Raw genomic sequence first — 57,671 nt, 5'->3', positions numbered from 1 at the left:
TGACGACGTTGAAATCGTCATCTGCGACGATTGCCCGACCGAGGCCATCAAGAACATCGTCGACAAACTCAGCCCTGGCAGCCGCTGGCCTATCCGCTACGAGAGAAACCCCGTAGGCCTGGGCGAAGAGCACAACGGTGCCCGCGCCATCAGCCTGGCCCGTGGTGAGTTCATCAAGTTCCTGTACGACGATGACATTCTGGTCCCTGACTGTGTACGCCTGCTCTTCGATGTCCTGCACGACAGCCCCGACATCAAGATGGTCTGCGCCACCCGAAAACTGGTCGACGACAAAGGCCAGTTCATGCAGGACAACATGGCCACCCGCAACCCGTTCGGGCGCAATGTCGTGATCAATGGTCCGGAACTGGTGTCGTTCATTGCCCAGTACCCGATCAACTTCATTGGCGAACCCAGCTCAGTGATGTTCCGCCGCGAAGATGCACTGGTGTTCGGCAATGAAATCATGTCGCTCAAGGGCATATTCATCTGGGGCCTGGCGGACGTTGCGTTGTTTGTGAAGCTGCTTCGCCAGGGCAATCTGGCGATGCTTGCGCGCCCGCTTTCGTACTTCCGGGTTTCCGATCAGCAGAGCAGTGAAGTCTGCCGTAACAACCCTGAACTCCCGAGACAACGACGCGCCGATTATCACCGCATCACCCGTGAGCTTGGCTGGGTACGCCCGGAAGAGCAGAATCGCACCGTCAAGATCGCCCCGCTGTCGCAGCGTGACAATATTCAGGAACTTGACCTGGTTGCCTATTTCGACCGGCGCCCGGAGAACCAGCGCCGCAACCAGCAGGTCGCCAGCTGGCTGGGCACCCGCAGGCCTACGGTCCCGCAACAGGCCCTGATCAGGCAGCACCTGCAGGATCATGACGGTGGCCCGACAATTGCCATTGTCGTGTCGGACTTCAATCAGCAGCCCGAAAGCGTCCTTGCCACCGTGCAGAGCCTGGCTGGCGACCCGCAACTGCTGGACAAGCTCAAGGTGTTCATCCTCGCCGACTACGACACGTCGAATCAGACGCCACTGCAAGCCCAGTTGCCATGGTTGAGCGCCACTGAGCAGGATCGCGCCATCGTCATCAATGACCTGATGGCAGAAAACGAACACGACTGGTGGGTACTGGTCGACGCAGGGACTACTTTCACGCAAAGCGGCCTGTTGAGCGCGGCACTGAAACTGATTGATGCACCACACGCCTGCGCCCTGTTCGGCGATGAAATCGCACTCGAAAACCAGGCGGGCGCCAGCCTGGGCCTGCGCCCGGAATTCAGCCTCGACTACCTGCTGGCCAGCCCTTCGGCAACCAGCCGCAACTGGCTGTTCAGCCGAGAGAAAACCCTGCTGGTGGGCGGCTTCAATCCCGATCATGCACAGGCCATGGAACTGGACCTGATCCTGCGCATGATCGAGCACCCGGACTTTACCGAGTTTGCCCATGCAGCCGAACCGCTGGTGCTCGCTCCACAAGCCCAGCCCCAGTACAACAACGACGAGCTGCGCACGCTACAGCGCCACCTGTTCGCTCGCGGCTATGCAGACAGCGAAATCCAGACAACCGCGTCGGGCCATTACCGGATCACCTATGGTCATGCCGGACAGCCGCTGGTTTCCATCATTGTCAGCTCCAACGATCAACTGGAAACATTGCTGCCGTGTGTAGAGAGCGTCCTGGAAAACACGGCCTATCAGAACTATGAAATCCTGATCAGCGACAACAACAGCCAGTCAGCGCAAACCCTTGAATGGCTGGCGAACATCGATTCGCTGCAATCGGACAAGATCCGCGTCGTACATCATCAACAGACCCTCAGCCAGTCCGCCCTGCTCAATAGCGCGGCTCGACAGGCACAAGGCGAATACCTGCTGTTGCTGGCCGACAATGCCGCCATCCTGCACAAGGACTGGCTGCACAACCTGCTCAATCAGGCGCAGCGACCTGAAGTCGGCGTGGTCGGGGCCAGGATTCTGGCCGCAGACGGCAGCCTCGCCAACGCCGGCATCATTGTCGGCCTACAGGACACGGCGCAGGCCGTCACGGGCGGCGAACCCGCAGCCTCGGCATCCTTTGCTGCGCGTCTGGAAACAGAGCAGAACTACAGCGCGGTCAGCGGCGCATGCCTGATGGTTCGCAAGTCGCTCTTTGACGATGTCCAGGGCCTGGAAGAACATCTGTTTCATCAGTACTTCAACGACGTCGATCTGTGCCTCAGGGTTCGCGACGCCCAGCATCTGGTGGTCTGGACGCCTCATACCGTCATCCAGCTGCGCTCTGCCCCTCAAGCCATCGATGCAGAAGCCATGGACTTCGCCCGGCGAGCACTGCATCACCGCTGGCTGCATTACATGGCCTGGGACCCGGCCTACAACACCAACCTGACGTTGCAGGCCGGCAGCTTTGTCAGCCAAGACAATCCGCAACTGGCATGGCGTCCGCTGATCCACCGTCCGCTGCCTGTGATGCTGGTACAACCGGATGATGCCCATGCAGGCACTCGCGTCGCCCAGCCACTGCAAATGCTGGGGACTGCCCTGGCCGTGGACGGTGTTCTGAGCAACAGCCCTCTCTCGCTGCCAGAAATCGCCCGCCTGAGCCCGGACACGGTTGTGCTGCAAGGTTCGATCACGGCATCGCAAATAGAGGCCATCGGTTCCATCAAGGAACACACCAATGCCTGGGTAACCTTTGACCTGCCCCAATACCCGACAGGCCTTGAGTCGGCATCCTCGTTACGTAGCGCGCTGGAACAGGTGGACGCCGTCACCGTGCCGACACAGGCTCTGGCCGACCTGATCCAGGATGCACACCCCAACATCCAGGTGATCCCGACCAGGCTGTCGCCCGATATCTGGCTGAACGTGCAAAGCCAGCGCAAAACCCGGGACAAGCCGCGTGTAGGCTGGATCGGCACAGCCGATCAACAGGCCGATCTGCTGATCCTGTCCGGAGTTATCGAGGCTCTCGCCGACAAGGTGGAATGGGTGATCATGGGCCCATGCTCGCGCTGGTTGCGCCCGTACATCCATGAGCTGCGCTCGCCGGTGGAAGGCGTTCTGTATCCCGAACTGCTGGCCAGCCTGAACCTGGACCTTGTGCTGGTTCCGGCCCGGTCGGACCTGACCACCCAGAGCAAAAGCCCGGTGTCCCTGCTGGAGTTTGGCGCTTGCGGCTACCCGGTGATCTGCAGCGATGTGCTGTGTATCGAAGGCAATCTGCCGGTGACCACAGTCAGCAATGAAACCTCAGCCTGGATCACGGCCATCGAGGCGCACATCAGTCAACCTGACGAATGTGCTCGTCTTGGGGACGAGTTCAGGCGTGAAGTGAGAGAGAACTGGATGCTGGATACGACGAATCTGCAGGATTGGCAGACTGTCTGGTCAAGGCCTCGATAAGGCCAGTGTGAAGGCACCACATTCTTGTGGTGCCTTTATCAGGCTTTATCCAGAACAACCCTGATGAAGTACTTCTCACCCAGTTCGTCATGGAAATAGGCATTCTTGAAGTTGCCATGTGATGTAGCACGCAACAGATTGATATGGTCTCGCAAAGAGCCCACTTCATCCAGGTTCAACTCACACAGCTCGTTATAATCCTTGATACCGTTGTAATTACCTTCGGAAAGCGGTTTGAATACTTCGTATCTGCCTTGCAGGATTCGAGGCAAGTATTCACGCATCAACTCCTTTTCAGCCTCGATGACTTTATTGTAAACCTCAAGCGACGTTTCACCCGACCCCACGGTGACCGGCTTCTGGGCAATGATATGACCATGGTCGATCTCTTTATCCATGACATGAATCGTTGCGCCCACCGGCAGGCCATTGAGTATTGAAAACGCCTGGGGATACCAGCCACGGTTGAAGGGGTTGAACCCCGGATGAAAGTTGATACAGCGCACGCCTTCCACCAGACGCTTTGGAAAAAGCTGTTTGCAATGAACACTCAGCACCAGATCGTAATGACTGATGATGAAATCCACCACCTCATCATCTTTTACATTGATCTCGCGAGCCCCCAGTTCAACCATGCTCTGGGGCGTTTTGTTGTAGGAGGTATAGCGCAAGTCCAGCGTGACAGTTAAATGCTCATCCAGCGTTTCAAGGCACTCTATCAGCGCCGCGGAAAGTGGTGGATTATCGGAAACCACCAACAACCTTACTTGCGAAGTGCGACCCGAAACGTGTTGATTATCGTCTGTCAACTTCACGGAATTTATCCATATGCCAGTTAAATTACAGGGTGCGTCAAAAATATAGCAGCGACTTCCAGAGAGGTGCAAGCCGTGGCCAGGAAGCACCACACGGCTTATTTAATCGAAATCGCCCGCAAGGAAGGGCTCAAGGCAGGTAAAGGCTGAACTTGCCGCCGCCCAGCACACCGCCATTGGCAATCTCGATACGGCCCCGCACGCCATTGCGTTCATGCAGGCGAGCGATATGCGCCGCGAAGTACAGGCCGAGCCCTGTGCTGCCAGTGCTCTGGTTGATGCCCTGAACATAATCGTCCTGATTCTCGATCATGTGCGCCGGATAGCCTGGACCGTCGTCATTGATGACGATCTTCAACTGGCCGTCCTCTTCGCTGGCACTGATCACGATTTCCTCGCGGGCAAACCGGATGGCGTTGACGATGATATTGGCCACCACCGAACCGATCAGTTCACGGTCGAAAAAGCCCAGCGGGCTCAAGGCGTCGATTTCACAGTTGGCAATAATGCCACGGCTACCCAGCACTTCCTGATGGTGAGCCAGTTGCGCCTCGATGAAATCATCCAGTTCGTGATAATCGGGACGCAATGGAAGCTGGTTGACGCCCAGCTTATAGATGCCGAGCAACTGCACCAGCATGCCATTGAGGTTGGCGAACTCGTAATCGATGACGCCATGCTCGGGGTTACTGCGCTGCTCGCTGGGAAGCTGGGCCAGCCACTCGCTATGAGCCTGGGTCAGGGTCGCCAGGGAGTTCTTCATGTCGTGGACGGTGGAAGCGATCACCATCGAGAAATCGAGTCCGTTCTCTTTGTCACTCATGCGCCAAACGCCCTTTCCTTGAGTTTCTGATAACGCTCGTACCGTGGATCACTATCGGGCATCTTGCCAACCATTTTCAGGGTGGCACGACACTCCTCACGACCTGCTTCACCCAGGTTCTGCCCTGGATGCAGCAAGGACTGCGCCATGTTCAGCGCGATACTGATGTTCTTGGGCTGCAAGGCAAGGGCACGCCGGAACATGTCCTGCGCCTCGGTGAGATTACCGGCCTTGTAGCTGCGCACGCCTTGAAGATTGAGATCGATGGCTGCCTTGTTGGCACCAAGGATCGCAGGATCATCAGTCATGGTGGCGATGCTTTTCATGACAGCCGGGTCATCGCCGTAGATTTCTGCACAGTTCTTGAGCACGCCTGCGCCAGCACCTTCCTGACCCAGTTGCTTGAGCTGGGTGGCCACTACCAGCGCCGCCTCCGCACTGAGAAACTGCCCCATATTGTCCAGACGCGACATGGCCTGCTCGGTCAGTTTAGCGGCAGTTTCAGGATCGGAATGTTGCAGGCTGGCCGCTTTCATCAAGCGCGTACGCACCTGCAAGCCTTCGTCTTCGCCGTGCTCCTTGGCCACATCGCCCAAGGCATTGTTGATTTCAACGCGAGTCCGCGCATCCAGCCCCTGGTCGCCGCCCTTGCTGATCAGGGCGTGGGCCAGACCGAGATTGGTTTCAGGGTCCTTGAAACGCGAATGCTGGCCTTGGGATACAGCCTGTCGATAAGCCTTGGAAGCACTCTCGAAATCCTCGTTGCCCAGCGCCAGTTTGCCCAGCAGCTTTTGCCTGCGCACCGCCAGTGGCGACAGGCGCACGGCGTTTTCCAGCACGCTCTGGGCACGTTTGGCATCGCCACGGGCCACCAGCACTTCGGCCAGACCGTCAAACAGGGCCGGCATGGTCGGAAAGGCTTTGATGGCCTGCTCGAACACCGCTTGCGCCTCGGTCACCTTGCCGCGCTTGAGCAGCAGGTTGCCCAACGCGCCGTAAGCCCAGGGCGTGGCACGGTCGGCCAGGATGGTCTTGAGGAAGCTTTCCAGAGGCTCGTTCTGGTTCAGGTCACGCAGGGCGTCGGCCTTGTAGCGCAGGCACAAGGGCGCGAAACGTGGGTCCTGTTGAATCAGGTTATTGCAGGCCGCCAGAACTTCGGCAGGCTTGCGACGGTCAAGCGCTTGCAGGATTGGCTTGAGCAGGGTCTTGCGCTGTACCAGCTTCTCAAGACGCTGAGCCAGGCCCGCGCGATTGAACGGCTTGGTCAGGTAACCATCGGGCTCCCACTCAAGGGCGCTCATGACCATGGCCTGGCTGTTCTCGGCGGTGACCATGATAAAGACGCTTTCATAGCTCAGCAGTCTTTCGACCATCAGGTCTTCGAGCACCTGCTGGCCGTTCTTGCGACCGTCACCCAGGTTGAAGTCATGCAAGACAAAGTCATAACGCTTTTGCGAGCACATACGCAGGGCTTGCTCGCCGGTGTCGGCAGTGTCCACGTCCTTGACACCCAGCTCGCGCAGCATCGACCTTACCGAACTCCGGAAATCGGAAAAATCGTCGACGATAAGAAAGCTCTTTTGGTTGTACGCCAGCATCCAGATTCCTGTCTTGCAGAGGGTGAAAATATGCGTCTAAAAACCTGAAAACGCTTTAGTTCGGCCTTTGCAACCAACTTTCAGGGCGCACATGATAACTAATGGCTAGAAGCCATTAAACATTTTTCCACAGACGGGACTCTTTGCGCTATTTGCCAGAAAGTTGACAAGACTCTCTAGTTTTTCGACCGAAGGTTAAAAAACTGAATGGTCGTTCGCGAATGAGATAGGCGTAGGAGCGAATTTATTCGCGAGAGGCCCGTACATCCGAAGAAAATGTATCGCCTTCAAGGACGTCTCGCGGATAAATCCGCTCCTACCTGCACCTGCTTGCTGCGCGACGCAGGTTATGCAACCTCACACCCAGCCGTCGTTACGCTTGCGGCTGCGGGTCAGGGAAGGAAGGATCAGGCCAACCAGCAAGCCGATCCCGGCAATGCTGCCACCATAGACCATGTAACGCATCATGACCTGCTTGTTCTCGTCACCCAGACGAGCCTGGGTCGTGCGCAGTTCGGCCTGTGTGTCGGCCAGCTCGGTATTGAGCGCCTGGCTTCGGGCTTCCAGCTCATCGATCAGCTTCTTGCGCGCATCCAGGGTTTCCTGCATGCCCTGCACACGGGTCTTCCAGGTATTGTCGATGTCCGCCAGTTGGCCGGTGAGCTGCCCCACCTGCTCGGTCAGTTGCGGAACCCTTTCGGCCGGACCGGCCACATCCTGCAGGTCGCTGCTGAGGATCCAGACGGTGCTGCCGCTCTCGCCCCGGACCTGGCTGTAGCTGCCCTGGGTTGAGAGCAGATCGACCTTTTGCCCGGATTTCAGGGTGCCGACGATACGGTGCCCATCGGTAGGGCCACTGCGCACATAAGTGTTGAGGCTGTCGCTGACCCAGCGTTCGTTTTCGGCAGCCTGGGCATGAAAAGGGGTAAAAACAGTCAGCAATGTGCCGAGCAGACCGGCCCCGAGCGCACGACGGGAAGAGTTGAAGAAGACAGGCGCACGGGAAACGAGTGCAGAAAGATGAAGAGACATGGCAATGATTATCTTTGTCTGAAATAAGAAATTAAGACCCTGAGGCTCCTGACCTTGTGGTCCGTCGAGTGAGTCCGTCAGCTAACAGACCCTGCGAAAGGGGTCAGGTTCACTATCGCGCCCCCAAGCGTCAAAATTCAGCCATATGGCACAAGGCCCGTTATTTACTGATTTCAAACGAATTCAGCCGTGCGACTATGCTGAACACAGTGACTGTGGTGTGCAGTGTTTGCTTTCCCGTCCATGTGCCGTAGAGAATACGGCCAGGTGATGCTCACCCTCCTGATGCAACTGCGACTGCATCGCTCTAATGGAAAATAGAATGATCCCAAGACAAGTGATTAACGCCTCGGTCAGCCCCAAAGGCAGCCTCGAAACCCTTTCTCAACGCGAAGTGCAGCAGCTCAGCGCTGCCGGTTCAGGCAGTACCTACACGCTTTTCCGCCAGTGCGCCCTGGCCATTCTCAATACCGGCGCCCATGTCGATAACGCCAAGACCATTCTTGAAGCCTACGAGAACTTCGAGGTCCGCATTCATCAGCAGGATCGCGGAGTTCGCCTGGAATTGCTCAATGCACCCGCCGACGCCTTCGTTGATGGTGAAATGATCGCCAGCACTCGCGAAATGCTGTTCAGCGCCCTGCGCGATATCGTCTACACCGAGAGCGAACTGGACAGCCAGCGCATCGACCTGAGCGACTCTCAGGGCATTACCGACTACGTGTTCCACCTGCTGCGCAACGCCCGTACCCTGCGCGCCGGTGTAGAGCCGAAGATGGTGGTCTGCTGGGGCGGCCACTCGATCAACACCGAAGAATACAAATACACCAAGAAAGTCGGCCACGAACTGGGCCTGCGCAGCCTGGACATCTGCACCGGTTGCGGCCCTGGCGTCATGAAAGGCCCAATGAAAGGCGCCACCATTGCCCACGCCAAACAGCGGATCAATGGCGGCCGTTACCTGGGCCTGACCGAACCGGGCATCATCGCTGCCGAAGCGCCGAACCCCATCGTCAACGAACTGGTGATCCTGCCGGATATCGAAAAACGCCTGGAAGCCTTCGTGCGTGTCGGCCACGGCATCATCATCTTCCCCGGCGGCGCTGGCACGGCTGAAGAGTTCCTGTACCTGCTGGGCATCCTGATGCATCCGGACAACAAGGATGTGCCGTTCCCGGTGATTCTGACCGGCCCGAAAAATACCGAGCCTTACCTGCAACAACTGCACGCCTTCGTCGGCGCGACGCTGGGTGAAGCCGCGCAGAAGCATTACCAGATCATCGTCGATAACCCTGCGGAAGTTGCACGGGTGATGACCCGCAGCCTGAAGGAAGTCAAACAGTTCCGCCGCGAGCGCAACGATGCCTTCCACTTCAACTGGCTGCTCAAGATTGAAGAAAGCTTCCAGCACCCCTTCGATCCGACCCACGAAAACATGGCGAAACTGCAACTGAACCATGACGTGCCGCCTCATGAACTGGCCGCCAATCTGCGTCGTGCGTTCTCTGGCATCGTGGCAGGGAACGTGAAGGACAAGGGCATTCGCCTGATCGAAGAGCACGGTCCTTATCAGATCCATGGCGACCCGGCGATCATGAAGCCGCTGGACAAGCTGCTTCAGGCGTTCGTCGAACAACATCGCATGAAACTGCCCGGCGGCGCAGCCTATGTACCGTGCTATCAGGTAGTGACGTAAACACAAACGCAAGAGGCTGACTTCAAAAAAACGGTGGCCAGACTCACAATCCGTGGGAGGGGCCTTGGCCGCGACAGCCAGTTGAAGGCGCTGAAAATGTGTTGCCTGTCAGTTAGTCGTCGCGGCCAAGGCCCCTCCCACTTGCGCCCCGTTTTTTTTAACGCTGAATACGAAACTGCCTGGGCGACAGCCCCGTCGCACGCTTGAAGAAACGCGAGAAATAAGCAGGCTCTGAAAACCCCAGGCTGTCGGACACCTGATTGATGGTCATGGTGGTGTAAACCAGATTGCGCCTGGCTTCCAGCAACAGTCGCTGGTTGATGATCTGCAAGGCCGACTGGTCGCACAGACGGCGACACAATGCGTTGAGATGTGCGGCGCTGATGCCCATTTTCTGCGCATGTCGCTCAATCGACCAATGCTCGCGAAAACTCGATTCCAGTTGATGCATGAATGCCTGCAAATGCTCGCGCCCGCGATCCGGCACCTGAACTTCCTGACGCGAGTGCTCATTGTTGCGCCGACTGAGCCAGACCATCAGCACATTGATCAATGACTGCAACATCAGGTCACGCCCAGGTCGACGCTGTCGGTACTCCGCTGCAATCGCGCTGAACAGCGTATCCACGTAATGACTGTCGTCACCCAGCGAATAGCACCGCGCCGCACTCAGGACCGAGCCGTCCAGAGCCGTCTCCAGTTGCTCCACCAAAGGCCTGGCCAGGCTGAGAATGTGCCCTTGAATGTCTTCACAGAACCTGAAGGTATGCACACTCAACGCCGGGACCACCTGCAACGAAGGTGTATCGACATGCTGGACCGAGTCTTCGACCTTCAACATCGCCAGCCCCGATTGCACATACAGCAACTGCACCAGATCGCTGTGCCGATGGGGCTTGATCTCCCATTCATGGATCTTGCTGCGCTCGGGGATCGACTCGCAGTGAATCAGATCAGGCGTCGGCCAGGCAGCCGTCTCGCCATAGAGCTTGAATACCGGAATCGCAACGAGCGCTGTTCTGGGCATGACCGGCTCCGAAGGGTAATCCTTGAAAAGTCCAGATAATGCGCTGGATATTGCCTTCTTATGCCATCGGCATCCATTAAAAATACAGGAGACAAAAACAAAGACATCTCACCGACCATCGGTTGGCAGGGATCACATGGCAGGAAAACAATAATGAAGACCCAAGTCGCAATCATCGGTTCAGGCCCGTCCGGGCTGCTGCTGGGCCAACTGCTGCAACGTGCCGGTATCGATAACGTCATCATCGAACGCAAGAATCCCGACTACATCCTTTCCCGTATCCGCGCCGGCGTGCTTGAACAAGGCATGATCGATCTGCTGCGCGAAGCCGGTGCCAGTGAACGCATGGATGCCCAAGGACTGATTCATGATGGCTTTGAACTGGCTTTTGACGGGCGCTGCGAGCGTATAGACCTGAAAACCCTGACCGATGGCAAGACCGTCATGGTCTACGGCCAGACCGAAGTCACCCGCGACCTGATGCAGGCCCGCTCGGCAGCAGGCGCCATGACCCTTTATGACGCCGAGGATGTGCAACCCCACGACCTGAAAACCGATCGCCCTTACGTGACCTTCAACCACAACGGCAAAACGCAGCGCCTGGACTGCGACTACATTGCCGGTTGCGACGGCTTTCACGGCGTTTCGCGGCAATCCATTCCCGCAGACAGCCTGAAAGTTTTCGAGCGCGTTTACCCTTTTGGCTGGCTCGGCGTACTGGCCGACACGCCGCCGGTCAACGAAGAACTGGTGTACGCCAGCCATCCACGCGGCTTTGCCCTGTGCAGCATGCGCTCGACCACTCGCACCCGTTACTACGTGCAGGTCAGCGCGGATGAGAAAGTCGAAGACTGGTCGGATGAGCGCTTCTGGGAAGAGTTGAAAACCCGCCTCCCCGAACATCTGGCTGAGAGGTTGGTCACCGGCCCCTCCATCGAGAAAAGCATCGCGCCGCTGCGCAGCTTTGTCGTGGAACCCATGCAATACGGTCGTCTTTTCCTGCTCGGCGACGCCGCACATATTGTCCCGCCCACCGGCGCCAAGGGTCTGAACCTGGCTGCCAGCGATGTCAGCACGCTGTACCGGATATTGCTCAAGGTCTACAAGGAAGGCCGGACGGACTTGCTGGAGAAGTATTCGCAGATCTGCCTGCGCCGGATCTGGAAGGCCGAACGTTTTTCCTGGTGGATGACCTCGATCCTGCACAGCTTTCCAGACACCGATGATTTCAGCCAGCGGCTCCAGCAGACCGAACTGGATTACTACGTGGGCTCGGAATCAGGCCGCAAGACCATTGCCGAGAATTATGTGGGGCTGCCTTACGAAGCGATTGAATAATGATCGCGTAGGAGCGAATTCATTCGCGATAATCGGTACATCCAATAAATTTTTATCGTTTTCAATGTGGCTTCGCGAATGAATTCGCTCCTACCTTGTGCAATCTCACAACAACCACCCCGCATGGCAGTGCAAATCGCCAAAGAGTTTTTGTTCCCGGCCCCCTAAGATCGGGATCAGTTGCACGCAGTATAAAAACAACAAGCTCCGAGGATTCACCGCCATGTCCAACCCATCGATTCGGGATGCTGGCGACGTCGAAGGCAATCATGTCTACCGTCGCATCACTCTGCGCCTCATACCCTTTATCTTTATCTGCTACCTGTTCAACTACCTGGATCGGGTCAACGTCGGCTTTGCCAAGCTGCAGATGCTCGATGCCCTGAACTTCAGCGAAACCGTCTACGGCCTGGGAGCCGGGATCTTCTTCATTGGCTACGTACTGTGTGGCCTGCCCAGCAACCTGGCGCTCAATCGTTTCGGACCCCGGCGCTGGATCGGCCTGATGATGATCACCTGGGGCACGTTCTCCACCTGCCTGCTGTTCGTCACCACTCCGGTGGAGTTTTATGTACTGCGCTTCGTGACCGGCATGGCCGAAGCCGGCTTCTTCCCCGGCATCGTACTCTACCTCTCGCGCTGGTACCCGAACCAGCGGCGTGGTCGGATCATGGCACTGTTCATGTCCGCCATTCCGGTATCCGGCCTGCTGGGCGGCCCGTTCTCCGGCTGGATTCTCAACCACTTCGCCGCTGGCCAGGGCGGCATGGCGGGCTGGCAGTGGATGTTCCTGATTCAGGGCCTGCCGACTGTCGTGCTGGGCCTGCTGGCGTTCCTGCTGCTGTGCGACAAGGTCGAAGATGCAGGCTGGCTGACACCCGAGCAGCGTCAGCGGGTCAAGGCCGACATCACCGCCGATGAACTCAGCCGCCCGGTGATCAGTGAAAAAGCCTCCCCTCTTTCGGTACTGACCATGCCGTTCATCTGGGTGCTGGGCTTCATCTACTTCTGCATCCAGAGCGGCGTGTACGCGATCAACTTCTGGCTGCCGTCGATCATCAAGAACCTGGGCTTCAGCGACGCACTGGTGATCGGCTGGATCAGCGCCGTGCCTTATCTCATGGCGGGCGTATTCATGATTCTGGTAGGCCGCTCGGCGGATCTGCGCAATGAGCGACGCTGGCACCTGGTCGTGCCGATGCTGATGGGCGCTCTGGGCCTGATCATCGCCGCCAACTTCGCCACCGTGCCGGTCATCGCGATTCTTGGCCTGACCATCGCCACCATGGGCGCCCTCACCGGCCTGCCGATGTTCTGGCCACTGCCCACCGCCCTGCTCAACGCCAGCGTCGCCGTGGCCGGGCTGGCACTGATCAACTCCATCGGCCAGATGGCGGGCTTCCTCAGCCCGTATCTGGTGGGCTGGATCAAGGACCAGACCGGCTCCACCACCATGGCGCTGTACTCCCTGGCCGGCCTGACCATCGTCGGCAGCCTGGTGGCCTTGCGGATCAGCCGCCAGTCAGCGCCCAAGGCGGCCGCTGCTGCGTAATCCTTGCCTGCAACACCAAAAGCCAGACCTCGTGTCTGGCTTTTTTATTTTTCAGGCCTGATCAACCCAAAAACTAATGGCTATGTAGAATCAAACGGTTTCGTCCGGTGTGCTTATCTCATGTTCTGGAGAGCTTGAATGGATGTGTCTCGTTATATTCTGTTGTTGGCCTTGATGGAAAAAGTCAGCACCGGCAAGGATGTGGCGTATCTGGTCCAGGATGACAAGATCATTGCCAAGGGGGTTAAAGGCGACAAGGGATATGAAGAGCCGATTGTGAACATGCTGCACAATCATTCGTCTCCCGAAGGCACAATCTTCGCCACTTATGCACCAACGGATATGTGCCAGGGGCTAGCCTGGCAAAAGAGCTTACAAAAGATCATCTACGCCGAAAACTTTGCTCCAAAAAGTATTTCACTGATAGACGACGTTATTCACGATCCAGTTGACCTGGAGATCGGAAGTTCATTTGAAATAGTCCCTCCCGGCGGAGAGGCGAGGCTGAATACATATCCAACGACCCAATTGTTATTCAATAACTGGGATGCCTTATTTAATCAGTCAGCCCCTCAGATAGAACTCAGCGACGCTGCCGAAGACATCTACTCCAGCAATCAGGGCATCGGAACTTATGACAAACGTGTGAGCAAGGGAACTGAAACCAGTATGCTCACACGCATATCCACCAGCATCCCAGTACAGACAGGAAAGGTCGATACAGATCCGGAAAGGAAGGACCGGATATGGATGAAAATTGCCTATGCCCTGGCCGCAGCAGCACTGCCTGATCAAAGGAAAAAGCAAAAAAACAAGAAAAAGCCCTCTTTCTTACCCCACGGCCATAACGTTGCCGCCATCATGGTCAGTAGCACAGACCTCATTCTTGGCTGGGGCGTCAATATCAAAGACCTGAATGGCTGCATCCATGCTGAAACATCAATGATTCTGGCCTATCTGGCCCAAAAAAATGTCAGCAAATTGCCCGAGGGGGTACGTATTTACTCGACACTAGCACCATGCCATATGTGCGCAGGGCTGATTACCACACTCGGCGTGAATGTACCGGTTGTTGTAGGCCATATGGACCCACGCATTAAAGACAGCACGCTCGACAAGAAAAAGAATGGCTCCATACAGCGCATGACCACCATGATGCCTATCACCCAGAAACCTATCGTCAATATTAGCGACTTGAAGCCAGGCCATATTCGCTCAGAGCAGGCTGCATGGATGCAGAGGTTTTATACCAATACAGGCAAGTTCCCCACAGCTGCGGACTGGATTGCTTCAGAACATACAAAGGCAGAAGTAGAAAAAAATAAAGATTTAGAAGAAAAAGAAAAAAAACCTATCGGTGTCACCACATTCCTGAGGACAGACCCTCCCACACAACTCTTCAGCTACAACCTCACCAGCCTCAAAGAGCTCCTGGATGTAGGAGACCCCGGCGAGAACGAAATCCTGAAGCGCGGCATTGCCCTGATCGAAAAAATCAAAACAAGCGGCCTGATTCGCTAGGTCTATCCAGCAGGCGATTGCCCAATCGCCTGCTGTTCCATCTGCTTCCCCTCCCCCTCGTCGCCCCCCTTTTTGAAAAAACCAATCAAAAATCCTTGCCGCAAATGATCGATTCAATCATTATCAAGCCACTAACAATAAAACGAGAATATGGCCATGCAATTTCGCGGCATCATTCCAGCTCTGGTCACGCCCTTCACCGATGATCAGCAACTCGATGAGCAAGCCCTTCGCGGCCTGATCGAAAACCTTCTGCAAGCCGGTGTACACGGGCTTTTCGTGCTGGGCACCAACGGCGAGTTCTTTACCCTCTCCGAATCCGAAAAACTGAAAATCGCCCGCATCACTGTCGAAGCGGCGGCCGGACGTGTGCCTGTAGTGGTCGGTACCGGTGCCTTTGCCACTCATGAAGTGATCGAACTGAACAAAAAAATGATCGATGTGGGCGCAGATGCCCTGTCGATCATCACGCCCTACTTCAATGCCATCAGCCAGTCCGAACTCATCAAGCACTACACCGCGATTGCCGATGCGTCCGAACTGCCGCTGATGATGTACAACATTCCGGCCAAGACCGGCATGTCCATCGGCATCGGTGCCGTGGCAACCCTCAGCCAGCACCCGAAAATCAAAGGCATCAAGGACAGCGCCGGCAACTTCGACGCGCTGGTGCAGATGATGAAATACCGCAGCGACGACTTCGCCGTGTTCGCCGGCACTGACTCGTTGATCTACTGGAACCTGCTGGCCGGTGGCGATGGCGCTATCGCAGCCACCGCCAATGCGGTGCCGGATGTGGTCATGTCGATCTGGAACAACTTCCAGTCGGGTAATCACGAAGCCGCCCGCGCTGCCCAGGAAGCTCTTCGTCCACTGCGCGATGCCTTTGCGCTGGGCACCATGCCTGTGGTGCTGAAAACCGCGACCCGATTGCTCAACGTCCCCGTCGGCCCGTGCCGTGCGCCGGTCCAGCCGCTTGATGCCGCCGCACTGGAAAAACTCCAAGGCCTGCTGGCCGTCTACCGCTAAGCCGGAGGTAATCCCATGTCCGCCACTTATCACTTCCAGACCGTGAAGCATGTGGTTCACGGCCCCGGTAGCCTCGATCTGCTCACTGAAAAGCTGCCGCTGCTCGACGTCCCGGTCAAAACCGTGGTGCTGGTCACCCAGAATGCCATGCACAACCTGGGCGTGACTCAGCGCGTCACCGAGCAACTCAAGGCCCGCAACATCGCCGTGCATATGCTCGATAACGTCGAGATCGAACCGACTCTGGAAAACATCGAGCGCGTATTTCGGGAAGACGTTGCACCACACGCCCCCGACGCACTGATCGCCATTGGTGGTGGCAGCGTGCTGGATGCGGCCAAGCTGTTCGCCGTGATGCTGACCAACGACACACCGCTCAAGGACCTGCTGGGCATCGACAAGGTCACGCACCCCGGCAAACCCATGGTGCTGGTGCCGACCACGTCGGGCACAGGCTCGGAAGTCACGCCCAATGCCATCGTTACCTTGCCCGATGAAGAATTGAAGATCGGCGTAGTGAGCCGCCATCTGCTGCCGACGCTGGTGGTGCTCGACCCGCTCTTGACCCTGAGCCTGCCACGCCCGATCACCGCTGCCACCGGGATGGATGCCTTTACCCACTCGCTGGAATCCTTCATTTCCACCAAGGCCAACCCCATCAGCGATGCCTTTGCGCTGGAGTCCATGCGACTGATTGCGGGCAGCATTGTCGAGTCCTATCAGCAACCGGAATCGATACGGGCACGCGGCGATATGCTGCTGGGCTCGATGTATGGCGGCCTGGCCCTGACCGCAGCCGGAACCGCAGCGGTGCATGCACTGGCTTATCCACTGGGCGGCAAGTTCCACGTCACCCATGGCGTGGCCAACGCCATGCTGCTGCCCCATGTCATGGCCTTCAACCTGGACAGTTGCGCCGAACGCCTCAAGCGCGCCGCGCTGACATGCGGTCTGGCCAGCCATGACGACAGCAACGAAGCCGCAGCCCACAAGCTGATCGAGCAGATCCGCCAATGGACTCTGGTGCTGAACATTCCCCAGAACCTGCGTGATTTCGGCGTGGCCGAAGAGCATCTGCCGGACATGGCAGTAGCGGCCTCCAAAGTCACCCGCCTGATGACCAACAATCCCAAGCCTTTGAGCCTGGAAGACATTCAGCAGTTGTACCGGTGCCTGCTGCCATGATTCGCGCCGACTTTCCCGGCCTGCTGATACTCGCCGACGATCTGTCGGGAGCCGCCGACTGTGCAGCGGACTTTGCAGCCCGTATCGATACCCGCGTGGTGCTGAACCATGGCGGCGCACACGTGGCTGGCACGGGTGTCGTTGCAATCGACGTGGACTCCCGTCGCCTTGCCCCTCAGCAGGCCGCCGAACAGCACCATGCTGTACTGCGCCAACAGCATGCGACGGCGATGGCGCTGTACAAGAAAATCGACTCGACCCTGCGCGGCAATGTCGCCAGCGAAATCGACGCGCTGCAATCGGTGCGCGGCATGGCACTGGTGGCGCCAGCCTTCCCGGACATGAAACGCACCACCAGCCAGGGCGTGCAATTGATCGACGGTGTGCCGGTGGATCAAAGCGATGTGTGGCGCAATGAAAACCTGCAAGGCACCAGCAACCTGCTGGAACTTCTGCTCAAGCAAGGCTTGCGTACGCAATGGCTGGGCCTGGACGAAATACGCAACAGTGACACGCTGAAACAGGCTCTGCGCACAGCGCTGGAAAACGGCGTGCAGGCTCTGGTCTGCGATGCCGAGCTGGACAGCGACCTGCAAAAGCTGGCTGAAGCCTCGGCTGCGTGGCATCAAGAACTGTTCTGGGTCGGTTCGGCAGGCCTTGCCCGGCATCTGCCTGAGGCATTGGGTCTGCCAGCGGCCAGCCCCATCAAGGTTTCGCCCTGCTCTCCCGTGTTGACCGTGGTCGGCAGCATGTCCCGGCACTCCCAGTTACAGGCCGATACGCTGGCGCAATCCAGCCCGCAATACAGCCTGACAATTGCTCCGGGCACCTTGCTCGACAGCAACGCCCAGGCCGAACGCGATGCACTGCACCAACATTTGAAAGACCAGTTGAGCGCCGGACATGACGTGCTGGTACGGCTGGATCAGCAACAACGCAACCCGACACACGCTGCAGCCTTGAGCAACGCACTGGCCAAATGGCTGGCACCGGCCTTGCCCCATGCCGGTTCGCTGATCGCCACCGGTGGCGAAACCTCACGGGCGATTCTGGTCGAGGCCGGTATCGAGCAGATGCAGCTTCTGGGCGAACTGGCCACCGGCGTCGTGCTGTCCCGGGCCCGACTCGGCACTCGCACCCTCAACGTGGTGACCAAGGCTGGCGGCTTTGGCGAACCCGACACCTTTCTCGCGGCCTGGCGACAGCTGCACGAACCGGCTCCGACCGGCACACCTTTCAAAGAGGAAGCTCCCTATGTCTGAACGTCCTGTCATTGGTATCACCATGGGCGACGCCGCCGGGGTGGGACCTGAAATCATCATGAAAACCCTGACCCACGCCTCGGTGTACGAAACCTGCCGTCCGCTGGTGATCGGCGACGCCAGGCGCCTTGAAGACGCCAGCCGCATCGTCGGCAGCAATCTGCGCGTCAACAGTATCGCCAGCCCGGCGCAGGCCCGCTTTGTCCAGGGAGTGGTGGACTGCATCGATCTGGGCCTGATCCCCGACGACCTGCCTTACGGCAAGTTGTCGCCCATCGCCGGTGATGCCGCCTTTCGCTATATCGAACGCACCGTACAACTCACCGAAGCCGGTGAACTGGATGCGATCTGCACTGCACCGCTGAACAAGGAAGCGCTGCATGCAGGCGGGCATATATTCCCCGGCCACACAGAAATGCTCGCGCACCTGCTGGGCGTGGAAGAAGTGTCGATGATGCTGATGACCCCGATTCTGAGAGTCATCCACGTCACCACCCACATCGGCATCATCGACGCCATCGCCCGGATCGAACCGGGTCTGGTCAAGCGCACCATTGAGCGCGCCCGGGAAACCCTGGTGCGGGCCGGTATCGAAAACCCGCTGATCGCGGTGTGCGGTATCAACCCCCATGCCGGTGAAAACGGCCTGTTCGGTTACGGCGAAGAAGCCACCAAGATCCAGCCCGCCATCGACGAACTGCGCGCACGCGGCTGGCGTGTCGAAGGCCCGCTGCCGGCCGACACGCTGTTCTTCCGCGCCGGTCGCGGTGACTTCGATGCCGTGGTCGCCATGTATCACGATCAGGGCCATGGCCCGGTCAAGGTCATGGGCCTGGAAGCCGGAGTCAACGTCACCATCGGCCTGCCTGTGATCAGGACCTCGGTGGATCACGGCACCGCTTTCGACATCGCCGGTAAAGGCATTGCCGACGAACGCAGCCTGATCGAAGCCCTGCGCCAGGCAGTGGAACTGGCTACCCGTAAACGCGACACCCGCAATTCCATCGCCGTCTGAGCGCAAAAACCGGCAAAGACGTGCGGCACCCATAACGCGCCAAAAAAACAATAATGGAGCGATACCGATGGATACCTTCAACGCACAAGACACCTCGATCATCGTCGGCATGGTGATCGTCTACATCGCAATCACCACCTGGATGAGCATGCGCATGCGCAGCAAGACCAGCGAGCAATACATGGTCGCTGCCAGGACCATGCCTGCCATCATCGTCGGCATTCTGATGATGTCCGAATTCATCGGCGCCAAATCCACGGTCGGCACCGCACAGGCAGCCTTTGAAAGCGGCTTCGCTGCTTCATGGTCGGTAATTGCCGCCGCCATCGGCTTCCCGCTGTTCGGACTGTTGATGGCCCGCAAGCTTTACAGCTCCGGGGAGTTCACCATCTCCGGCTTCATCGCCAAGAAATACGGCACGTCCACCAAGCTCGCGGTGTCGATCATCATGATCTACGCGCTGCTACTGGTGAACGTCGGCAACTATGTCAGCGGTGCCGCCGCCATCGCCACAGTACTCAAGATCAACCTCACTACTGCGGCTTTCATCACCGCAATCATCAGTACCCTCTACTACGTGTTCGGCGGCCTGAAGAGTGTGGCCTACATGAGCATCCTGCACACCGCAGTGAAATATATCGGGGTGTTGATCGTACTGGGCGTAGCCTTGCAAATGACCGGTGGTTTCACGCCAGTGATCCAGAACATGCCGGAGCACTACTTCACCTGGGACGGCACCATCGGCGGCTCGAAAATCATGGCGTGGATCATCGGCACCGTTGGTGCGATCTTCTCCACCCAGTTCATCATTCAGGCGATTTCCTCTACCCAGAGCCCGGATGCGGCCCGTCGTTCGACCTTCTATGCATCGCTGCTGTGCATCCCGATTGCGCTGGCGCTGGGCTTTATCGGGGTCGCTTCCAAATACCTGCACCCGGACATGAGCAGCCTCTACGCCCTGCCGGTATTCCTGCAATCCATGAGCCCGGTCATGGCGGGTGTCGTGACCATCTCCCTGGTGGCCTCGATCTTCGTCAGCGTCAGCACCGTGGCCCTGGCCATCGCTTCGCTGGTGGTGCGCGACTTCTACGTGCCGTGGCGTAAACCTTCGGTGGATCAGGAATTCAAGACCACACGCCTGATCGCTCTGGTGATCGGCTTCGTGCCCCTGTTCTTCGTGTTCTTCGTACCGGAAATCCTTAACCTGTCGTTCTTCACCCGCGCCCTGCGCCTGTCGATTGCCGTGGTTGCCATGGTCGCCATCTACCTGCCGTTCTTCGGCTCGGGCCGTGGTGCCACGCTGGGCCTGATCGCTTCGGCCATCACCACCAGCGCCTGGTATCTGTTGAACAACCCATATGGCATCGACAACATGTACATCGCTCTGGTGACACCGGCCATCGTGATTGCCATCGAACACCTGCTGCCCAAATCCGCCCAGGCCAAACGCCAAGACGCCGAGGTTCCCAATGCCAACCAATGACATTCGCCAGGACGCCTTCCTGCCAACGCCCTACGCCCAGAACCATGCCGCCAACCTGCATGAACTGGCCGACGGTACGCTGCTCTGTACCTGGTTTGCCGGCACTCAGGAAGGCATGGCCGACATCTTCGTCCTGCTGTCGCGCCGCGACCCGCAAACCGGTGTATGGAGCGAACCGCAAAAGCTGTCCGAGGACTCGACCCGCTCCGAGCAGAACCCGATCCTGTTCCAGGCGCCCAACGGGCCACTCTGGCTGATCTGGACCGCACAGGTTTCCGGCAATCAGGAGACGGCGATCATCCGCCGTCGCCTGTCGCTGGACCAGGGCAAGACCTGGGGTGCCATCGAAACCCTGTTCGACGAAGCCGGCACTTTCGTGCGCCAGCCGCCAGCCGTGCTGGACAACGGCGACTGGGTCCTGCCGGTCTGGTACTGCATCACGGGGCCGGGTGAAAAGTGGGTCGGCAATCATGACGTCAGCGCCGTGATGATCTCCAGCGACAAAGGCGTCAGTTGGTCACGCCATGACGTCCCGGACAGCACCGGCAGCGTACACATGAACGTCCACCAGTTACCGGACGGCACTTTGCTCGGGCTGTTTCGCAGCCGCTGGGCGGACTTCATCTACAGCAGCCGCTCGAACGACCGTGGCCGCACCTGGAGCGCGCCGGTCCCGACCGAACTGCCTAACAATAACTCGTCGATCCAGTTCGTCAGGCTGGCCACCGATGAGCTGGCGCTGGTCTACAACCCGGTCAGTGCCGAAGGTCACAGCCAGCGCCGCGCTTCGCTGTACGACGAGATCGAGGACGAAGGCGACGATCGGGTAACGCCAGGTGCCCGCAGCGATGGCAAGGCAGCCATCTGGGGCATTCCGCGTGCGCCGATGAGCCTGGCCGTCTCCCGCGATGGCGGTCATAGCTGGCCGACTCGTCTGGATATCGAACTGGGTGACGGCTTCTGCCTGACCAACAACTCGCAGGAAAAACTCAATCGCGAGTTCTCCTACCCCAGCATCATCCAGGCCGCCGATGGTAGCCTGCATGTCGCGTTCACTTACTTCCGGCAGAAGATCAAGCACGTGCATCTGCCGCTCAATGCGATTCGCTGAAAGTCCTGCGCCGGCCTGCGAGCCGGCGCACCTTCGGAAGCCCTGAATATGCCCGACCCGATAGAATCCGTACTTGTGACCGGTGCCAGCTCCGGCATCGGTCAGGCCATCGTCGTGCGCCTGCTTGAGCAGGGTTTGCACGTCACCGGCCTGAGCCGTCGTGCGCCAGACCTGCAACACCCGAACTTCACCTGGATCGAATGCGACCTCAATGACTTCAACGCCCTGGACCGGGCGCTGCAACAAACTCCGCAGATCGATGCACTGGTGCATGCCGCAGGCTTCATGCGCACCGCACCGCTTGGGCAACTCAACGATACCGACGGCCAGGCCATGTGGCATCTGCATGTGGCCGCCGCCAGCCATATGGTCAATGCGCTTTACCCGCGACTCAAACCCGGTGCCCGTCTGGTAATGATCGGCAGCCGCACCATGCAGGGCGCCGCCGGGCGCAGCCAGTACGCCGCGACCAAGGCTGCGCTGCAAGGCATGGTCCGCTCATGGGCCATTGAGCTGGCCCCAAGGGGAATCACCGTCAATCTCATTGCCCCCGGTGCTACCGAAACCCCGATGCTGCTGGACCCGGCTCGCAGCGCAACGCCACCCAACAAGCCGCCGCTGGGGCGTTTTGTGCAGCCCCACGAGATTGCCGGGCTGACCGCCTTTCTGCTCGGCCCGGACGCAGGCGCCATCACCGGTCAAAGCCTGGTGGTATGCGGCGGTGCGTCGTTGTAAGGTTGCACCTCGTTTTCCTGCGTTAGAAGAGCTTGAATGAAAGTCGCCAATCGTCGCCAATCGATACTCGAACTGGTTCTCTCCGGAAAATCCAACGTCGATGAGCTGTGTGCCCAACTCGGCGTTTCGGAAGCCACCGTGCGGCGCGACCTGACAGCACTGGCCGAAGACGGCCTGATCATCCGCACCTACGGCGGTGCTGCGCACATTGGCCAGCGTGAACCGGAAACCACGATTGAAGAACGCAGCCGCCAGCACAGCCAGGAGAAGATGGACATCGCCCTGGCGGCGCTGGCGCACATCAACGATCACGACACGCTGTTCCTGGAAGGCGGCACCAGCACCAGCGCGCTGGCTCATGTGCTCAATCAGCGACGCGGCCTGCATGTCATCACCAATAACCTGACGGCATTGAGCGATCTGGCGCTGATTCCCGAAGGCCGGGTCACGGTGCTGGGCGGCACGTTGCGCCCGTCCAGCATGTCGACTTATGGCGTGGCCGCACAGGCCGCGCTGGAACACCTGAGCGCCGACAAGCTCTTTGTCAGCGCCGATGGTGTGGTGGCGGATCTGGGGTTGTGCGAAGCCAGCGCCGAGCAGGCCTATCTCAAGGAAAACATGCTGGCCCGCGCCGCACAGATCTTCGTGCTGGCCGACTCCACCAAGCTGGGCCGCGCCCGCCAGCAGCACTGGACACCGCTGCGCCAGCCCTGGACGCTGATTACCAACCCGGTGGACGATGAATCCCTGCTGGCACCGTTCAAGGCCCGCAAGTCGATTCAGGTGGAAATTGCGTACCCGCAAAAAGCCTGATCAGAGCTTACCGATACCACCGGGCTCGAAGACTGGCTCGCTTGCCGCCAGCCAGTTGACCAGCGGCTGCCCGAACTCCGGCTGACTGATCTCGAAACGATCCCCTCGCTGAGAGCGAATACCGTCGGCAAAGGACAGGGTCGCGGTGCCGAAGAAGTGGATATGCACATCTCCCGGACGCAAGAACTGGCTGTACTTGAAGTGGTGATATTCGAGGTTTTCCAGGCTGTGGCACATATTGGCCTCGCCACTGAGGAATTCCTTCTCCCAGACCACCTCTCCGTTGCGCAAGATACGGCTGGTGCCCGCCAGATGTTGAGGCAGATCACCCACCCGCAATTCAGGGCCGAATGAGCAGGCCCGCAGCTTGGAGTGAGCCAGATACAGATAATTGCGACGCTCCATCACATGGTCGGAAAATTCGTTGCCAATGGCAAAGCCCAGCCGATAGGGCTTGCGGTCGTGGCCTATCACATACAGGCCGCTCAACTCCGGCTCCTCGCCACCATCTTCGGCAAACGGCGGCAGCGTAAAGGCGGCTCCCGGACGCACCACAATGCTGCCATCTCCCTTGTAGAACCATTCCGGCTGCACACCCGCCTGACCGGCCTGCGGCTTGCCACCTTCGACACCCCATTTGAAGATGCGCATGGTGTCGGTCATCGATGTTTCATCACCGGCCTGCTGATGCATCTTGTCCCGCGCCGAGGCGCTGCCCAGATGGGTCAGGCCAGTGCCGCTGACCAGCAGGTGCGCAGGGTCTGGATGATCCAGCGGCGGCAAGACCCGAACCTCGCGCAGCAACTGCGCATAATCATGGTCAGTGCCAAGCCCTTGCTGATCCACCTGCCGCGCCAGGCTGGAACCCGCTTCGATAGCCTTCAAGGCCAGCTCGCGAACGCTGTCGGCACCCAGCACTTCACGTACCCGGTCACCGTCCACCAGGCCGACCCGACGCTGCCCATGACTCAACTCGAACTGTATAAGCCGCATGAAACCTCTCCTTTCAACGATGGGTTGAAGCGCTTGCCGAGAATTCGGACTCAGGCAGCACGTGCCTGCGCTCCAGTACGCGATAGACAATGCCGGTCAGCACCAGCCCGAACACCATGACTCCAGACAGGAAGTACAGGCCCGACGCCAGATTGCCGGTGATTTCCTTCAGTGCGCCGATCACGAACGGGCCGATGTAACCGCCCAGATTGCCCACCGAGTTGATCAGCGCGATACCGGCCGCCGCACTGGCACCGGCAAAGAACCGGCCCGGCAAGGTCCAGAACACGGCCGTGCAGGAAAACAGCGAGAACGCCACCAGACACAACGCTGCCAGTTGCGCTGCCGGCAAGGTCAGCCAGGCACTGCTGAACAGGCCGATGGCACCCAGCACATAAAGCACGGCCAGGTGTCCGTAGCGGTCGTTGAGGCGGTCGGAACTGCGCGGCACGATCAGCAGGCCGATGATTCCGAAGATGTAAGGCACCGAGGAAACGAAACCGGTGGTCAGGTCACTGCCGCCGAACTGCTTGATCAGGGTCGGCAACCACAGACCAAGGCCATAGATGCTCAGGGTCACCGGCAGATAGAACAGCGCCAGCAGCAACACCCGCTTGTCCTTGAGAGCATGCAGCGGGTTGCCATGTCGAGTCTGGCCATAGGTGTCCAGATCGTTTTTCAACTCACCGTTCAGCCAGTCTTTCTCGGCCTGATTCATCCATGAAACCTGTTGCGGACCATCCGGCAGCCAGCGCAGCACCGGCCAGGTCAACAGGATCGCTGGCGTACCAATGACGATGAACAGCCACTGCCAGCCATGCAGCCCGAGAATGCCGTCCATGCCCAGCAAGCCGCCGGACACAGGTCCGGTGACCATCATGGCGATGGGTTGCGAGAGGATGAAGAACCCGAGGATCTTGCCGCGATGGCGCACCGGGAACCATTGAGTGATGTAGTAGAGCACCCCGGGAAAGAAGCCCGCTTCCGCCGCGCCCAGCAAAAAGCGCATCACATAGAAACTGTAAGGCCCCTGCACGAATGCCATGCCGATGGTGATCGCGCCCCAGGTGATCATGATCCGGGCGAACCAGCGGCGCGCACCGAAACGCTCCAGCATCAGATTGCTGGGGATCTCGAACAGAAAGTAGCCGATGAAAAACAGCCCGGCCCCCAATCCGTAGGCCGCATCGCCGATGCCGATGTCCGCCCCCATGTGCAGCTTGGCGAAGCCCACGGCCGAGCGGTCCACGTAGGCAATCAGGTACAGCAGGATCAGGAAGGGAATCAACTTCAGGGTGATGCGACGTATAAGCCTGAGTTCCTGGCTCATGAAGGCGGTCTCCATTTTGTTTTTGTTATGGAACCTCGATTACCGACCAACTATATAGTATTACTATTTAGACTTGCAACTCTTCCAATGATGGATATTTAGGCTTACCTTAGCCGAAAGCAACGCAATTAAGTCTTACAATAAGAGAGCCAAGCATGTCTGATTCCGATAAAAAACCGACCCTGCGTTCTGCCCAATGGTTTGGCACCGCCGACAAGAACGGCTTCATGTACCGCAGCTGGATGAAGAACCAGGGCATTGCCGATCACCAGTTTCAGGGCAAACCCATCATCGGTATCTGCAACACCTGGTCGGAACTGACGCCCTGCAACGCCCACTTCCGCACGATTGCCGAGCACGTCAAACGCGGCGTGATCGAAGCCGGTGGCTGGCCGGTGGAATTCCCGGTGTTCTCCAACGGCGAATCCAACCTGCGCCCCACCGCGATGTTTACCCGCAACCTGGCCAGCATGGATGTCGAAGAAGCGATTCGCGGCAACCCCATCGATGGCGTCGTGCTGCTGACCGGCTGCGACAAGACCACCCCGGCCCTGCTGATGGGTGCTGCCAGTTGCGACGTGCCGGCCATCGTCGTCACCGGCGGGCCGATGCTCAACGGCAAACATCAGGGCAAGGACATCGGTGCCGGGACCATCGTCTGGCAGATGCATGAATCCTATAAGGCCGGGCAGATCGGTCTGGACGAATTCCTCTCCGCCGAAGCCGGCATGTCCCGTTCGGCAGGCACCTGCAACACCATGGGCACGGCCTCGACCATGGCTTGCATGGCCGAAGCGCTGGGCACTTCCCTGCCCCACAACGCCGCCATTCCGGCCGTGGACTCACGCCGTTACGTGCTGGCGCATATGTCCGGCATGCGCGCCGTGGACATGGTTCGCGAAGACCTGCGCCTGTCGAAGATCCTCACTAAAGCGGCGTTCGAGAACGCGATCCGGGTCAATGCCGCCATTGGCGGCTCGACCAACGCCGTCATCCACCTCAAAGCCATCGCCGGTCGCATCGGTGTGGACCTGGAACTCGATGACTGGACCCGCATCGGTCGCGGCATGCCGACCATCGTCGACCTTCAGCCGTCCGGGCGCTTTCTGATGGAAGAGTTCTACTATTCGGGCGGCCTGCCCGCCGTATTGCGGCGCATGAACGAAGCCAGCCTGCTGCCCAACCCCGATGCATTGACCGTCAATGGCAAGAGCATCGGCGAAAACACCCGCAATGCGCCGATCTATGGCGAAGACCAAGTCATCCGCGCACTGGATAACCCTATTCGCGCCGATGGCGGCATCTGCGTCCTGCGCGGCAACCTCGCGCCGCTGGGTGCGGTGCTCAAGCCTTCGGCGGCCACGCCTGCGCTGATGCAGCATCGTGGCCGGGCCGTGGTGTTCGAGAATTTCGAGATGTACAAGTCGCGCATCAACGATCTGGATCTGGACATTGATGCCAGCTCGGTGATGGTCCTCAAGAACTGCGGCCCCAAGGGTTATCCGGGCATGGCAGAAGTGGGCAACATGGGCTTGCCAGCCAAACTGCTGGCCCAGGGCGTGACAGACATGGTGCGGATTTCCGATGCACGCATGAGCGGCACTGCCTACGGCACGGTGGTGTTGCATGTGGCACCGGAAGCGGCAGCAGGCGGACCGTTGGCGGTGGTGCAGGAAGGCGACTGGATCGAACTCGACTGTGCCAACGGGCGACTGCATCTGGATATTCCGGATGCAGAACTGCAAGCACGACTGGCCGACTGGCAGGCACCTCAGCAACTGCTGGCTGGCGGCTATCGCCAACTCTATGTCGACCGGGTAATGCAGGCCGATCAGGGTTGCGATTTTGATTTTCTGGTCGGTTGCCGAGGTGCCGAAGTGCCCCGTCACTCACATTAAGTGACGATAATGGCGGGAAGCCATAGGTACGGCTCCCGCCCTCGATGTTGTGCAATGTTATGATGCGCGGCATCACTGCCAGGATCGATTTGCGCTCCCATGGATTACCGAAAGCCCTCCGACCGTAAAAGCATGCACTCGCGTATTGTCCAGGAACTGGGCATGCAGATCGTTTCCGGCCGTTTCAAACCTGATGACAAGCTGCCTGCCGAAGCCCTGCTCTGCGAGGAGTACGCCGTCAGCCGTCCGGTGTTGCGTGAAGCCACACGGGTATTGGTCGCCAAAGGGCTGGTGTATTCACGCCCGCGGGTCGGGACGGTGGTCAAGGCACGTCGCGAATGGCACCTGCTCGACCCGGATGTGTTGCATTGGGTCATGCAGAGTTCACCGCAGAACGAGTTCTTCAATCTGCTGACCAACGTACGGGCAGTGATCGAACCCGCAGTGGCAGCTTTGGCTGCGCAACATGCCACCGATGAGGAAATTGCTTCCATCGGCGAAGCCTACCAGCGCATGGAAGATGCCCCGACGCCTGAAGCCTTGCTGCAGCCGGACCTGGACTTCCACAGCCGTATCGCCGACGCAACCCACAACGACCTGCTGGCCCATCTATGCAACATGCTGTCACTGGCGTTGCGTGAAGCGCTCAAGCATTCCAACCAGCGGCCCAACCTGCATGAACTGGCGCTGCCGCGGCACAAGGCGATTCTCACCGCCATCCAGAACCGCGACGCCCTCGGCGCCCGGCATGCAACGCTGGTGCAACTGGATGATGCGAGGAATGCATTGAGTGTGGTGTTGGGGGTTCGCGAATAGATTCAATCGTTGTATTCAATGCCCTGTCGCGGCCAAGGCCCCTCCCACAAGAGCCTTGGCCACGACAGTCAATCAATGGGAAAACAGCGAATTCCCCACCTTCCCGGCCATTTTCTCCGGCTTGATCAGGAACCGTGCCAGCGCTGGCAGCAGCCATAGTGCGCCGAACATGTTCCACAGCAGCATGAAGGTCAGCATCAGGCCCATGTCCGCCTGGAACTTGATCGCCGAGAAGATCCAGGTGCAGACCCCAATCGCCAGGCACAGGCCTGTGAACAGCACGGCCTTGCCTGTGGACTTGAGGGTTTCGTAATAGGCTTCCTGCAATGGCAAGCCTGCACGCAGGAAACTCTCCAGGCGGCTGTAGATGTAAATGCCGTAATCGACACCGATCCCCACACCCAGCGCCACCACCGGCAAGGTCGCGACCTTCACGCCGATCCCCATGAACGCCATCAGCGCATTACCCAGCACCGAGGTCAGTACCAGTGGCAGGACGATACACAGTGTCGCCGCCCAGGAACGGAAGGTGATCATGCACATGGCCGCAACACAGATATAAACCAGGATCAGGATGATCAGCTCGGACTGCTTGATCACTTCGTTGGTCGCCGCCTCGATCCCGGCATTACCGGCTGCCAGCAGGAATTGCAGGTCCGGCGTGTTGTTCTCCTTGGCAAAGTCCTGCACCGCATGCACGGCGCGGTCCAGGGTTTCGGCCTTGTGATCGTTGAGGAACACCAGCAGCGGTGCCAGGGAGCAATCGTTGTTATACAGGCCGTCGGCGCGGGCGATGGAGCTGTTGAGCACATCCTTGTTGCGCGACAGGGATTCCCATTTCAGGTTGCCCTCGTTCATGCCCTTGATGACCTGCTTGGAAACGGTCACCAGCGAAATGGCCGACTGCACGCCCTGCGTATTCTCCATCTTCCAGGCCAGCTCGTTGATGGCCGACATGGTCGGATAAGCCGAGCAGCCCTCACGCGGAGTCTTGACCATCACCACCAGCACGTCCGAACTGGTGGAGTAGTGGCTGATGATGAAATTGTTGTCCTGGTTGTAGCGCGAGTCGGGACGCAATTCGGGAGCACCCTGATCGAGGTCGCCGATCTTCAGGTTCTGGCTGTACCAGAGGCCACCACCAAAGGCCAGCAGCGCCAGAACCACAGAAACCGGTGCCACTTTAGGGCTGGCGAAGTTCGACAGCAGACGCCAGAACGGATGCTCGGACACCGCATCCTGTTTGCTGCGCACCACCGCTCTCTTGCTGATGCCGACATAGGAAATCGCCACCGGCAACAGAATCAGGTTGGTGAACACGATCACCGCCACACCGATGGAAGCGCCGATGGCCAGTTCGCGGATCACTCCGATATCGATGATCAGCAGGGTAATGAAGCCCACCGCATCGGCCAGAATCGCAATCATCCCCGGCAGGAACAACTGGCGGAAAGTCCGGCGCGCAGCGGTCAGGGCATTCTCTGCATCGCTGGATTGCAGCGCGATACCGTTGATCTTCTGCACGCCATGGGAAATGCCGATGGCGAAGATCAGGAACGGCACCAGCATCGAATACGGATCGATACCAAAGCCCACCACATGCATCAAGCCGAGCTGCCAGATCACGGCAATCAGCGTGGTGCTCAATACCGCGATGGTGCTGCGGATGCAGCGGGTGAACCAGATCAGCAAGACCAGGGTAATGACAAAGGCGACGCCGAAGAACATCACCACCATGAACAGGCCGTCGATCAGGTCACCGACCTTCTTGGCGAAGCCGACGATGTGAATCTTGATGTTCGGGTTCTGCGCCTGATATTTGTCGCGGATCTTTTCTTCGAGCTGATGGGAGAACTGCTGGTAATCCAGAGCGAGCAACTTGCCCTGATCCGCCGGGTCCGGGTAGGACTCCATCAACGGCACATCGATAATGCTGGACTTGAAGTCGTTGGCCACCAGCCGCCCTACCTGCCCGGACTTGAGCACGTTGTTGCGCAACTGATCGAGGCTCTTGTCCGAGCCGTCATAGCTCTGGGGGATGACTTCGCCACCGGCAAAGCCCTCTTCGGTCACTTCGGTCCAACGAACGCTGGGGCTCCACAGCGACTTGAGGCCCGAGCGGTCCACACCGGAGATGTAGAACACCTCGTCGTTGATCTCGCGCAGGGTTTCCATGTAGCCCTTGGAGAAGATGTCGCCATCCAGTGCTTCGACGGAAATGCGCACGGTATTGCCCAGGTTTGCCAGGTCATTGCGGTGCGCCATCATGTTCTGGATGAAAGGATGATCCAGCGGGATCATCTTCTCGAAACTGGTGGAGGGTCTGACCTGGAGAGCCTGCCAGAACAGAAAGATGCTGGTCAGCAGACACAGCAGGATCACCGTCGGGCGATTGTTGAAGATCAGGCGTTCAAGGAACGTCGCCTTGTCGCCTTTGTGCTGCTGTTCGTGATGAAGGTTGGTCATGCCTGAATGTCCCCGCCCTGAAGGTTCTTATTGTTGGGTCGTCTCGGCACCCGTAGGCGAGGCGACGCGCACGCCTCCCTGCCCTACCAGAATCAGATTGCCTCGGTCATTGCTGGTCACCCCCGCCAGTGAAATACGGTCGGGGCGATTGAAGATCTGAAACGTCTGGCCATCATCGGTACTGCGCATGACACTGCCGCCATTGCCCACCAGAACCAGCGAACCGTCGGCCAGCAGAGAAGCATTGGCCAGGCCAAACTCCAGCGGCCCACGAGCTGCATTCAAGGAGATGGTTTCCCAGGTGTCGCCAAAATCGGTGGAGCGAAACAGATTGCCGCGCAGGCCATAGGCCAATAGCGTCGAGGGCTGAGCGGTGCCGATCACACCGAACAGCGAGCCTTGATAAGGCCCTTCGAGTTTTTCCCAGCTCTGGCCGTCATCACCGGAGCGGAACATGCTGCCCGCCTCGCCGACGATGAACAGGCCCGCATCCTTGACCTGAGCAATACCGTTGAGGTGGAACTGGTCTTCGTTATCGAGCCGATCGCTGACATCTTCCCAGTGCTTGCCGCCATCGGTGGTGGTCAACAATGCGCCATAGGCCCCCACTGCAAAACCGTGGTCCAGGTCCTTGAACCAGACATCCAGCAGAGGTGCCTCACGCTTGAGGTCCTCGAACTGCTTGCTCCAGGTCTTGCCACCATCGCTGCTGGCAAGCACCTGAGCATCATGGCCGACAGCCCAGCCGTGCTGTTCATCGACGAAGTACACCGCCGTCAGCAATTGGCGGGTCGGCACTTTGGCCTGGACCCAGCTCTTGCCCTGATCGTCGGAATAGAGAATATGGCCGTGATCGCCAACCACCACCAGCCGCGCCCCGGCGTGGGCCACATCCAGCAAGAGACCGCGTGCGGCCTTGGCGGACTCGATGGAATAGACAGCGTCTGCGGAGGGTTTTGCAGGATCGGAAGCGGCTTGTGAAACAGTCGCCGATGCCAGAAGCGCAATGCAAAGCGCCAGGGACATGCCCGCGGATGATCGGGTGCGCCGGATGAAGGGCTCACTCATGGACTTCTCCCGTTATTGTTATCAGGTGTTTTCTGTGGGCCAGAACGCTCTAGCCTTACCCTTTTGGAAGCAGTCACATCCTAGTCGGCTTTTCAAATCCGTGACAATCGGCAAGTCGTTATGTTTTGTTAAGAGCCGGTGGGGCATCAATCAATCACGACATGAGGCAAGAACCGGCTGCTGTCCTTGGTGATCAGGCTCTCGTCTTCGCGAATGCCGATTCCCGATGCCAGGTCGCCGATCACCCAGGAGCCGATCAGGGTGTAGCTCTCGTCGAATTTCGGCAGTGGCGAATAGGCTTGCAGGATATAGGGCGCATCGGTGTACGGCCCATCGACGGCAATGACCTGATCGCCCGGCGTGCGCATCTCGATATTGGCCCCCTCGCGGGAAAAATACGGTTTGCGCACCCAGCCTTTAGGGACAGGCTTTTCGGGATTGCGGTCGATATGGGCAGGCAGCAGATTCGGATGGCCTTCGTTGAACTGCCAGAGCAAAGGCAATATGCCCTTGTTGCTCAGGATCGATTTCCAGGCAGGCTCGACGAACTGGGTACCGCTGGCCGCCACATGCTGGCCGAACGGCTCGTGGAAGATATGCTCCCAGGCATGCAGCTTGAACAGCCGCTCGATCCAGCGCCCTTCCATGTCCACAAAACGACCATCGGCCGTGAGCCCGATATCTTCGATATCGATATGCCGCGCATCGATACCGACATGGGCCGCCATGCGGCGCAGAAAATCCGTGGTGCCCCGATCCTCGACCGAGCCGGACATCGACGAAAAGTAGAACGGGCTGGTGCGCGGAAACTCGGCAAAGGCCCGTACAACATCCTCCGCAATGGAGTTGAACTGAGTGGCATGAGCGGGCAGCACGCCCCGCTCCATCTGCTCTTCGAGCCAGAGCAACTGAAATGCGCCGGCTTCCATCAGGCTGGTGGGCGTATCGGCATTGATTTCATACATCTTCGCCGGGCCGGTGCCGTCGTAGGCAAAGTCGAAACGCCCGTACAGATGCGGATGACCTTGCTTCCATGAGCTGCGGATCAGGTCGAAGAACGCTTCGGGAATCGCCAGTTGCCCCAGCAGTTCTTCGCTGTCCACGATCCGCGACACAGCATCCAGGCACATCTGGTGAAGCTCCTGGGTCGGCGCTTCAAGATCGCGGGTGATCTGCTGCTCGGTGAATAGGTAATACCCGCGCTCATCCCAATAGCGTTCGCCATCGATAGTGTGAAAGTTGAACCCCTCACGCTCTGCGGTGCTTCGCCAGTCCGGGCGTTCCTGGACGCTGATCTTTTTCATCGGGGCAATCCCTTAACCGCCAAAACTGAAACTGCTGCTCTTGCTGGCGCCAGTGCTGCTCTTGCTGCCCCAACCACTGCGCGCCGTAGCCTCACTGCCAAAACCGCCACGGGAGATAGTCGAGGATACCGAGGACTTTGAGATGGTCGAAGAGACCGTGGATCTTGGAGTGCTCTCCAGGCTTCGTCCCAGCGTACTGCGGCTGTAAGTCCTTGCCGGGCTGGTGCGGGCCTGAGTCGAGCCGCCAAAGGTCTTGCCCCGATCGATCTGCGCAGGCAAGGACGACATGTAGAAACTGCCACGGTCGTCACGCGCCTGATACACGGGCTGCGAATAGTAGCGGTTACTGCCAAAACCGCTGCTGAGCAGGTTACCGATCAGCAAGCCTGTGAGCAGACCTTCGCTGCCACCGGGGTTGGCCTGGGCGACTTCCTGATGCACCCTGGCGAGGGTGTCTTTCGGCACATTTCCGGAGAATGCCAGCTCGAACCCGCCCATCTTGGGCATGTATTTGCCTTCGGACGTTATCTGGCAATAATCCGGAATGAAGTCAGTTTCACAGGAAGCCTTGTCATCATAAACCGGAGCAATGCTGCGGTGATCCGACAAGGCCTGCATGTAGGCGTCGGAACACACATCCACAGGCACCTTGGAATCGACACAGGCCTGGACAGAGCTGAAATTGGTCTGCGCGGTAAATTCCGGTACGTCTTCAGCCTGGCTGCACGCCGACATGGCGAGAGGAAGCGTACTGGCGAGCACAAGTTTTGTGGTACTGCGTCTCATCGTGAGTCTCCTTGACCGTAGCCGCTGTCAGACCGAAGGGGTCATGCAGGCCGCGTTGAGCAGACCGACGCTGATCGCGACACTGGCCGAGTAGATCGCCGCCGCCGTCTCGCCTCTGGCAATACGCGCCGAAAGGCCCTTGAGTACCAGACTGGTAACCCCGAACGCCAGCAGTTGCACCACCGCCGCAATCACCACCCAGACGATCACGTCCAGAATGCCGACGCTGTAGGTGATGATATTGCTGGCCGGCAGCGCAAAACCGATCAGCGAGCCGCCCAGCGCAAGGGCTGCCGCGACATTGTTCTCGCGGATCAGGGCAAATTCCTTGTGCGGCGTGACGCGGCTGTAGATGAACTGGAACAGGGCGAACAGAATCGCCGCCACCACGATGTACATGATGAAACCAAACACGGCTGTGGCGTTGAGCGACATACGCAGCGCGTCGATCATGAGGATTTCCTTGTCATAGAACGTTGATATCAGTGGATTGCAGCGTTACACCAACCGCCGTTGTCAGGGTGATGACACCCTCTTCGTCTTCTTCTACCGAAAACAGCAGAAATTCCCGCCGGTTGATCAAGCCCGTTTCGCGGGCGTACAGCATGCTCAGGTGCTTGATGCGATAGCCGCCGTCAGGGCTGGACACATCTTCGTCCATGGGCGTCAGTTCGGTCTGTCCGGTTTCGGTTCCCCACTGGCGCTCGAACACTTCGCCGTCGTGCTCATAGGTCGGCAGGCCGATCTTCGAGGACGGGCCGGTCAGACGCAGCAATTCATCCTTGCTGGCAATAGGCGAGGCACTGTAATAGCCGAACAGAATGATGTCCTGGACGTCTTCAGGATTGCGGCCGTTGCTGACCACTTGCAGGAAGTAATCTTCGTTGTCCAGATAGAAACGATGGATGAACATCGACTGGCCCAGATCGATACGGCCCACGGCCCAGACCTTTTCATCGCCCGGCACAACCACTTCGGAGTGGCCGTCGAGCAGCATTTTCAGCGAAGAATCCAGGCACAGCATGCGCCCTGAAGCCAGACCAAACGGGCTGCTCGGCCCGCTGGCGTTACCGGACGCCTTGGGTGCCTCCAACCCCATGACACGTTTGAACCAACTCATAGCGCATCCTCTTGCAGTCGACTGGAAGCGATGTAGAAAATTTCCCCGCCGCGAATGATCACGTCATTGGCAGGATTGATCTCGAACTGCCCGTTGGCAGACGTGCGATAGCCGATCAGCGTGGCATTGAACTCCTGACGCAGGCGCACATACAGCTCGCCGCAAGAGGAAGTGAAATCAGCGGGCAGCACATGCCGGAATTGCGTCGCGCCCTGACCGATGCACAGCAGTTCGTTGATAACACTGCTGGAGCCTGGGTCCTGGGAGGAGCGGACCAGCATTTCAATGGCCATGTTCGACGTGCATTCCAGCTCGGGCGCATAGGTTCTGGCCAGTGCCGCCCGTTCGGAATTATTGAAGTGGGCCACGACATGGCCAGAGGGTCCCAGGCTCTTGAGCGTCAGCACGATGGCCAGGGTCAGGCTGTCAGACTGGGTATGCACCAGAATCCGCTGGGCACCGATGACGCCTGCCCGGATCAACAGTGCAGGCGAATCCAGCGAGTCGCCCTTGATGAAAGATGCCCGGCCCGGCATGGGGTTTTCCGCGATGATCGAGTCGCAGATCACCAGCCCGCCGCCACTGGTCGAGGCGTCCTGATCGAGCAGTTCGACAATGCGTTCGCTGGACTCGCCATCCCAGCCCACAAGAACCGTATGGCCCTTGAGTGCAGAGCAATCGCCCTGTCCCTTCATGTTTCGTCTCCAGATATCGCCGACCGAAGTCGAAGCCTTGCCGATCACGGCGGTCAGCAAGGCGATACCGCCCAGCATGATCCAGGTGGTAGTGATGACCTTGCCCCAGCCGGATTTGGGCGACAGATCGCCATAACCGACAGTGGTGGCAGTGGTCAGATAGAAATAGGTGAAATCAGCGCCCTGGAGCAGATGCTCCTCATTGGCCAACGTCAACAGCAACCATGAAACGGCGTAATGCACGACCAGCAACATACCGATGCCAGCCCAGCCGAACCGGTCGAAGAACACCGATGCGTGACGCCGAAGCAACAGAAACAGGGTCATCCGTTCAAATCCTTGAGTCAGCGTTCACTTCCATACAGCCACGGCAAAGGCATGGGATGACCTTTGTCGGCCATCCCTTCCAGACGACTTACTGGGCCGGTGTCTGGTTGCGGGCTTTCAGGCGCGCCAACACATCTTCGGCACCGCCATTCTTCGCACCGATACCAGCGTCTTGCAGGCGGCGCTCGAGGTCGCTGCCATTGGACTGGCTGGCCAGTTCTTCAGCCGCTTCCAGCTTGGCGTCCTGTTCATCCTGACGCTGTTTCAGACGCGCCAGAGAACTCACCGCATTTTCCACAGCGCCGCTGGCGCCGCCGGTAGCCGTGGCTGTCGCGACCCGCGCCTTTTGCACGGTTTCACGCGCCTTGGCCATCTCGACCTGCTGCTTGAGGCCCTTGATCCGCGACTCGGCCTTGAGCACCTGATCCTGCAACAGGTTGACCTGCTTGTTGAACTGATCGGCCAGCTCCTGCTCCTGATCGCGCAGGGCTTCGATCTCCGCGACTTTTGCGGCGCATTCCACAGCCAGGCCTTCTTCGCCCTTGTTCAACGCCTGCAGAGCACGGCCTTCCCAGTTGGCAATGCTGGTGGCGTGCTCTTCAAGACGCTGAGCGGACAGCTTGTGCTTGGCCTTGATGGTGATCAGACCGTCGCGGGCCTTGACCAGCGCGCTCTCGGCGTCGCGGATTTCCTGGTCCAGAATGCGGATGGCATTGGCATCGACAATCGACTCGCCCACTTCAGAGGCACCGCCACGAACGGCAGTCACCAGTTTTTTCCAGATACTTGTGGTCATGAATTCTCTCCTCCTGACAGGGCTATTCAGCGGATGAAATGATCGTCAAAAGCTTCGGCCGCACGGATCACGTTGTCCGCAAGGGTGAAGATTTCCTGAACGATTACCGTCAGGGACGATGCGGCGCTCAATGCGCCAAACAGGCAGTAGACTTCCTGGTCGTCGGCCAGGGTCTCGATACCGACCGATGACAGCGGAAACAGGTCACGGCTACGCAGGACGACATTGTTGAAGGCAGCCACGTCCTTGATGCTGCTGACTTCGATCAAAGTGGCATCGGCCAGGACCTGATCGCCCGCCACCGCGATGTAGATCGGCAGGTCGCCATAGCCTTTCATGGTCAGACGGATACCGGCCTCGGCACCTTCGGTCACGGCCAGCTCAATTTCCCCTTGAGTAACCAGATCCAGTTCGGCCAGAGACTTCTGCAGGGAGCTGATGGTCCAGTTGGTGTTCTCGGTCATGAAATCCTCCAATTTGATTCTCTCGCCCAGAAAGGGCTGCCTTAGCGCTTTTTCGATGCCGCGCAACGCATCGACGTTTTCGGGGCGGATCCAGAACTCACGCTTGACCAGACCCGCTTCCTTGAGTCGCAGACGCATTTCACGCATGTAATCGGTGGAACTCTTTGACACCTTGGCCGGGAGAGTTGAACTGTCGCCTTTGGCTTTACGAGGCATTGGCGTCCCCCTGTAATTTTAATGCCGATCAGTTAAGGCATATGTCACTTGCGGGAGGGGCCTTGGCCGCGACGACTTGCTTACAGGCAATACATTTTCAGCGCCTGAAAGCTGGCTGTCGCGGCCAAGGCCCCTCCCACGGACTGTGACCTTGCCACCTGCTTTTTGAAATCAGCCTATTAACTGATCAACACTATCCTGTAATTTCACCTTGGATCAGGTGCGCAACGTAGCAGATGCCATCAAGGATGGATACGCATCACATGTGATATTTTTTCAGGCCTGAAACGGCACGATTCCAAACGTGAAAAAGGTGCTGTCCGCAACCGCGAACAGCACCTTTTTCAAGCGTGCGAGTGACGCACTCAATGCCGCATCAAGCCTTACACCGCCAGACTTTTGCTCACCACCTCGAACACGTCGGCCGACAGCTCGCCCGAACTGCGGATACGCTCCAGCTCGGCCTTCATCAACGCCTGACGGGCGCTGTCGTACTTGCGCCAGCGGGTCAGCGGCGCCAGTTGGCGAGAGGCGATCTGCGGGTTGAAGCCGTTGAGCTCGATCACCAGATCCGCCAGGAAGCGATAGCCGGAGCCATCCGCTGCATGGAAGTTGATCAGGTTCTGGCCAGCGAAAGCACCGATCAGGGCGCGGACCTTGTTCGGGTTCTTGATGTTGAACGCCGGATGCTGCATCAACTCCTTGACCCGTTGCAGGCCACCCGGCTGGGTGCTGCCCGCCTGGACGCTGAACCACTGATCCATGACCAGCGGGTTGCCTTTGAAGTTTTCGGCAAAAACGGCCAGTGCCTTGGCGCGCTCTTCAGTGAACGGCGAATTGACCAGCACGGCCAGCGCTGTCAGGCGTTCGGTCATGTTATCGGAGGCATCGAACTGCTCGATGGCCGCCTCAAGAACCTGTGGCTTGGCGCTGAGCATCAGGTACGACAGCGCAATGTTCTGCAGGCTGCGGCGGGCGAAATGCTCGGCTTCGGCAATGTAAGGCGTGGTTTTCGACAGGCTGCGATTGGCCTGATAACGCGCCCACAGCGCATCGAACAGGCTGCCGGCAATCTGCTGACGCGCAAACTCACGGGCCGCGTGAATGGCATCGACATCCGCCACTTCGCTGATTTCAGTGAGGTACGCCTCACCCGGCAGCGACAGCATTTCCGCGACCATGGCCTGATCCAGTTGTTCATCTGCCAGCACGGTGCCCAATGCTGTTACCAGACGCTGATCCATGACCAATGGCTGACCTTGCTGATGCTGCGCAATCAACTCCTGCAACACTTGAACAGACAACTGCTGACCTGCATCCCAGCGATTGAAGCCATCGCTGTCGTGCTGCATCAGGAACATCAACTGGTCGCGGTCGTAGGGGAAGCTGAGTTTGACCGGAGCCGAGAAACCACGCAGCAGCGACGGCAGCGGCTTTTCAGCGATATCGACAAAGGTGAACGTCTGCTCGGCCTCGGTCACCGACAGCACGCGGGAAGTCCCGCTGGCCGCTGCTTCACCGGACAGACGCAGCGCGACCTCGCCACCCTGCTTGTCCAGCAGGCCCAGCGCAACCGGAATCACGAACGGCTGCTTTTCCTGTTTGTCCGGCGTCTGCGGGCAGCTCTGACGGAAGGTCAGGCTGTAAGTGCGCGCAGCACTGTCGTAGGACTCGCTGACCGCCAGACGCGGCGTACCGGCCTGGCTGTACCAGCGCTTGAACTGAGTCAGGTCCACGCCATTGGCGTCTTCCATGGCCTTGATGAAATCGTCACAGGTCACGGCCTGCCCGTCGTGGCGCTCGAAGTACAGATCGCTGCCCTTGCGGAAGCCTTCGGCGCCCAGCAGGGTGTGGATCATGCCAACGACTTCGGAGCCCTTTTCATAGACAGTCAGGGTGTAGAAGTTGGAAATCTCGATAAAGCTGTCCGGGCGCACGGCATGGGCCATCGGGCCGGCATCTTCGGCAAACTGGTGAGTGCGCAGGTAAGCGACGTCCTGAATGCGCTTGACCGTGGCCGAGTTCATGTCCGCCGAGAAGCCGGAGTCGCGGAACACCGTGAAACCTTCCTTGAGCGACAGCTGGAACCAGTCACGGCAGGTCACGCGGTTGCCCGACCAGTTGTGGAAATACTCGTGGGCCACAATCGCTTCGACACGCTGGTGAGCGGCGTCGGTGGCGGTTTCGGCACGGGCCAGCACGGCACTGGAGTTGAAGATGTTGAGGCCCTTGTTCTCCATGGCGCCCATGTTGAAGTCGTTGACGGCCACGATCATGAAGATATCCAGGTCGTATTCGCGACCGTAGGTTTCTTCGTCCCAGCGCATGGATTTCTTCAGGCTGTCCATGGCGTGCTGGCACTTGTCGATGTTTTCCGGCTCGACATAGATGCGCAGGGTCACGACACGCTCGCTCATGGTGGTGAACGTGTCTTCGACACACCACAGATCACCGGCCACCAGCGCGAACAGGTAAGCCGGTTTCATGAACGGGTCTTCCCAGGTCGCCCAGTGCCGACCGTCGTCTTCCTGACCGCTGGCAATCGGGTTGCCGTTGGACAGCAGCACCGGGAAATCATGCTTGTCGGCGCTCAGGGTCGTGGTGAACTTGCTCATCACGTCCGGGCGGTCGAGGTAATAGGTGATCTTGCGGAAGCCTTCGGCCTCGCACTGGGTACAGAACATGCCACTGGACTTGTACAGGCCTTCCAGCGCGGTATTGGTTTCCGGGTGGATGCGTACCGTGCTGTCGACCGTGAAACGCTCGGCCTTGGGGTGCAGCGTCAGATGGTCCGGAGTCAGTTGATAATCACCAGCGCTCAGCTCGACATCATCCAGTTGCAGCGACACAAGCTCCAGAAGCTGGCCATCCAGCACCAGCGGCGGCAGGCCTGCGCCACGCTCGGGATTACGACGCATGACCAGTTGCGCATGCACCAGAGAGTGGTCGTCGAACAACTCGAATGTCAGGTGCGTTTCGTCAATCAGATAGTCAGGCGCCTGATAATCCTTCAGGTAAATCATTTTCGGTTGCTCAGTACGCATACTGGAATCCTTTACTGATGCACGGCCAGTTGATAGGCCGTGTACTTGCGAATATTGATCACGCCGGTATCGAAAATCAGGTATTGGCCCTTGATCCCCAGCAGCGTGCCCTCGGCAATCGGGTTCTTGTCCAGGTTGAAACTGACGATCTTGGTCGGATACGCCTCGACCGGATAACGAAACTCTACAGGCTCGGCATCATGCAGCAACTGGATGGCCTGCAGGCCGAACCGGCCTTGCAACTCCTGTAATCCGGCAGCGCAAGTGTCGAACAGTTCCTGACGGATGGCCTTGAGATCCACCGGCTGGGCATCGCCCTTGAGCAAGGCGCGCCAGTTGGTACGGTCGGCGACCTGACTGCGCAGCAGGTCTTCGACGAAACCGGACTGCTGCCGGGTCGCCACACGCAAAATAGGCAAGGCCTGGCTCGCGCCCTGGTCCAGCCAGCGGGTCGGCAACTGGGTGGCCCGGGTGATACCGACCTTCACGCCCGATGAGTTGGCGAGATAGACGATATGGTCGGTCATGCAGAACTGCTCGCCCCAGGACGGATCCCGGCAGGTGCCGTGCTCGTGATGGCACTTCTCCGGGCTCATGATGCATACGTCGCACTGGGCCAGCTTGAGCATGCATGGGTAGCAATAACCCTGGCTGTAGCTGGATTTGGTCTTGCGACCGCAATGGCTGCAATGGATGGCGCCCAGGTATTCCAGGCGCACCGTCTTGCCGATCAGCGGGTTGACGGGGATTTCTGCATCGCCCAGCCGAAAGCTGTATTGCACGAAGGGCGCCGCATCCTGGCGCGCCGACATTTTGTTGACTGCTCCGCGACCAAGCTCGATCAATGGATGGCATCCGACTTGAACAGGATATTAGCCACCGGCTCGGATTTGGACGCACATTCCTGCGGGCCCATGTAACCGATGCGCTGGTCTTCCGGCAGGTTCTGCGCTTCCCAGGCGATCAACGCCTGCAAGGACAGCTCGCGCTGCTCCTGGGTCAGCTTGCGGCCATCGGACCACTTACCGATTTCCACAGCCAGCTTCAGGCTCTCGTAGATATCGGGGGTGATGTTTTCAATCATTTCAGCAAAAGAGGACATTCTGTACTCCAGAAAATAGGGGGCAATTCCAGGCTCTGTACGAAAAGTCGGCGAGCGAAGGTCAGGCAAGGCAAAAACAGGCGAGGAAGCGGAGTTTACGTGTTGTAAATGAGCATTCCGAGCCTGTTTTTAACGCAGCATCACCGAGCGCAGCCACTTTTCGTACAGAGCCTAGGCTCTGCGGCGGGCAATGGCACCCCCCACAAGGCCGGTAACACAACCAATAATCAGACCACCGACATGAGCGCCGTTGGCGATATCGCCAAAACCCAGCAGGCTCACCAGCCCGGACAGACACAACACCAGCCAGACCAGCATCATGATCAGCACGCCACGTGGCATGCGGTAGATCGGGTTGGGCGCCAGCCACTGGAAAATCCAGCAATGGCCCAGCAACCCGTAAAGAACTCCCGATAACCCGCCAAACAGGCTCGGGCCACCGAATGCATATTGGACCGAGTTGGAAAACGCGGCGAACAGCAGCGTCAGGCCCAGCAGATGCCAGCGCCCCTGACGCAGCTCGATGCGCCGCCCAAGCTCCCAGTACCACAGGCCGTTCATGGACAGATGCAGAATTCCGAAGTGGATCAGCATCGGGGTGAAGATACGCCACCACTCCCCTGCCGCCAGGCTGTCGGCAAGAGGCACGAACATCGCGTATTCATCCTGGACCCGAAAGTCCAGAAACGTCAGCCAGCGCACGGTATCGAGGTCATCCCCCAACAAGGTGAGCCCGGCAACGACCAGGGTCGCCAGCAGCACCAGTGCGGTCATCGGGCTGTTGCGCAACTGCTGAGCGAAGCCTGGACGTTTCACTTTGGTCACTGCGGCTCCAGGCGGTAACTCATAAGTGTCGTCACCCTCCGGAAAGCGTGCGTACAAATTGCGCACTTCTTCGGCCAGTTGCCCTACATCCGGTACCCAGAGCACTTGCTCACCCGCCTCCTCGCTGACCCGATGAGGAACGCCCAGACGCTGAAGCAAGCTGATGAAGCCTGTCAGATCGGTGCTCAGGGGCAAGCGCAGAACGGCAACGGGGTTCATTGTGAAACCTCGGGACGCTGCACATCGACCCAGACGAATTTACCCGGATCGATCTGTGTTTCCTGATCCAGCCGATACGCGACCAGCTTGCCGTAGAGCACAGCGCTGTAATCCAGGCAGGCCAGGTTCGGGCGAATCGGTGCAGGTATGCCGCTACGCCAGTAATGGCCGACGAACAGCAATGGCTCGTCGATGCCATAGCGCAACAGGGCGTTCTTTTCCGAAGTGGACAGCGGCGTCTTGGCCACGCCTTCGGGCAAGGCGTCGGGCTGGAACACCACATCGCCGTAGGTCTGTGGGTCGTCTTCCCAGAATTTGGTGCGGAAGAAAGCGCGGGACAGGCCATCGCCGCCGGTCAGGGTCAAGCCATGGGGCAGGCGCATGTCAGTGCCGCGCAACAGACGGTTGAAAACGCCACTGGCAAAACTGCCGGGCACCGCCGAAGCCTGGACGAAATGCTTGTCGATGCAGCCATTGCCGTGCAAGCCACGCAGGGGCTCGATCAGGCTTGGGTCCCAGCAGGCGTGAACCACGCGGAAACGGCCTGCATCGATGTACAGCGGCAGCTCGTAGAACCATTGGACAAACTCGCTCCACTCCGCCGGATACTGCTCGAACTGCGCAAGCGTCTCGCCGATAAGCCGCGCATGACGCGGCGTATGTTCGCGCACGAAACGCTGACTGCCTTCGGGCAAGGCCGGTGTCACCCAGCCCAGCGCATTGAACTCATGGTTGCCCATGATGCAATAGGCCTGACCCGCCTGGACCATGTCGCGCACGATATGCAGCGCCTCGCGGATCCGGGGGCCTCGGTCAATGATATCGCCCAGGAAAATCACCCTGCGTTCAGGATGACGCCAGACGCCCGCCTGAAAACGGTAACCGAGCAACTCCAGCAAGTGCTCAAGCGTATGAGCACAACCGTGCACGTCACCGATCAGATCGTAGCCACGCGCAGGATCGAGCATCAGTCGCCTCCGACGCCGAGTCTGCTGCCCCAGCCGAGCTTGGTGCGGCAGACTTCGTAATAGTTATGATCCAGCGGGTGAATCAGGCGCAGTTTCTGGGATTTCTTGCTGACGGTAATGGTATCGCCCGGTGCGCAAGTGAAATGGTTCTGCCCATCACAGGACACCTGGGGATAGATGGTCATGTCCTTGGACACCACGATTTTCAGCTCGCTGTTGCCGTCGACCACTATCGGGCGGCCAGAAAGCGTGTGCGGATACATGGGCACGATAACGATGGCATCGAGCTTGGGATGCATGATCGGCCCACCTGCCGACAGCGCGTAGGCAGTCGAACCGGTAGGCGTGGCGATGATCAGGCCGTCGGCCTTCTGGCTACAGACGAACTGGCCATCGATATAGATCTCGAACTCGATCATCCGCGTGGACTTGCCGGGGTGCAGCACCACATCGTTGAGCGCGTCGCCCTGGCCAATGGCCTCACCATGACGGCGAACTTCGGCCTGAAGCAGGAAGCGGTTTTCCACCAGATAGTGTCCATCCAGAACTTCAGCGACTTTCACTTCCAGTTCGTCAGGACGGATATCGGTCAGAAAACCCAGGTTGCCACGGTTGATGCCCAATACCGGAACGTTGTGCTTGGCCAACGCCCGCGCCGCGCCCAGCAGACTGCCGTCGCCGCCCACCACAATGACCATGTCGCACACTTCGCCGAGCATCTTGCGCGACGAGGTCTGCAGACCGTGGCCGGGCAGTACTTCAGCGATGGTGTCTTCCAGAATGACGTGCAGATGCCGGTCCAACAGGAATCTCTTGAGTCGGCGAACGGTATCGAGCACCTGAACACTGCCCAGACGACCGATGATGCCGATATTGCGAAATTGCTCCATGGGGCTCCTGCTGCGGGTTCGATACGGCCTTAAAGAAACGGATTATGGGCGAAAGGGCCGGTTAGCGGCAATGTATGCACAACCCCGTAGGAGCGAATTCATTCGCGAAGGAAGCCCAGGCGACGCATCACCTGTGAATGTACACGGCTCTTCGCGAATGAATTCGCTCCTACGGGGGGATGGGGGCTATCCTCGGTACATGACTCTATTTCCCGACCTGATCGACCTCCCCCGCCAGTTGCGCCACCCAGAGGTGCGCGACCTGGCCTGGGTCATCCTCGCGCCGCCCATGCTCGATGCAACGCCATGGCCGCAACGTCATCCATTGACCGGCAGCGACTGGGTACAGCACCCCGATCAACTGGCAGACTTCTTGTATCAACTGGATCGGGACAGTTCCCCGCTGGAACACTGGCTGTCGCTCAGCGCCACACGCAGGCTGGGGCTTTACTACGAACGGCTCTGGCAGTTCGCGGTGCATCATGCGCCGGGAGTCGAGATCATCGCCGCCAACCTGCCGATTCGTCTGGAAGGTCATACCCTGGGCGAACTGGACATGCTGCTGCGGGATCGTGATGGTGTGCATCACGTGGAACTGGCCATCAAACTGTATCTCGGGCCGCAAGACGGCGATGGCCATGACACGGCGCAATGGCTGGGGCCTGGATGCCATGACCGGCTGGACCGAAAGCTTACACACCTGAGCCAGCATCAACTGCCGATGTCCTCACGCCCGGAAAGCCGGGCGACGCTGTCGGCGCTGGGAATCGAGGCCTTCACGGCCGAGTTATGGCTGGGTGGCTATCTGCTCTATCCCTGGCCGGGACAGGCCCGATCACCGGCAGGTGCCCATAGCCAGCACCTCAAAGGGCTCTGGCTGCATCAACGGGATTGGGAAGAATTCATCGCACAAAGCCCGACGGGGCGCTGGCAGCCTTTGCCACGTCACGCCTGGCTGGCACCCGCTCATTACGCCCAAGCCTGGAGCCATGAGCAATTGCAGGACTGGCTGACGCAGCTCGACCCACTGGCTCCGGCGCAACTGCTGGTACGCCTGAATCAGAACCCGCAGGGGGAATGGGAAGAAGCAGAGCGTCTGTTTCTGGTGTCGGACATGTGGCCCAATCTGGCCGACACCAGTAACACACTCAGCTCGGAAGCTGTCTCGACACCACCCGCCTGATCACTTGGTCTTCGGCAGCAAGATGGTCAGGATGCCGAGCAACGGCAGGTAGGAGCACAGGTTGTAGACATACAGAATGCCGTGGCTATCGGCCAGATAACCTAGCAACGCCGCACCGATCCCGCCAAAGCCGAACATCAGGCCGAAGAAGATACCGGCAATCATGCCCACGTTGCCCGGCACCAGTTCCTGGGCATACACCACAATGGCAGAAAACGCCGACGCCAGAATGAAGCCGATAATGACGCTCAGCACGCTGGTCCAGAACAGATCGGCATAGGGCAGCGCCAGGGTGAAAGGCGCCGCGCCGAGAATCGAAAACCAGATCACTTTCTTGCGGCCGATCTTGTCGCCAATCGGGCCGCCAAAGAACGTGCCCGCCGCCACCGCGCCCAGAAACAGGAACAGGTGCAACTGCGAACTGGCCACCGACAGGTCGAACTTCTCGATCAGGTAGAACGTGAAGTAGCTGGTGAGGCTGGTCATGTAGAAGAACTTGGAGAAGACCAGAAACGCCAATATGCCCAGCGACAGAATCACCCGCTTTCTCGACAGGCCATGGGTCGCCGCCTGCCCGGCCTTGAGCTTGAACAGGTTCAGGTGTGCCCGATACCAACGGCTGATGGCGTACAGCAAGCCCAGGGAAAACAGGGCAAACAAGCCGATCCAGGCCACATTGCCCTGACCGAAAGGAATGATGATCACAGCCGCCAGCAACGGACCGAATGCCGAGCCAGTATTGCCACCGACCTGGAAGGTCGATTGCGCCAGACCAAAACGCCCGCCCGAAGCCAGCCTTGCAATACGCGAGGCTTCAGGGTGAAAGGTCGAAGAGCCGATGCCGATAAGCGCCGAGGCCACCAGAATCAATGGGAAACTGCCCACCATCGACAGCATCACAATGCCGATCAGGGTACAGATCGAACCCAGAGGCAGGACCAGCGGGTTGGGATGCCGGTCGGTGTAATAACCGACCCAGGGCTGCAACAACGAAGCCGTGATCTGGAAGGTCAGGGTAATCAGCCCGATCTGGGTGAAACTCAAATCGTAACTGGCCTTGAGCATCGGATAGATCGACGGCAGCACAGCCTGGATCAGGTCGTTGATCAAATGCGCCAGGGCGACCGCGCCGATAATACGCATCACTAATGGGCTGGTCTGAGGAGTCGTCGAAGCCGCGGGAGAACCGGGCTGAGCGCTGATCGCCATGCATTTCATCCGTAAAAATGGTTTTGGAGTGCCCCCATTCTGATATTACAAAATGTGTCATATCGAGGCAGGGTCGCCAATGTGCCATTTTTCAGGGCGCCCGTGCCATTTTTTATTGCATGTTTGCGATGGGTTTAATGAACTCAGGACGGGAGCGAATTCATTCGTGAACCAGGTCCCACCTCTCCACGCTCTGCCACATCATGCAATGAAATCTTCGAGGTTTCCGGCAACGCCAGACCACCCGCCAGTGCCAGAGCCGCTACGGCAATCAGATAAAAGGCCGGCGACAAGTTACTGCCGGTAGTGCTGATCAACCAGGTTGCTACCAGCGGCGCAGTGCCACCGAACAGGGTGTAGGCCATGTTGTAGGTGATGGCCGATGCCGTGTAACGGGTGCGGGTCGGGAAGGTTTCCGAGAGCAGCGCCGCCGTGACAACACCGCACAACACCGCGCCGATGGCCAACAGCATCACTCCGAAAATCGAAGCCGCGAACGATCCCGAACTGGCCATCAGGAAAGACGGAAACACCACCAGCATCAGCAATACGCAGGCCGTGACCACGGTGGCGCGTCGTCCGACCCGATCGGAATAAGCCCCGGCCAGCGGGCAGATCGCAGCGGCAAACAACAAGGCGATCAACGACACCAGCAACGCCGTGGCCCGACTCAAGCCACCCGCCACTTGCAGGTAAGTGGCGAAGTAAGTGGTGAACATGTAGAACGACAGCGCCGTCAGGGAAATGAAAGCCCCCAGACAGCAGATGGCCGCGCCATGGTTGCGCAGGGTTTCCTTTAGCGGCGAATGGGCCACGTCATGCTCGTCGGTCACGGCCTGAAAAGCCGGCGTTTCGTCCAGCCTCCAGCGCAGATACAGACCGACCAGCCCCAGCGGCGCAGCAATCAGAAATGGCAGACGCCAGCCCCAACTGCCCATGGTTTCTGCCGACAAGGCCGCCTCCAGCGCATAAGCCACCACTGCAGCAGCAGCGAAGGCCGAGAACGTCGAGACCGGCAGGAAACTGCCATACCAGGCGCGCTGGTCTTTCGGCGCATGCTCCATCAGGTAGGCGCAGGCCCCGGCATACTCACCACCCGCCGAAAAACCCTGAGCACAGCGAATGATGGTCAGCAGAATCGGAGCAGTCACGCCAATGGCTGCATAAGTGGGCAACAGGCCGATCAGGGTCGTGGCGCCCGCCATCAACAGGATGGTGATGGCCAGCGTGCGCTTGCGACCGATCCTGTCACCCAGCATGCCAAAGAAAATACCGCCCAGAGGCCGGAAGGCAAAGGCAACGGCAAAGACCGCAAAGGTTTTCAGCAGTGCGGCACTGGTGTCGGTGCTGGGGAAGAATTGCAGAGCGATGGTGGTCGCCAGAAAGCCATAGACCGCAAAGTCGAACCATTCGACAAAGTTACCGATGGCGGCAGCCACTATGACTTTTCTCAAAGTAGCAGGATCGACCTGCTCTACGACGGTAGTTGTCATGCTGACCTCGGCCATTGATGGGGGATGACCGATTATCAAGACAGTGAATAGAAGGCTTTACTCCAAAAGTGTCATCCACGTAGTCAGGGACGACGCCTCTGCCTCAGGGCATCATTGCCCGTCGGCCTTGCAGGCCACCGGTGTGAACAAAGATCAGGCGAGTGCCCGAAATGAAGCGCCCGGCTGCGACTTCATGGTGCAGCGCCAGCAGCGCTTTGCCGGTGTAAAGCGGCTCCAGCGGGATACCGCCTTGCGCTTCACTGTTGGCGATGAACGCCATTAAATCCTCATCGGTTCTGGCAAAACCACCGCGACTGGCATCGAGCAACTGGTAACACGAAGACCTGCCCACCAACGCCGCCACATTCTGAGCGACGCCATGATCATCCGGAACCGCCAGCGCGCCATATACCGGGTGAGCACCCGCCTCCGCCAGCACCAGCCCGGCCAGTGTGGTCCCGGTACCCGCCGCCAGCCACCAACCGTGATAATCATCCCAACCCAGCGACTGCAACGGTTCTTTTATCAAGTCCAGCAATCGGGCACAGCCCAAGGCACCGGGCATGCCGCCACCACCTTCAGGAATCGGATACAGCTCGGGATACTGCGCTTGCCATGGCAACCAGAAGCCCTCCTCATGCCGAGCCCGATAACCGCCATAACCCAGCCAGTGCAATTGCATCCCGAAGGCTTGCAGGTCGAGCACCGTAGGCGTCACTTGCTCATGACCACGCAGCAAGCCCACCGTGGGAAAACCAAAACGCCTGCCCGCCGCCGCCGCCGCATGCAAATGATTGGAATGAGCGCCTCCAAGGCTGATGACGCCCGCCGCTCCACCCTGAGCCGCACAAGCCAGATGCTCGGTGAGCTTGAACCACTTGTTGCCGCTGATCAGCGGATCGATAAGGTCCAGCCGCAGAATCGCGACTTCGATGCCTGCCTTTTTTAACCAGGGCAGGCTCAGACGTTCGAGAGGGGCTGTGGGTTGCCAGGTCAGTGCAGAGGCAAGCATGGAAAGATCAGGAATGAGGGGACGGGCTGCAGTGTACAGTTTTTGTATACCCTTGGGCCTTGGTCCCCGCACTCAGCAACTTTCAGACTTGCCGATCACTCGACCTTGAACCCCGGCTTGCCGTTTTCGGCCCGCCACTGTTTGATGGTGTTCACGATGCCTTCTGGGGATGAGTCTGCATCTGGCTGGGGGTAATAAATGAGATCACTCCCGTCTGGATGCTCGATGATCGCCCTGAAGTGCCTGACCCATTTCCGGTGCGCAGCTTCACTTGCTGCGTTGACTACGCAAATATCCGTTACAAAACGGATAAATTCATGTTCAGTGTAGTCCTCGATTTTATTTTTCAACTCAGCCACGCTTCACCTCCGAATGTAACTTAGTGACGTTCAGGCTTACCGATCACTCGGCCTTGAACCCCGGTTTGCCGTTTTCAGCTCGCCACTGCTTGATGGTGTTCACGATGCCTTCTGGGGAGGAGTCTGCGTCTGGCTGTGGGTAATAAATGAGATCACTCCCGTCTGGATGCTCGGTAACATTCTCAAAATGGATAACCCATCGCCCATGCTCAGCCTCGCTCATCGCATTGACTGCACAAATGTCACTCACAAAACGGATGAATTCCAACTCGGAGTAATCCTCTAACTTGCCTTTCAACTCAGCCATGCTTCACCTCCGAATGCAATTTAATATGACGTGCAGGGGTAAGAATACGCATATTATTCACATCATAAACGGCAGCTCCGTTAGATATAAAGTCTATATGATGAATCTCAAACACCCTCCTCTCACCGACACTTTGCTTCTTCGGAGTATATGGAGCATAGCCTTTCTGCATCAGCACCTTATTTTCCGAAGAAAACTGATTTACAAGGAGTTCATCATCCGCTACCAGCTTCCAGAAGGCCTCTCTAAAGCGGGAAAAATTACTGAACTGCTTACCCCGTAACTGTTCAGCTATCTGCTTCGGTATAGGAGCCCCCTCTCCCTCTGCCAATGCCTCTAACCAGTCATGGAAAACAGTCTGCCCCTCACCACTTACAACGCCCGGCATATTTCGAGGACTTTGGAAAACTGCGTAAAGTGCAGGCAGTCCAGAGTCCGCAGGAAATATAAAAATATAATCGTCGATCTCGACATCATCGAGCTCCGGATAAGTGTCAATTCTGCCAGCAACAGGAGTTAATATCGCACCCTCATACACTGGGACTTCAGGTATATCGGCAGGTAGTGCAGTAGAACTGTTGCCCGGATTGACTATTGGCGTCCAGATCAGGGTCTTGGGCGGTATATCCGGCGTCGAGATCGAGTAAACGTTCAGTGCAGAATCGTATGCCGCAGCGATAACCCGTACGCTCCTCGATACATGTGCCCCGTCGGCAGGAATGACGATAATCTCCGTATGTCCACTGTCCGCCGATTTGAAGCCGAGACGGACAGGAAGATCTATGGGGCCATGGTTTATCTCAGTAATCTGCGATGTTGTCAGGTCCGTCAGTGGCAGCATGAGTGCGTAGCGATTCGGCAACTCGCCGTTTCCCAACCTGGATGGATAAATCAAAGCACCCACACCGACCAGAAGACCGGAAGCTGCACCAGCAGCCAACTCAGCCAGTGCGGTAATTGAGGCGCGTATAGAGGCTTGCAAGGTTAGCGTAGCGCCATCGGCCGCCAAGACCCTCCCAGCCGTAGTAGCAAGTTGAGCACCAGCCTCAGTTGTCGCCCCATTGATCTGAAAAATATTTTGGGCAATCTGCTCTAGTCGCTGTTCTTCTCTTAACCTCTCGGTTTCAGCTTGAGCTTGTTCTACAGCCCGGGTTGCCGCTTCCGCCTGGGCTTGTTCCGCTGCTCGGGCTGCCGCCTCCACCTGGGCTTGTTCCGCCGCTCGGGCTGCCGCTTCCGCTGCTACTTGCTTTTGCATTTCCGCCACTCTTGCGCTAAATGTAGCCGCTTGATCAGCCAACTTCCCAAGTGCTTCTTGTGCAAAACGGCGCTTATAAGCTGCTTCATGAGAGGTTTGGGCAAATCCATGAAGCTCCCGAGGACGGGGGTGACTATTCATAAAACGGATAACGACATCCATTTGCTGCTTAGGAGTCAACGACAATGGATCCGTCCCATAAAATCGATCCGCCGCCGCAGAAACCTGTTGGATTTCAGTTCTCTTTTTTTCCATAAGCTGTGCGCGCAAAACCAACTCACGCTGAAGCCCTTCGATTGTATTGGCGTCTTGAGAAACTCCCCCACGAGCAGCACTGAGTTCTTGTTCAAGAACTGAGTCAATCAAATCGAGGCTAGTCTGGAAGCTTTTTTCCCAATCCTGGAGAGTATGATACATAAAGGGACCAAATCGCATGGCTTCGGGTATCGAGGGCGCTGATGCTCCCCATGATCGTCCAAGGCTAAAGTCCCCAGTCGGTGGCTGCTCCCCAATATAAATAGGCGGCAGTGTTATTTGTTTCTTTGGCATTTATCATCCTTAAAAACAACGAGCCAGCATCCTGAACACAGGGCTTCAGGCACGTATAAAAAGTGCATCCATGCAATTATTGAAAGCAAAACAATGTGTAGGACAACGACTACTAAACAAAACCTGTTTAAACACTACCCAAGAAAAATGTACAGCAACATCAAAAAATAAGTTCAATACATTTTATTACAAGAAAAAATCAAAAATATGAACCATTACTTTTGAAAAATTAAAATCAGACACATCGCAACCAACCGTAGGAAAAACCCTAAATCAAAAAAGTATTTACGCACCAAAAAAGAAAAGGCGCTTGCGCGCCTTTCAACTAAAAAGAATGACTCAGTTCAAAATTACAACTCAGCAGCCAGCCTGGAACCCTGATCAATCGCTCGCTTGGCATCCAGCTCGGCAGCAACATCAGCGCCACCAATCAGATGAACGCTCTGCCCTGCGTCAACCAGTCCGTCATACAGCTCGCGCAACGGGTCCTGGCCGGCGCAGATGACGATGTTGTCCACCGGCAGCAGTTTCTCTTCGCCTTCGCCAATGCGGATATGCAGGCCGGCATCGTCGATTTTCAGGTACTGCACGCTGTTGAGCATTTGCACTTGCTTGTTTTTCAGGCCGGTGCGGTGAATCCAGCCGGTGGTCTTGCCCAGGCCATCGCCGACCTTGGTGTCCTTGCGTTGCAGCAGGAATACCTGACGCGCCGGGGCATGGGCTTCAGCCTTGATGCCTGCCACACCGCCACGCGCCTGCAAGGTCGTGTCGATACCCCACTCTTTCCAGAAGGCGTCACGATCCTGGCTGGTGGAGACGCCCTGATGGACCAGGAACTCCGAGACATCGAAACCGATCCCGCCTGCCCCGATCACCGCCACGCTGCGGCCAACCGGTTTGCGTTGCAGGATCACGTCCAGATAGCTCAGCACCTTGGGGTTATCGATGCCGGGAATGGCCGGTGTGCGGGGCACGATTCCGGTGGCCAGCAGTACTTCGTCGAAACCGCCATCCAGCAGATCCTGCACCCCGACACGTGTTCCCAGGCGCAACTCTACGCCGGTGTTTTTCAGCTTGTGCTTGAAGTAGCGCAAGGTTTCATAAAACTCTTCCTTGCCCGGCACACGCTTGGCGATGTTGAACTGCCCACCGATTTCACTGGCCGAATCGAACAGCGTCACCTGATGACCACGCTCCGCCGCCACGCTTGCAGCCGCAAGGCCGGCAGGCCCTGCGCCCACCACCGCGACTTTCTTGACCTGCCGCACCGGCAGGTAATTGAGTTCGGTTTCATGACAGGCACGCGGGTTGACCAGACAACTGGTGAGTTTGCCGCCAAAGGTATGGTCCAGACAGGCCTGGTTGCAGCCGATACAGGTATTGATCTCGTCGGCGCGGCCTGCCGCTGCCTTGTTGACGAACTCCGGGTCGGCCAGAAACGGCCGGGCCATGGACACCATGTCGGCATCACCTTCGCTGAGGATATGCTCGGCTATCTCCGGGGTATTGATACGGTTGGTAGTGATCAGCGGGATCTTCACAGAACCACGCAATTTGGCCGTCACCTTGCTGAAGGCGCCACGTGGCACCTTGGTGGCGATGGTCGGGATTCGTGCTTCATGCCAGCCGATACCGGTGTTGATGATCGTCGCGCCAGCCTGCTCGATAGCCTTGGCCAGGGTCACGATTTCTTCCCAGGTACTGCCGCCTTCCACCAGATCCAGCATTGAAAGGCGGAAGATGATGATGAACTCAGACCCGACAGCTTCACGCACCCGGCGCACGATTTCCACCGGCAGACGCATGCGATTTTCGTAGCTGCCACCCCAACGGTCGGTGCGGTGGTTGGTCTGTGCGACCAGGAACTGGTTGATGAAATAGCCTTCCGAACCCATGACTTCAACGCCGTCATAACCAGCGCTCTGAGCCAGGGTCGAGCAGGTCACAAAGTCCTGAATCTGCTTTTCTATGCCCTCTTCGTCCAGCTCTCGCGGCGTGAACGGATTGATCGGTGCCTGAATGGCGCTGGGAGCGACTTGCTCGGGGCTGTAGGCGTAACGGCCAGCATGCAGGATCTGCAGACAGATCTTGCCGCCAGCTTCGTGAACCGCTTCAGTGACGATGCGATGTTGCTCGGCTTCTTCAGGCGTGGTCAGTTTTGCAGCGCCCTTGTAGACCCCGCCTTCCTTGTTCGGCGCAATACCGCCGGTGACCATCAGCCCCACGCCGCCACGGGCACGCTCGGCGAAGTACGCCGCCATGCGCTCGAAACCTCCGGGCCTTTCCTCAAGACCGGTATGCATCGAGCCCATCAGGGTCCGGTTGCGCAGAGTCGTGAAACCCAGGTCCAGCGGGGCCAGCAGGTGCGGATAGCGAGTGGCAGTCATGGGAGCGCTCCATCGGTTTCATCACGGAAAAGCGAGGACATCTATGCGTCCTCTTGTTCTATTGCGGGCTCGTTGTATGACCCGTTCATGGCACAAACAGTAAAGAGCCGACCCGCCTCGCTCAATGACCGAAAGTGACAAGTTATTGATCCAAACGTGCAGGCAGGCTAGGCTCTGTACGAAAGTCGGCGAGCGAAGGTCAGGCAAGGCAAAAACAGGCGAGGAACGGTCGGAGTCGCGCTCGACTTTACGTGTTGTAAATGAGCATTCCGAGCCTGTTTTTAACGCAGCATCACCGAGCGCAGCCACTTATCGTACAAAGCCTAGTGTCCTGTCCTGGCCTTGGATCAACAGCACCTTATGCGTAAATTCTTCGGTATCTGCCTCATCCTGGCGAGTATCGCAACCCTTGTCAGTTATGGCCTGTGGACCGGGCAACGTGCGCAGGGACATTACCTGTCCGACCTGCGCATTCGTCTGGTCATCAACGAAGGCCAGCCCGGTGAGCGCGGCAACCTGCTGGGGGTCGAGCCCGAGCTGTTCCCCACCGACTACCAGAACCCCGGGCGTCTGCACCGCAAGCTGGCGGCCTACCTGCAACATGCCCGTGAACTGGGCCTGATCAATACCCGGACCATCGTTGTCCTGCCGGAACATGTGGGCACCTGGCTGTTTGTTTCAGGAGAGAAAAACCAGCTCTTTCAGGCCAGCGACCGGGATGAAGCCATGAGTTGGCTGCCTTGGAGCAACCCGCTGAAATTCATTGAGGCCTTCACTCAAGCCACCGGCGAGAATCGGCTGGAGGATGCTTATCTGCGCATGAAGGCGAACAGCATGGCGCGGGACTATCAAACCCTGTTCGGCGGCTTGGCCAAGGAGTTTGGCGTCACCCTGGTGGCTGGCAGCATCGTGCTGCCGGAGCCGCGTGTCGAAGCGGGTCAACTGCGGATCGGCAATGGCGCACTGTATAACAGCAGCCTTGTGTTTGGCAGCGACGGCATGCCACTCGGCCCGCCTCAACGCCAATTGTTTGCGAGCCCTTACCAGCACGATTATGTCGAGACAGCAGCCAGTGCGCCCTTGAACGTCATCGACACCCCGGCAGGTCGTCTGGCAGTGCTGATCGGCAGCGACAGCTGGTATCCGGGCAATTACGCACGCCTGAATGCTGACGGCGCCGAGCTGATTGCGGTGCCAGCCTTCGTTCCCGGCAAAAGTAGCTGGGCCAGCCCGTGGCGCGGATTCTGGGACAAGAGTGAAAACCCTGACACCGACCTCAAACCCGGCACGATCAGCGAAGGCGAAGCCTGGCGCCAACTGACCCTGACCGGCCGCACACCCGACAGCAATGCCCGGGCCGGTATCAGTGTGTTCCTGCACGGGCAGTTCTGGAACCAGGGCAGCTCCGGGCAAGGTTTTGCCAGCCACAACGGGCAGATCATCGGCGAGCAGCTTCTGGAAAACCGCGCCATGAGCGGCGCCCGTCTGATCAATATCTGGCTCTGACCATGCCTGACCTGACGCTGCGCCTCGGGGATCTTTCAGTGGGCTTTATCCAGAGCATGGGCGACGCCGTGCGCAGTTTCGGTCAGGACCCTGCCCCGCTTCTGGAACAATACGGCCTGGACACGGCGCGCCTGAGCGAAGCAGGCGCACGCCTGTCTATCCCGCGCTACATGCGTCTGGGCCATGCGGCCATCCAGCTTACCGGCCAACCGGGGCTGGGCTTGCGCATGGGACAGCTCAGCCGCCTCAGCCAGCTCGGACTGGCTGGTGTCACGGCAGCACAGGCACCGACCGTGCGCGAGGCTGCCCGGGTTCTGAGCCGTTTCGAGGCGTTGTATGGCTCCAACTATCGCGGTCAGTCGAGTTTTCATGAGGACGCAGAAGGTGCCTGGCTGCGCTTCTATTCCATCAGCCCCTACAACACCTACAACCGCTTTGTGGTGGACTCGATCCTTTGTGCCTGGATCAGCCACCTGTCAGCTCTGGCCGCCAGCCCCGTACGTGCTCAAAGGGTCGAGATCGAATTTGAAGCGCCTGAATATGCAGCCGACTACAGCTTGCTGAGCGACAACCCGGTGATCTTTGGCGCGGCGACCAATCAATTGCGTCTGGATCAGACAAGCCTGGCGCTGCGCAACCCTGAACACTGCCCAAGCACCTGGCAGCACTTGCTGCAATTGTGTGAAAAGGAACTGGAACAACTGACCCGCACCCGCAGCCTGCGCGAACGCATCATTCAGTTGCTGGGGCCGTTATTGAACGGAGGAAGGGAACCTGATCTGGAAGAGATCGCAGCCCGGCTCAAGCTGCCGACCTGGACACTACGCCGAAAACTGGCCGATGAAGGCACCCGCTTTCGCACCATCCTCAATGACACTCGCCGTGATCTGGCGATGACTTACATCCGCGACACTGAACTGGCGTTCGGCGAGATCGCGTATCTGCTGGGTTTTGCCTCGGCCGAAGCCTTTCAACGCGCCTTCAAACGCTGGAACAGCCAGACTCCAGGAGAGTTTCGCCGCAGCCAGCGTCAAAGCGCCTGACGCCACTCACAGTTCGGTAGCGTCGTCGGCGGGTTCCAGCGGGTCCAGCTCAAAGGCGCGGGATTCCAGCAGTTCTTCTTGATATTCGTCCATCTTTTCAGTCCTTTTGGGTGATTGATTGCCTGGTTGGAAACACTGAGATAACTGACCACAGGCACCACAGTAAAGTGCCAATGTGAATAAAAATGTTACGTCTTATAAAAATACGAGCGCTGCGCAAATCAATTTAGCGCATTCGTCTTCCGCTCAATTCACCCTTGACTTGGCAACACCTCCCGCCATAACCTCCAGCCCATGAACCCAATCAAGCAATTCTTCGGCCAGATTATTATTACCGTCATTCCAGTCATGGCGGGTTAGCCGACGTTTGCAAAAAACCCGCCCTGGAGGCGGGTTTCTTCTGTCTCCCGGGCTACTTTCAGAACCAGGAGTCAGACATGATCATCATCCTTCGCTCTATCGCCCTTCGCCTGTCCTCGAACCTGATCATCCTGACCCAGCCCAAGGGGTTGACGCGATGACCGATCTGCTCAACCACTACGCCCGCAAGATCCTCACGTCCCGCGTCTATGACGTCGCCGTAGAAACCCCGTTGCAGGGCGC

At 58.4% G+C, this 57,671-nt stretch carries 47 protein-coding genes and 1 pseudogene (1 of these 48 running past the window's edge); 18 read left to right on the top strand and 30 right to left on the bottom strand.

Translation table 11 applies throughout. From position 1 onward, the window contains the following. A protein-coding gene (locus JL015_RS10320; protein ID WP_201018410.1) for a glycosyltransferase crosses the window boundary here: on the top strand, positions 1–3,403 show its 3' portion. 92 nt of this gene lie to the left of the window's left edge; 3,403 of the gene's 3,495 nt are visible here — the last part of the coding sequence; its start codon lies beyond the left edge, outside the window; its stop codon occupies positions 3,401–3,403. A 38-nt stretch (positions 3,404–3,441) separates the two neighbouring features. Here the strand turns inward: JL015_RS10320 and JL015_RS10315 are convergent, their stop codons facing one another. The 4 genes from JL015_RS10315 to JL015_RS10300 all read right to left on the bottom strand — a co-directional run bounded on the left by JL015_RS10315 (position 3,442) and on the right by JL015_RS10300 (position 7,671). Beyond that, positions 3,442–4,218, bottom strand: a complete 777-nt coding sequence (locus JL015_RS10315) for a dTDP-4-amino-4,6-dideoxyglucose formyltransferase (protein WP_201018409.1) — start codon at positions 4,216–4,218, stop codon at positions 3,442–3,444. A 130-nt stretch (positions 4,219–4,348) separates the two neighbouring features. After that, the gene (locus JL015_RS10310; protein ID WP_201018408.1) at positions 4,349–5,041 is read right to left on the bottom strand and encodes a sensor histidine kinase; all 693 of its coding nucleotides are present in this window, start codon (positions 5,039–5,041) and stop codon (positions 4,349–4,351) included. Continuing rightward, entirely contained in the window at positions 5,038–6,639 is a 1,602-nt protein-coding gene (locus JL015_RS10305; protein ID WP_201004763.1) for a tetratricopeptide repeat-containing response regulator, read from the bottom strand. Before JL015_RS10305 ends, JL015_RS10310 begins: the two co-directional genes overlap by 4 nt. A gap of 357 nt (positions 6,640–6,996) precedes the next feature. Then, positions 6,997–7,671 carry a TIGR04211 family SH3 domain-containing protein gene (locus JL015_RS10300; protein ID WP_201018407.1) on the bottom strand — a complete coding sequence of 225 codons (675 nt, stop codon included), beginning with the start codon at positions 7,669–7,671 and terminating at the stop codon, positions 6,997–6,999. Between the two features lie 322 nt (positions 7,672–7,993). Between JL015_RS10300 and ppnN the strand changes: the two genes are divergently transcribed. After that, on the top strand, positions 7,994–9,367 hold the full coding sequence (ppnN, locus tag JL015_RS10295; protein ID WP_201004766.1) for a nucleotide 5'-monophosphate nucleosidase PpnN: 1,374 nt from the start codon (positions 7,994–7,996) through the stop codon (positions 9,365–9,367). A 157-nt stretch (positions 9,368–9,524) separates the two neighbouring features. Here the strand turns inward: ppnN and JL015_RS10290 are convergent, their stop codons facing one another. Then, a complete protein-coding gene (locus JL015_RS10290) occupies positions 9,525–10,394 on the bottom strand; it encodes a helix-turn-helix domain-containing protein (RefSeq protein WP_201018406.1) in 870 nt (289 codons plus the stop codon). Between the two features lie 153 nt (positions 10,395–10,547). Between JL015_RS10290 and pobA the strand changes: the two genes are divergently transcribed. From pobA to JL015_RS10235, 11 genes are all read left to right on the top strand, one after another. Then, positions 10,548–11,732, top strand: a complete 1,185-nt coding sequence (gene pobA / locus JL015_RS10285; RefSeq protein ID WP_201018405.1) for a 4-hydroxybenzoate 3-monooxygenase — start codon at positions 10,548–10,550, stop codon at positions 11,730–11,732. 223 nt (positions 11,733–11,955) lie between these two features. Further along, entirely contained in the window at positions 11,956–13,284 is a 1,329-nt protein-coding gene (locus tag JL015_RS10280; protein WP_201018404.1) for an MFS transporter, read from the top strand. A gap of 138 nt (positions 13,285–13,422) precedes the next feature. Beyond that, the gene (locus tag JL015_RS10275) at positions 13,423–14,805 is read left to right on the top strand and encodes a Bd3614 family nucleic acid deaminase (RefSeq protein ID WP_201018403.1); all 1,383 of its coding nucleotides are present in this window, start codon (positions 13,423–13,425) and stop codon (positions 14,803–14,805) included. Positions 14,806–14,961: 156 nt separating this feature from the next. Continuing rightward, positions 14,962–15,834 carry a 4-hydroxy-tetrahydrodipicolinate synthase gene (gene dapA, locus JL015_RS10270; RefSeq protein WP_201018402.1) on the top strand — a complete coding sequence of 291 codons (873 nt, stop codon included), beginning with the start codon at positions 14,962–14,964 and terminating at the stop codon, positions 15,832–15,834. Between the two features lie 15 nt (positions 15,835–15,849). After that, positions 15,850–17,019 (top strand): iron-containing alcohol dehydrogenase, encoded by a 1,170-nt coding sequence (locus JL015_RS10265; protein ID WP_201018401.1) that lies wholly within the window; start codon positions 15,850–15,852, stop codon positions 17,017–17,019. Further along, positions 17,016–18,281: a four-carbon acid sugar kinase family protein gene (locus JL015_RS10260; protein ID WP_201018400.1), complete on the top strand. Its 1,266-nt coding sequence runs from the start codon at positions 17,016–17,018 to the stop codon at positions 18,279–18,281. The genes JL015_RS10265 and JL015_RS10260 overlap by 4 nt, the downstream gene beginning before the upstream one ends. Then, complete coding sequence (pdxA, locus tag JL015_RS10255; RefSeq protein ID WP_201018399.1) at positions 18,274–19,296, top strand: 4-hydroxythreonine-4-phosphate dehydrogenase PdxA; 1,023 nt, start codon at positions 18,274–18,276, stop codon at positions 19,294–19,296. Before JL015_RS10260 ends, pdxA begins: the two co-directional genes overlap by 8 nt. Before the next feature lie 67 nt (positions 19,297–19,363). Beyond that, the gene (locus tag JL015_RS10250) at positions 19,364–20,779 is read left to right on the top strand and encodes a sodium:solute symporter family protein (RefSeq protein ID WP_201018398.1); all 1,416 of its coding nucleotides are present in this window, start codon (positions 19,364–19,366) and stop codon (positions 20,777–20,779) included. Further along, positions 20,766–21,890 (top strand): sialidase family protein, encoded by a 1,125-nt coding sequence (locus JL015_RS10245; RefSeq protein WP_201018397.1) that lies wholly within the window; start codon positions 20,766–20,768, stop codon positions 21,888–21,890. Before JL015_RS10250 ends, JL015_RS10245 begins: the two co-directional genes overlap by 14 nt. Before the next feature lie 48 nt (positions 21,891–21,938). Next, positions 21,939–22,625 (top strand): SDR family NAD(P)-dependent oxidoreductase, encoded by a 687-nt coding sequence (locus JL015_RS10240; RefSeq protein WP_201018396.1) that lies wholly within the window; start codon positions 21,939–21,941, stop codon positions 22,623–22,625. Positions 22,626–22,661: 36 nt separating this feature from the next. After that, entirely contained in the window at positions 22,662–23,438 is a 777-nt protein-coding gene (locus tag JL015_RS10235; RefSeq protein WP_201018395.1) for a DeoR/GlpR family DNA-binding transcription regulator, read from the top strand. On the opposite strand, the gene araD1 is transcribed toward JL015_RS10235, so the two are convergent. Further along, a complete protein-coding gene (araD1, locus tag JL015_RS10230; protein ID WP_201018394.1) occupies positions 23,439–24,431 on the bottom strand; it encodes an AraD1 family protein in 993 nt (330 codons plus the stop codon). A 13-nt stretch (positions 24,432–24,444) separates the two neighbouring features. Continuing rightward, positions 24,445–25,761, bottom strand: a complete 1,317-nt coding sequence (locus tag JL015_RS10225) for an MFS transporter (protein ID WP_201018393.1) — start codon at positions 25,759–25,761, stop codon at positions 24,445–24,447. A 155-nt stretch (positions 25,762–25,916) separates the two neighbouring features. On the opposite strand from JL015_RS10225, the gene JL015_RS10220 reads away from it, so the two are divergent. Together JL015_RS10220 and JL015_RS10215 are read left to right on the top strand one after the other, a co-directional pair. Next, positions 25,917–27,659, top strand: coding sequence for an IlvD/Edd family dehydratase (locus tag JL015_RS10220; RefSeq protein ID WP_095066838.1), 1,743 nt, complete (start codon positions 25,917–25,919; stop codon positions 27,657–27,659). A 99-nt stretch (positions 27,660–27,758) separates the two neighbouring features. Further along, complete coding sequence (locus tag JL015_RS10215; protein WP_201018392.1) at positions 27,759–28,475, top strand: FadR/GntR family transcriptional regulator; 717 nt, start codon at positions 27,759–27,761, stop codon at positions 28,473–28,475. 72 nt (positions 28,476–28,547) lie between these two features. Here JL015_RS10215 and JL015_RS10210 read toward each other — a convergent pair whose 3' ends face one another. From JL015_RS10210 to JL015_RS10140, 15 genes are all read right to left on the bottom strand, one after another. Next, positions 28,548–30,941, bottom strand: a complete 2,394-nt coding sequence (locus JL015_RS10210; RefSeq protein ID WP_201018391.1) for an efflux RND transporter permease subunit — start codon at positions 30,939–30,941, stop codon at positions 28,548–28,550. A 27-nt stretch (positions 30,942–30,968) separates the two neighbouring features. Continuing rightward, positions 30,969–32,009 carry a WD40/YVTN/BNR-like repeat-containing protein gene (locus tag JL015_RS10205; protein WP_236250197.1) on the bottom strand — a complete coding sequence of 347 codons (1,041 nt, stop codon included), beginning with the start codon at positions 32,007–32,009 and terminating at the stop codon, positions 30,969–30,971. A gap of 146 nt (positions 32,010–32,155) precedes the next feature. Continuing rightward, complete coding sequence (locus JL015_RS10200; protein WP_201018390.1) at positions 32,156–33,313, bottom strand: glutathionylspermidine synthase family protein; 1,158 nt, start codon at positions 33,311–33,313, stop codon at positions 32,156–32,158. Between the two features lie 12 nt (positions 33,314–33,325). Then, positions 33,326–34,099 (bottom strand): DUF1190 domain-containing protein, encoded by a 774-nt coding sequence (locus JL015_RS10195; protein WP_201004793.1) that lies wholly within the window; start codon positions 34,097–34,099, stop codon positions 33,326–33,328. A 27-nt stretch (positions 34,100–34,126) separates the two neighbouring features. Beyond that, positions 34,127–34,552 carry a DUF350 domain-containing protein gene (locus JL015_RS10190; RefSeq protein WP_201004794.1) on the bottom strand — a complete coding sequence of 142 codons (426 nt, stop codon included), beginning with the start codon at positions 34,550–34,552 and terminating at the stop codon, positions 34,127–34,129. Between the two features lie 13 nt (positions 34,553–34,565). Then, positions 34,566–35,219, bottom strand: coding sequence for a YjfK family protein (locus tag JL015_RS10185; RefSeq protein ID WP_201018389.1), 654 nt, complete (start codon positions 35,217–35,219; stop codon positions 34,566–34,568). Continuing rightward, entirely contained in the window at positions 35,216–36,241 is a 1,026-nt protein-coding gene (locus JL015_RS10180; protein WP_201018388.1) for an ion channel, read from the bottom strand. The genes JL015_RS10185 and JL015_RS10180 overlap by 4 nt, the downstream gene beginning before the upstream one ends. Before the next feature lie 88 nt (positions 36,242–36,329). Beyond that, positions 36,330–37,037 (bottom strand): PspA/IM30 family protein, encoded by a 708-nt coding sequence (locus tag JL015_RS10175; RefSeq protein ID WP_201004798.1) that lies wholly within the window; start codon positions 37,035–37,037, stop codon positions 36,330–36,332. 26 nt (positions 37,038–37,063) lie between these two features. Beyond that, positions 37,064–37,717, bottom strand: coding sequence for a YjfI family protein (locus tag JL015_RS10170; RefSeq protein WP_201018387.1), 654 nt, complete (start codon positions 37,715–37,717; stop codon positions 37,064–37,066). A 383-nt stretch (positions 37,718–38,100) separates the two neighbouring features. Beyond that, positions 38,101–40,761: an aminopeptidase N gene (gene pepN / locus JL015_RS10165; RefSeq protein WP_201018386.1), complete on the bottom strand. Its 2,661-nt coding sequence runs from the start codon at positions 40,759–40,761 to the stop codon at positions 38,101–38,103. Between the two features lie 11 nt (positions 40,762–40,772). After that, positions 40,773–41,606 (bottom strand): DUF2797 domain-containing protein, encoded by an 834-nt coding sequence (locus tag JL015_RS10160; protein ID WP_201004804.1) that lies wholly within the window; start codon positions 41,604–41,606, stop codon positions 40,773–40,775. Further along, complete coding sequence (locus tag JL015_RS10155) at positions 41,603–41,863, bottom strand: YeaC family protein (protein ID WP_122316551.1); 261 nt, start codon at positions 41,861–41,863, stop codon at positions 41,603–41,605. The genes JL015_RS10160 and JL015_RS10155 overlap by 4 nt, the downstream gene beginning before the upstream one ends. Positions 41,864–42,034: 171 nt before the next feature. Beyond that, a complete protein-coding gene (locus JL015_RS10150; RefSeq protein WP_201018385.1) occupies positions 42,035–42,907 on the bottom strand; it encodes a rhomboid family intramembrane serine protease in 873 nt (290 codons plus the stop codon). Further along, positions 42,904–43,875, bottom strand: a complete 972-nt coding sequence (locus JL015_RS10145) for a metallophosphoesterase (RefSeq protein ID WP_201004807.1) — start codon at positions 43,873–43,875, stop codon at positions 42,904–42,906. Before JL015_RS10145 ends, JL015_RS10150 begins: the two co-directional genes overlap by 4 nt. Continuing rightward, complete coding sequence (locus JL015_RS10140) at positions 43,875–44,765, bottom strand: NAD(+) kinase (protein ID WP_201004809.1); 891 nt, start codon at positions 44,763–44,765, stop codon at positions 43,875–43,877. The genes JL015_RS10145 and JL015_RS10140 overlap by 1 nt, the downstream gene beginning before the upstream one ends. 199 nt (positions 44,766–44,964) lie before the next feature. Here JL015_RS10140 and JL015_RS10135 point away from each other — a divergent pair, with 199 nt between their 5' ends. Continuing rightward, positions 44,965–45,948, top strand: a complete 984-nt coding sequence (locus JL015_RS10135; protein WP_201018384.1) for a DUF1853 family protein — start codon at positions 44,965–44,967, stop codon at positions 45,946–45,948. On the opposite strand, the gene JL015_RS10130 is transcribed toward JL015_RS10135, so the two are convergent. From JL015_RS10130 to JL015_RS10100, 7 genes are all read right to left on the bottom strand, one after another. Then, the gene (locus JL015_RS10130; protein ID WP_201018383.1) at positions 45,949–47,157 is read right to left on the bottom strand and encodes an MFS transporter; all 1,209 of its coding nucleotides are present in this window, start codon (positions 47,155–47,157) and stop codon (positions 45,949–45,951) included. It lies immediately after the preceding gene. Positions 47,158–47,300: 143 nt separating this feature from the next. Then, entirely contained in the window at positions 47,301–48,650 is a 1,350-nt protein-coding gene (locus JL015_RS10125; RefSeq protein WP_201018382.1) for an MFS transporter, read from the bottom strand. A 103-nt stretch (positions 48,651–48,753) separates the two neighbouring features. Continuing rightward, a complete protein-coding gene (locus tag JL015_RS10120; protein ID WP_201018381.1) occupies positions 48,754–49,662 on the bottom strand; it encodes a 1-aminocyclopropane-1-carboxylate deaminase/D-cysteine desulfhydrase in 909 nt (302 codons plus the stop codon). Between the two features lie 95 nt (positions 49,663–49,757). Then, positions 49,758–50,021, bottom strand: coding sequence for a bacteriocin immunity protein (locus JL015_RS10115; protein ID WP_307726264.1), 264 nt, complete (start codon positions 50,019–50,021; stop codon positions 49,758–49,760). Between the two features lie 43 nt (positions 50,022–50,064). Next, positions 50,065–50,328, bottom strand: a complete 264-nt coding sequence (locus JL015_RS10110; RefSeq protein ID WP_201018380.1) for a bacteriocin immunity protein — start codon at positions 50,326–50,328, stop codon at positions 50,065–50,067. Continuing rightward, on the bottom strand, positions 50,321–52,132 hold the full coding sequence (locus JL015_RS10105) for an S-type pyocin domain-containing protein (protein WP_201018379.1): 1,812 nt from the start codon (positions 52,130–52,132) through the stop codon (positions 50,321–50,323). Before JL015_RS10105 ends, JL015_RS10110 begins: the two co-directional genes overlap by 8 nt. A 350-nt stretch (positions 52,133–52,482) precedes the next feature. Further along, entirely contained in the window at positions 52,483–54,519 is a 2,037-nt protein-coding gene (locus JL015_RS10100) for an NADPH-dependent 2,4-dienoyl-CoA reductase (protein ID WP_201018378.1), read from the bottom strand. 360 nt (positions 54,520–54,879) lie between these two features. Between JL015_RS10100 and JL015_RS10095 the strand changes: the two genes are divergently transcribed. Together JL015_RS10095 and JL015_RS10090 are read left to right on the top strand one after the other, a co-directional pair. Next, entirely contained in the window at positions 54,880–56,025 is a 1,146-nt protein-coding gene (locus JL015_RS10095) for a nitrilase-related carbon-nitrogen hydrolase (protein ID WP_201018377.1), read from the top strand. Positions 56,026–56,027: 2 nt separating this feature from the next. Further along, positions 56,028–57,068 carry an AraC family transcriptional regulator gene (locus JL015_RS10090; RefSeq protein WP_201018376.1) on the top strand — a complete coding sequence of 347 codons (1,041 nt, stop codon included), beginning with the start codon at positions 56,028–56,030 and terminating at the stop codon, positions 57,066–57,068. A gap of 418 nt (positions 57,069–57,486) precedes the next feature. Here JL015_RS10090 and JL015_RS27670 read toward each other — a convergent pair. Next, positions 57,487–57,671, bottom strand: a pseudogene (locus JL015_RS27670) (hypothetical protein); the annotation flags it as partial.

The organism is Pseudomonas cichorii, from assembly GCF_015471405.1.
GTDB lineage: Bacteria > Pseudomonadota > Gammaproteobacteria > Pseudomonadales > Pseudomonadaceae > Aquipseudomonas > Aquipseudomonas serbiensis.
Note: the sequence above shows the minus strand (reverse complement) of the source record. Positions and strands in the feature narration are given on the sequence as shown.

Coding starts and splice junctions, on each gene's coding strand:
- JL015_RS10310 (WP_201018408.1), bottom strand. CDS start 5,041: ATGAGTGACAAAGAGAACGGACTCGATTTCTCGATGGTGATCGCTTCC.
- JL015_RS10305 (WP_201004763.1), bottom strand. CDS start 6,639: ATGCTGGCGTACAACCAAAAGAGCTTTCTTATCGTCGACGATTTTTCC.
- JL015_RS10300 (WP_201018407.1), bottom strand. CDS start 7,671: ATGTCTCTTCATCTTTCTGCACTCGTTTCCCGTGCGCCTGTCTTCTTC.
- ppnN (WP_201004766.1), top strand. CDS start 7,994: ATGATCCCAAGACAAGTGATTAACGCCTCGGTCAGCCCCAAAGGCAGC.
- JL015_RS10290 (WP_201018406.1), bottom strand. CDS start 10,394: ATGCCCAGAACAGCGCTCGTTGCGATTCCGGTATTCAAGCTCTATGGC.
- pobA (WP_201018405.1), top strand. CDS start 10,548: ATGAAGACCCAAGTCGCAATCATCGGTTCAGGCCCGTCCGGGCTGCTG.
- JL015_RS10280 (WP_201018404.1), top strand. CDS start 11,956: ATGTCCAACCCATCGATTCGGGATGCTGGCGACGTCGAAGGCAATCAT.
- JL015_RS10275 (WP_201018403.1), top strand. CDS start 13,423: ATGGATGTGTCTCGTTATATTCTGTTGTTGGCCTTGATGGAAAAAGTC.
- dapA (WP_201018402.1), top strand. CDS start 14,962: ATGCAATTTCGCGGCATCATTCCAGCTCTGGTCACGCCCTTCACCGAT.
- JL015_RS10265 (WP_201018401.1), top strand. CDS start 15,850: ATGTCCGCCACTTATCACTTCCAGACCGTGAAGCATGTGGTTCACGGC.
- JL015_RS10260 (WP_201018400.1), top strand. CDS start 17,016: ATGATTCGCGCCGACTTTCCCGGCCTGCTGATACTCGCCGACGATCTG.
- pdxA (WP_201018399.1), top strand. CDS start 18,274: ATGTCTGAACGTCCTGTCATTGGTATCACCATGGGCGACGCCGCCGGG.
- JL015_RS10250 (WP_201018398.1), top strand. CDS start 19,364: ATGGATACCTTCAACGCACAAGACACCTCGATCATCGTCGGCATGGTG.
- JL015_RS10245 (WP_201018397.1), top strand. CDS start 20,766: ATGCCAACCAATGACATTCGCCAGGACGCCTTCCTGCCAACGCCCTAC.
- JL015_RS10240 (WP_201018396.1), top strand. CDS start 21,939: ATGCCCGACCCGATAGAATCCGTACTTGTGACCGGTGCCAGCTCCGGC.
- JL015_RS10235 (WP_201018395.1), top strand. CDS start 22,662: ATGAAAGTCGCCAATCGTCGCCAATCGATACTCGAACTGGTTCTCTCC.
- araD1 (WP_201018394.1), bottom strand. CDS start 24,431: ATGCGGCTTATACAGTTCGAGTTGAGTCATGGGCAGCGTCGGGTCGGC.
- JL015_RS10225 (WP_201018393.1), bottom strand. CDS start 25,761: ATGAGCCAGGAACTCAGGCTTATACGTCGCATCACCCTGAAGTTGATT.
- JL015_RS10220 (WP_095066838.1), top strand. CDS start 25,917: ATGTCTGATTCCGATAAAAAACCGACCCTGCGTTCTGCCCAATGGTTT.
- JL015_RS10215 (WP_201018392.1), top strand. CDS start 27,759: ATGGATTACCGAAAGCCCTCCGACCGTAAAAGCATGCACTCGCGTATT.
- JL015_RS10210 (WP_201018391.1), bottom strand. CDS start 30,941: ATGACCAACCTTCATCACGAACAGCAGCACAAAGGCGACAAGGCGACG.
- JL015_RS10205 (WP_236250197.1), bottom strand. CDS start 32,009: ATGAGTGAGCCCTTCATCCGGCGCACCCGATCATCCGCGGGCATGTCC.
- JL015_RS10200 (WP_201018390.1), bottom strand. CDS start 33,313: ATGAAAAAGATCAGCGTCCAGGAACGCCCGGACTGGCGAAGCACCGCA.
- JL015_RS10195 (WP_201004793.1), bottom strand. CDS start 34,099: ATGAGACGCAGTACCACAAAACTTGTGCTCGCCAGTACGCTTCCTCTC.
- JL015_RS10190 (WP_201004794.1), bottom strand. CDS start 34,552: ATGATCGACGCGCTGCGTATGTCGCTCAACGCCACAGCCGTGTTTGGT.
- JL015_RS10185 (WP_201018389.1), bottom strand. CDS start 35,219: ATGAGTTGGTTCAAACGTGTCATGGGGTTGGAGGCACCCAAGGCGTCC.
- JL015_RS10180 (WP_201018388.1), bottom strand. CDS start 36,241: ATGACCCTGTTTCTGTTGCTTCGGCGTCACGCATCGGTGTTCTTCGAC.
- JL015_RS10175 (WP_201004798.1), bottom strand. CDS start 37,037: ATGACCACAAGTATCTGGAAAAAACTGGTGACTGCCGTTCGTGGCGGT.
- JL015_RS10170 (WP_201018387.1), bottom strand. CDS start 37,717: ATGCCTCGTAAAGCCAAAGGCGACAGTTCAACTCTCCCGGCCAAGGTG.
- pepN (WP_201018386.1), bottom strand. CDS start 40,761: ATGCGTACTGAGCAACCGAAAATGATTTACCTGAAGGATTATCAGGCG.
- JL015_RS10155 (WP_122316551.1), bottom strand. CDS start 41,863: ATGTCCTCTTTTGCTGAAATGATTGAAAACATCACCCCCGATATCTAC.
- JL015_RS10150 (WP_201018385.1), bottom strand. CDS start 42,907: ATGAACCCCGTTGCCGTTCTGCGCTTGCCCCTGAGCACCGATCTGACA.
- JL015_RS10145 (WP_201004807.1), bottom strand. CDS start 43,875: ATGCTCGATCCTGCGCGTGGCTACGATCTGATCGGTGACGTGCACGGT.
- JL015_RS10140 (WP_201004809.1), bottom strand. CDS start 44,765: ATGGAGCAATTTCGCAATATCGGCATCATCGGTCGTCTGGGCAGTGTT.
- JL015_RS10135 (WP_201018384.1), top strand. CDS start 44,965: ATGACTCTATTTCCCGACCTGATCGACCTCCCCCGCCAGTTGCGCCAC.
- JL015_RS10130 (WP_201018383.1), bottom strand. CDS start 47,157: ATGGCGATCAGCGCTCAGCCCGGTTCTCCCGCGGCTTCGACGACTCCT.
- JL015_RS10125 (WP_201018382.1), bottom strand. CDS start 48,650: ATGACAACTACCGTCGTAGAGCAGGTCGATCCTGCTACTTTGAGAAAA.
- JL015_RS10120 (WP_201018381.1), bottom strand. CDS start 49,662: ATGCTTGCCTCTGCACTGACCTGGCAACCCACAGCCCCTCTCGAACGT.
- JL015_RS10110 (WP_201018380.1), bottom strand. CDS start 50,328: ATGGCTGAGTTGAAAGGCAAGTTAGAGGATTACTCCGAGTTGGAATTC.
- JL015_RS10105 (WP_201018379.1), bottom strand. CDS start 52,132: ATGCCAAAGAAACAAATAACACTGCCGCCTATTTATATTGGGGAGCAG.
- JL015_RS10100 (WP_201018378.1), bottom strand. CDS start 54,519: ATGACTGCCACTCGCTATCCGCACCTGCTGGCCCCGCTGGACCTGGGT.
- JL015_RS10095 (WP_201018377.1), top strand. CDS start 54,880: ATGCGTAAATTCTTCGGTATCTGCCTCATCCTGGCGAGTATCGCAACC.
- JL015_RS10090 (WP_201018376.1), top strand. CDS start 56,028: ATGCCTGACCTGACGCTGCGCCTCGGGGATCTTTCAGTGGGCTTTATC.